Source organism: Levilactobacillus lindianensis, assembly GCF_003946095.1.
Lineage (GTDB): Bacteria > Bacillota > Bacilli > Lactobacillales > Lactobacillaceae > Levilactobacillus > Levilactobacillus lindianensis.
In genome coordinates this window covers 57,672-113,825 of sequence record NZ_RHOD01000004.1, presented here as the reverse complement: position 1 = coordinate 113,825, position 56,154 = coordinate 57,672, and the positions used below count along the sequence as shown (strand labels likewise).

Annotated in this window: 65 protein-coding genes and 8 tRNA genes (2 of these 73 running past the window's edge); 66 read left to right on the top strand and 7 right to left on the bottom strand. The window is 48.0% G+C overall.

The window, feature by feature from the left end; all coding sequences use genetic code 11:
• A protein-coding gene (locus tag EKM70_RS02675; RefSeq protein ID WP_125544986.1) for an ATP-binding cassette domain-containing protein crosses the window boundary here: on the top strand, window positions 1-1,690 show its 3' portion. 557 nt of this gene lie to the left of the window's left edge; the window shows 1,690 of its 2,247 coding nt (coding positions 558-2,247); the start codon falls outside the window, past its left edge; its stop codon occupies window positions 1,688-1,690.
• 71 nt (window positions 1,691-1,761) lie between these two features.
• Here the strand turns inward: EKM70_RS02675 and EKM70_RS02670 are convergent, their stop codons facing one another.
• On the bottom strand, window positions 1,762-1,947 hold the full coding sequence (locus tag EKM70_RS02670) for a hypothetical protein (RefSeq protein WP_125544984.1): 186 nt from the start codon (window positions 1,945-1,947) through the stop codon (window positions 1,762-1,764).
• Window positions 1,948-2,080: 133 nt separating this feature from the next.
• On the opposite strand from EKM70_RS02670, the gene EKM70_RS02665 reads away from it, so the two are divergent.
• From EKM70_RS02665 to EKM70_RS02645, 5 genes are all read left to right on the top strand, one after another.
• Window positions 2,081-2,398, top strand: coding sequence for a glycine cleavage system H protein (lipoate-binding) (locus EKM70_RS02665; RefSeq protein WP_125544982.1), 318 nt, complete (start codon window positions 2,081-2,083; stop codon window positions 2,396-2,398).
• An 18-nt stretch (window positions 2,399-2,416) separates the two neighbouring features.
• A complete protein-coding gene (locus EKM70_RS02660; RefSeq protein WP_125544980.1) occupies window positions 2,417-3,310 on the top strand; it encodes an RluA family pseudouridine synthase in 894 nt (297 codons plus the stop codon).
• A complete protein-coding gene (locus tag EKM70_RS02655; RefSeq protein ID WP_125544978.1) occupies window positions 3,307-4,083 on the top strand; it encodes a DUF1003 domain-containing protein in 777 nt (258 codons plus the stop codon). The genes EKM70_RS02660 and EKM70_RS02655 overlap by 4 nt, the downstream gene beginning before the upstream one ends.
• A gap of 191 nt (window positions 4,084-4,274) precedes the next feature.
• Window positions 4,275-4,673, top strand: coding sequence for a hypothetical protein (locus tag EKM70_RS02650; protein ID WP_125544976.1), 399 nt, complete (start codon window positions 4,275-4,277; stop codon window positions 4,671-4,673).
• Between the two features lie 219 nt (window positions 4,674-4,892).
• Window positions 4,893-6,149, top strand: coding sequence for a uracil-xanthine permease family protein (locus EKM70_RS02645; protein ID WP_125544974.1), 1,257 nt, complete (start codon window positions 4,893-4,895; stop codon window positions 6,147-6,149).
• 46 nt (window positions 6,150-6,195) lie between these two features.
• Here the strand turns inward: EKM70_RS02645 and EKM70_RS02640 are convergent, their stop codons facing one another.
• Both EKM70_RS02640 and EKM70_RS02635 read right to left on the bottom strand, forming a co-directional pair.
• The gene (locus tag EKM70_RS02640; protein ID WP_125544972.1) at window positions 6,196-6,519 is read right to left on the bottom strand and encodes an AzlD domain-containing protein; all 324 of its coding nucleotides are present in this window, start codon (window positions 6,517-6,519) and stop codon (window positions 6,196-6,198) included.
• Window positions 6,510-7,214, bottom strand: a complete 705-nt coding sequence (locus tag EKM70_RS02635; protein WP_125544970.1) for an AzlC family ABC transporter permease — start codon at window positions 7,212-7,214, stop codon at window positions 6,510-6,512. Before EKM70_RS02635 ends, EKM70_RS02640 begins: the two co-directional genes overlap by 10 nt.
• Window positions 7,215-7,398: 184 nt before the next feature.
• On the opposite strand from EKM70_RS02635, the gene EKM70_RS02630 reads away from it, so the two are divergent.
• Window positions 7,399-7,632 carry a MerR family transcriptional regulator gene (locus EKM70_RS02630; protein ID WP_225416360.1) on the top strand — a complete coding sequence of 78 codons (234 nt, stop codon included), beginning with the start codon at window positions 7,399-7,401 and terminating at the stop codon, window positions 7,630-7,632.
• Between the two features lie 354 nt (window positions 7,633-7,986).
• On the opposite strand, the gene EKM70_RS02625 is transcribed toward EKM70_RS02630, so the two are convergent.
• Window positions 7,987-8,712: a DUF4811 domain-containing protein gene (locus EKM70_RS02625; RefSeq protein ID WP_125544966.1), complete on the bottom strand. Its 726-nt coding sequence runs from the start codon at window positions 8,710-8,712 to the stop codon at window positions 7,987-7,989.
• Window positions 8,712-10,196, bottom strand: a complete 1,485-nt coding sequence (locus EKM70_RS02620; RefSeq protein ID WP_125544964.1) for an MDR family MFS transporter — start codon at window positions 10,194-10,196, stop codon at window positions 8,712-8,714. Before EKM70_RS02620 ends, EKM70_RS02625 begins: the two co-directional genes overlap by 1 nt.
• A gap of 219 nt (window positions 10,197-10,415) precedes the next feature.
• On the opposite strand from EKM70_RS02620, the gene EKM70_RS02615 reads away from it, so the two are divergent.
• The 7 genes from EKM70_RS02615 to EKM70_RS02585 all read left to right on the top strand — a co-directional run bounded on the left by EKM70_RS02615 (window position 10,416) and on the right by EKM70_RS02585 (window position 15,781).
• On the top strand, window positions 10,416-10,859 hold the full coding sequence (locus EKM70_RS02615; protein WP_225416359.1) for a MerR family transcriptional regulator: 444 nt from the start codon (window positions 10,416-10,418) through the stop codon (window positions 10,857-10,859).
• Window positions 10,860-11,389: 530 nt separating this feature from the next.
• Complete coding sequence (locus tag EKM70_RS02610) at window positions 11,390-11,953, top strand: GNAT family N-acetyltransferase (protein WP_125544962.1); 564 nt, start codon at window positions 11,390-11,392, stop codon at window positions 11,951-11,953.
• 145 nt (window positions 11,954-12,098) lie between these two features.
• Window positions 12,099-12,998 (top strand): cation diffusion facilitator family transporter, encoded by a 900-nt coding sequence (locus EKM70_RS02605; RefSeq protein ID WP_125544960.1) that lies wholly within the window; start codon window positions 12,099-12,101, stop codon window positions 12,996-12,998.
• Between the two features lie 42 nt (window positions 12,999-13,040).
• Window positions 13,041-13,688, top strand: a complete 648-nt coding sequence (locus tag EKM70_RS02600) for a metal-dependent transcriptional regulator (protein WP_057879286.1) — start codon at window positions 13,041-13,043, stop codon at window positions 13,686-13,688.
• A 110-nt stretch (window positions 13,689-13,798) separates the two neighbouring features.
• The gene (locus tag EKM70_RS02595) at window positions 13,799-14,554 is read left to right on the top strand and encodes a threonine/serine exporter family protein (protein WP_125544958.1); all 756 of its coding nucleotides are present in this window, start codon (window positions 13,799-13,801) and stop codon (window positions 14,552-14,554) included.
• A gap of 12 nt (window positions 14,555-14,566) precedes the next feature.
• Window positions 14,567-15,016, top strand: a complete 450-nt coding sequence (locus EKM70_RS02590) for a threonine/serine exporter family protein (protein WP_125544957.1) — start codon at window positions 14,567-14,569, stop codon at window positions 15,014-15,016.
• A 96-nt stretch (window positions 15,017-15,112) separates the two neighbouring features.
• Entirely contained in the window at window positions 15,113-15,781 is a 669-nt protein-coding gene (locus tag EKM70_RS02585) for a phosphatase PAP2 family protein (protein ID WP_125544955.1), read from the top strand.
• 310 nt (window positions 15,782-16,091) lie between these two features.
• Here EKM70_RS02585 and EKM70_RS02580 read toward each other — a convergent pair whose 3' ends face one another.
• A complete protein-coding gene (locus EKM70_RS02580) occupies window positions 16,092-16,886 on the bottom strand; it encodes an alpha/beta hydrolase (RefSeq protein ID WP_125544953.1) in 795 nt (264 codons plus the stop codon).
• A gap of 128 nt (window positions 16,887-17,014) precedes the next feature.
• On the opposite strand from EKM70_RS02580, the gene EKM70_RS02575 reads away from it, so the two are divergent.
• The 17 genes from EKM70_RS02575 to rpoC all read left to right on the top strand — a co-directional run bounded on the left by EKM70_RS02575 (window position 17,015) and on the right by rpoC (window position 34,329).
• Window positions 17,015-17,545, top strand: coding sequence for a GNAT family N-acetyltransferase (locus EKM70_RS02575; protein WP_125544951.1), 531 nt, complete (start codon window positions 17,015-17,017; stop codon window positions 17,543-17,545).
• Window positions 17,546-17,874: 329 nt separating this feature from the next.
• Window positions 17,875-19,365 carry an amino acid permease gene (locus EKM70_RS02570; RefSeq protein ID WP_125544949.1) on the top strand — a complete coding sequence of 497 codons (1,491 nt, stop codon included), beginning with the start codon at window positions 17,875-17,877 and terminating at the stop codon, window positions 19,363-19,365.
• Window positions 19,366-19,593: 228 nt separating this feature from the next.
• On the top strand, window positions 19,594-20,226 hold the full coding sequence (locus tag EKM70_RS02565; protein WP_125544947.1) for a deoxynucleoside kinase: 633 nt from the start codon (window positions 19,594-19,596) through the stop codon (window positions 20,224-20,226).
• A 279-nt stretch (window positions 20,227-20,505) separates the two neighbouring features.
• The gene (gene serS / locus EKM70_RS02560) at window positions 20,506-21,777 is read left to right on the top strand and encodes a serine--tRNA ligase (RefSeq protein WP_125544945.1); all 1,272 of its coding nucleotides are present in this window, start codon (window positions 20,506-20,508) and stop codon (window positions 21,775-21,777) included.
• A gap of 297 nt (window positions 21,778-22,074) precedes the next feature.
• Window positions 22,075-22,147 (top strand) — tRNA-Val (locus EKM70_RS02555).
• A 37-nt stretch (window positions 22,148-22,184) separates the two neighbouring features.
• A tRNA-Leu gene (locus tag EKM70_RS02550) sits at window positions 22,185-22,266 on the top strand.
• A 39-nt stretch (window positions 22,267-22,305) separates the two neighbouring features.
• A tRNA-Thr gene (locus EKM70_RS02545) sits at window positions 22,306-22,378 on the top strand.
• A gap of 27 nt (window positions 22,379-22,405) precedes the next feature.
• Window positions 22,406-22,477 (top strand) — tRNA-Gly (locus EKM70_RS02540).
• Window positions 22,478-22,490: 13 nt separating this feature from the next.
• A tRNA-Leu gene (locus tag EKM70_RS02535) sits at window positions 22,491-22,576 on the top strand.
• A gap of 20 nt (window positions 22,577-22,596) precedes the next feature.
• A tRNA-Arg gene (locus EKM70_RS02530) sits at window positions 22,597-22,670 on the top strand.
• Window positions 22,671-22,701: 31 nt separating this feature from the next.
• A tRNA-Pro gene (locus tag EKM70_RS02525) sits at window positions 22,702-22,775 on the top strand.
• 36 nt (window positions 22,776-22,811) lie between these two features.
• Window positions 22,812-22,885, top strand: a tRNA-Pro gene (locus EKM70_RS02520).
• Window positions 22,886-23,083: 198 nt separating this feature from the next.
• Window positions 23,084-23,551: a CtsR family transcriptional regulator gene (locus EKM70_RS02515; protein ID WP_125544943.1), complete on the top strand. Its 468-nt coding sequence runs from the start codon at window positions 23,084-23,086 to the stop codon at window positions 23,549-23,551.
• 17 nt (window positions 23,552-23,568) lie between these two features.
• Window positions 23,569-26,064: an ATP-dependent Clp protease ATP-binding subunit gene (locus EKM70_RS02510; RefSeq protein WP_125544941.1), complete on the top strand. Its 2,496-nt coding sequence runs from the start codon at window positions 23,569-23,571 to the stop codon at window positions 26,062-26,064.
• Window positions 26,065-26,208: 144 nt separating this feature from the next.
• The gene (locus EKM70_RS02505) at window positions 26,209-26,808 is read left to right on the top strand and encodes a TetR/AcrR family transcriptional regulator (RefSeq protein ID WP_125544939.1); all 600 of its coding nucleotides are present in this window, start codon (window positions 26,209-26,211) and stop codon (window positions 26,806-26,808) included.
• Window positions 26,809-27,045: 237 nt separating this feature from the next.
• Window positions 27,046-30,660, top strand: coding sequence for a DNA-directed RNA polymerase subunit beta (gene rpoB, locus EKM70_RS02500; RefSeq protein WP_125544937.1), 3,615 nt, complete (start codon window positions 27,046-27,048; stop codon window positions 30,658-30,660).
• Window positions 30,661-30,681: 21 nt separating this feature from the next.
• Entirely contained in the window at window positions 30,682-34,329 is a 3,648-nt protein-coding gene (gene rpoC / locus EKM70_RS02495; protein ID WP_125544935.1) for a DNA-directed RNA polymerase subunit beta', read from the top strand.
• 58 nt (window positions 34,330-34,387) lie between these two features.
• Here rpoC and EKM70_RS02490 read toward each other — a convergent pair whose 3' ends face one another.
• Window positions 34,388-35,041, bottom strand: coding sequence for a prepilin peptidase (locus tag EKM70_RS02490; RefSeq protein ID WP_125544933.1), 654 nt, complete (start codon window positions 35,039-35,041; stop codon window positions 34,388-34,390).
• A 275-nt stretch (window positions 35,042-35,316) separates the two neighbouring features.
• Between EKM70_RS02490 and rpsL the strand changes: the two genes are divergently transcribed.
• The 35 genes from rpsL to EKM70_RS02315 form a co-directional block, all read left to right on the top strand.
• Complete coding sequence (rpsL, locus tag EKM70_RS02485) at window positions 35,317-35,730, top strand: 30S ribosomal protein S12 (protein WP_125544931.1); 414 nt, start codon at window positions 35,317-35,319, stop codon at window positions 35,728-35,730.
• A gap of 73 nt (window positions 35,731-35,803) precedes the next feature.
• On the top strand, window positions 35,804-36,274 hold the full coding sequence (rpsG, locus tag EKM70_RS02480) for a 30S ribosomal protein S7 (RefSeq protein ID WP_057879271.1): 471 nt from the start codon (window positions 35,804-35,806) through the stop codon (window positions 36,272-36,274).
• A gap of 189 nt (window positions 36,275-36,463) precedes the next feature.
• Window positions 36,464-38,563, top strand: a complete 2,100-nt coding sequence (gene fusA, locus EKM70_RS02475) for an elongation factor G (protein WP_125544929.1) — start codon at window positions 36,464-36,466, stop codon at window positions 38,561-38,563.
• Window positions 38,564-38,675: 112 nt separating this feature from the next.
• The gene (locus EKM70_RS02470; RefSeq protein WP_125544927.1) at window positions 38,676-40,007 is read left to right on the top strand and encodes an MATE family efflux transporter; all 1,332 of its coding nucleotides are present in this window, start codon (window positions 38,676-38,678) and stop codon (window positions 40,005-40,007) included.
• A 438-nt stretch (window positions 40,008-40,445) separates the two neighbouring features.
• Entirely contained in the window at window positions 40,446-40,754 is a 309-nt protein-coding gene (rpsJ, locus tag EKM70_RS02465) for a 30S ribosomal protein S10 (protein WP_011668500.1), read from the top strand.
• A 41-nt stretch (window positions 40,755-40,795) separates the two neighbouring features.
• Window positions 40,796-41,446, top strand: coding sequence for a 50S ribosomal protein L3 (gene rplC, locus EKM70_RS02460; protein WP_125544925.1), 651 nt, complete (start codon window positions 40,796-40,798; stop codon window positions 41,444-41,446).
• A 21-nt stretch (window positions 41,447-41,467) separates the two neighbouring features.
• The gene (gene rplD, locus EKM70_RS02455; RefSeq protein WP_125544923.1) at window positions 41,468-42,091 is read left to right on the top strand and encodes a 50S ribosomal protein L4; all 624 of its coding nucleotides are present in this window, start codon (window positions 41,468-41,470) and stop codon (window positions 42,089-42,091) included.
• The gene (gene rplW / locus EKM70_RS02450; RefSeq protein ID WP_057879265.1) at window positions 42,091-42,378 is read left to right on the top strand and encodes a 50S ribosomal protein L23; all 288 of its coding nucleotides are present in this window, start codon (window positions 42,091-42,093) and stop codon (window positions 42,376-42,378) included. The genes rplD and rplW overlap by 1 nt, the downstream gene beginning before the upstream one ends.
• A gap of 26 nt (window positions 42,379-42,404) precedes the next feature.
• Window positions 42,405-43,253, top strand: a complete 849-nt coding sequence (rplB, locus tag EKM70_RS02445; RefSeq protein WP_125544921.1) for a 50S ribosomal protein L2 — start codon at window positions 42,405-42,407, stop codon at window positions 43,251-43,253.
• A gap of 78 nt (window positions 43,254-43,331) precedes the next feature.
• On the top strand, window positions 43,332-43,613 hold the full coding sequence (rpsS, locus tag EKM70_RS02440) for a 30S ribosomal protein S19 (RefSeq protein ID WP_125544919.1): 282 nt from the start codon (window positions 43,332-43,334) through the stop codon (window positions 43,611-43,613).
• A 17-nt stretch (window positions 43,614-43,630) separates the two neighbouring features.
• On the top strand, window positions 43,631-43,987 hold the full coding sequence (gene rplV / locus EKM70_RS02435) for a 50S ribosomal protein L22 (protein WP_057879262.1): 357 nt from the start codon (window positions 43,631-43,633) through the stop codon (window positions 43,985-43,987).
• Between the two features lie 3 nt (window positions 43,988-43,990).
• Window positions 43,991-44,650 carry a 30S ribosomal protein S3 gene (gene rpsC, locus EKM70_RS02430; RefSeq protein WP_057879261.1) on the top strand — a complete coding sequence of 220 codons (660 nt, stop codon included), beginning with the start codon at window positions 43,991-43,993 and terminating at the stop codon, window positions 44,648-44,650.
• A gap of 1 nt (window position 44,651) precedes the next feature.
• The gene (gene rplP, locus EKM70_RS02425; protein ID WP_057879260.1) at window positions 44,652-45,086 is read left to right on the top strand and encodes a 50S ribosomal protein L16; all 435 of its coding nucleotides are present in this window, start codon (window positions 44,652-44,654) and stop codon (window positions 45,084-45,086) included.
• Window positions 45,076-45,270, top strand: coding sequence for a 50S ribosomal protein L29 (gene rpmC, locus EKM70_RS02420; RefSeq protein ID WP_125544918.1), 195 nt, complete (start codon window positions 45,076-45,078; stop codon window positions 45,268-45,270). Before rplP ends, rpmC begins: the two co-directional genes overlap by 11 nt.
• Before the next feature lie 25 nt (window positions 45,271-45,295).
• Window positions 45,296-45,562 (top strand): 30S ribosomal protein S17, encoded by a 267-nt coding sequence (gene rpsQ / locus EKM70_RS02415; RefSeq protein ID WP_125544916.1) that lies wholly within the window; start codon window positions 45,296-45,298, stop codon window positions 45,560-45,562.
• A 50-nt stretch (window positions 45,563-45,612) separates the two neighbouring features.
• Window positions 45,613-45,981 carry a 50S ribosomal protein L14 gene (gene rplN / locus EKM70_RS02410; RefSeq protein WP_057879257.1) on the top strand — a complete coding sequence of 123 codons (369 nt, stop codon included), beginning with the start codon at window positions 45,613-45,615 and terminating at the stop codon, window positions 45,979-45,981.
• A 34-nt stretch (window positions 45,982-46,015) separates the two neighbouring features.
• Complete coding sequence (gene rplX, locus EKM70_RS02405; protein WP_125544914.1) at window positions 46,016-46,327, top strand: 50S ribosomal protein L24; 312 nt, start codon at window positions 46,016-46,018, stop codon at window positions 46,325-46,327.
• Between the two features lie 25 nt (window positions 46,328-46,352).
• Entirely contained in the window at window positions 46,353-46,895 is a 543-nt protein-coding gene (gene rplE / locus EKM70_RS02400; RefSeq protein WP_057879255.1) for a 50S ribosomal protein L5, read from the top strand.
• An 18-nt stretch (window positions 46,896-46,913) separates the two neighbouring features.
• Window positions 46,914-47,099, top strand: coding sequence for a type Z 30S ribosomal protein S14 (locus tag EKM70_RS02395; RefSeq protein ID WP_083488579.1), 186 nt, complete (start codon window positions 46,914-46,916; stop codon window positions 47,097-47,099).
• A 33-nt stretch (window positions 47,100-47,132) separates the two neighbouring features.
• The gene (gene rpsH / locus EKM70_RS02390) at window positions 47,133-47,531 is read left to right on the top strand and encodes a 30S ribosomal protein S8 (protein WP_057879254.1); all 399 of its coding nucleotides are present in this window, start codon (window positions 47,133-47,135) and stop codon (window positions 47,529-47,531) included.
• A gap of 30 nt (window positions 47,532-47,561) precedes the next feature.
• Entirely contained in the window at window positions 47,562-48,098 is a 537-nt protein-coding gene (gene rplF, locus EKM70_RS02385; protein WP_057879253.1) for a 50S ribosomal protein L6, read from the top strand.
• Between the two features lie 31 nt (window positions 48,099-48,129).
• Window positions 48,130-48,495, top strand: a complete 366-nt coding sequence (gene rplR / locus EKM70_RS02380; RefSeq protein WP_318531964.1) for a 50S ribosomal protein L18 — start codon at window positions 48,130-48,132, stop codon at window positions 48,493-48,495.
• A gap of 22 nt (window positions 48,496-48,517) precedes the next feature.
• Window positions 48,518-49,021: a 30S ribosomal protein S5 gene (rpsE, locus tag EKM70_RS02375; protein WP_057879251.1), complete on the top strand. Its 504-nt coding sequence runs from the start codon at window positions 48,518-48,520 to the stop codon at window positions 49,019-49,021.
• A gap of 14 nt (window positions 49,022-49,035) precedes the next feature.
• Entirely contained in the window at window positions 49,036-49,218 is a 183-nt protein-coding gene (gene rpmD, locus EKM70_RS02370) for a 50S ribosomal protein L30 (RefSeq protein WP_057879250.1), read from the top strand.
• A 35-nt stretch (window positions 49,219-49,253) separates the two neighbouring features.
• A complete protein-coding gene (rplO, locus tag EKM70_RS02365; protein WP_125544910.1) occupies window positions 49,254-49,688 on the top strand; it encodes a 50S ribosomal protein L15 in 435 nt (144 codons plus the stop codon).
• Window positions 49,688-50,998, top strand: coding sequence for a preprotein translocase subunit SecY (secY, locus tag EKM70_RS02360; RefSeq protein ID WP_125544908.1), 1,311 nt, complete (start codon window positions 49,688-49,690; stop codon window positions 50,996-50,998). The genes rplO and secY overlap by 1 nt, the downstream gene beginning before the upstream one ends.
• Window positions 50,999-51,090: 92 nt before the next feature.
• Window positions 51,091-51,741: an adenylate kinase gene (locus EKM70_RS02355; RefSeq protein WP_318531965.1), complete on the top strand. Its 651-nt coding sequence runs from the start codon at window positions 51,091-51,093 to the stop codon at window positions 51,739-51,741.
• Between the two features lie 162 nt (window positions 51,742-51,903).
• A complete protein-coding gene (gene infA, locus EKM70_RS02350) occupies window positions 51,904-52,122 on the top strand; it encodes a translation initiation factor IF-1 (RefSeq protein ID WP_057879246.1) in 219 nt (72 codons plus the stop codon).
• Between the two features lie 30 nt (window positions 52,123-52,152).
• Window positions 52,153-52,272: a 50S ribosomal protein L36 gene (gene rpmJ, locus EKM70_RS02345; RefSeq protein WP_008855781.1), complete on the top strand. Its 120-nt coding sequence runs from the start codon at window positions 52,153-52,155 to the stop codon at window positions 52,270-52,272.
• 26 nt (window positions 52,273-52,298) lie between these two features.
• Window positions 52,299-52,664, top strand: a complete 366-nt coding sequence (gene rpsM / locus EKM70_RS02340) for a 30S ribosomal protein S13 (RefSeq protein WP_057879245.1) — start codon at window positions 52,299-52,301, stop codon at window positions 52,662-52,664.
• Between the two features lie 17 nt (window positions 52,665-52,681).
• On the top strand, window positions 52,682-53,071 hold the full coding sequence (rpsK, locus tag EKM70_RS02335) for a 30S ribosomal protein S11 (RefSeq protein WP_125544904.1): 390 nt from the start codon (window positions 52,682-52,684) through the stop codon (window positions 53,069-53,071).
• Between the two features lie 87 nt (window positions 53,072-53,158).
• A complete protein-coding gene (locus tag EKM70_RS02330) occupies window positions 53,159-54,109 on the top strand; it encodes a DNA-directed RNA polymerase subunit alpha (RefSeq protein WP_125544902.1) in 951 nt (316 codons plus the stop codon).
• 30 nt (window positions 54,110-54,139) lie between these two features.
• The gene (rplQ, locus tag EKM70_RS02325) at window positions 54,140-54,523 is read left to right on the top strand and encodes a 50S ribosomal protein L17 (RefSeq protein WP_125544900.1); all 384 of its coding nucleotides are present in this window, start codon (window positions 54,140-54,142) and stop codon (window positions 54,521-54,523) included.
• A 325-nt stretch (window positions 54,524-54,848) separates the two neighbouring features.
• Window positions 54,849-55,688, top strand: a complete 840-nt coding sequence (locus EKM70_RS02320; RefSeq protein ID WP_125544898.1) for an energy-coupling factor ABC transporter ATP-binding protein — start codon at window positions 54,849-54,851, stop codon at window positions 55,686-55,688.
• Window positions 55,664-56,154 carry the 5' portion of an energy-coupling factor ABC transporter ATP-binding protein gene (locus tag EKM70_RS02315; protein WP_125544897.1) on the top strand. Its footprint extends 382 nt past the window's final position, so the window shows 491 of its 873 coding nt (coding positions 1-491); it begins with the start codon at window positions 55,664-55,666; its stop codon lies beyond the right edge, outside the window. Before EKM70_RS02320 ends, EKM70_RS02315 begins: the two co-directional genes overlap by 25 nt.

Genomic DNA, 56,154 nt, shown 5'->3' with positions numbered 1-56,154 from the left:
CGGTTGGTTTGATTTGGATCTACCAGTGGCGGACTACTCCGTAGAGACGAGAGAACGGCTCTTAAATGGTGAATGTCCAGTTACGGTTGCCTTTAAGGAGACCATCTTCAATGTGAACTTTGAAGGTTTGGTTCGTCAATTTACGCGGCAGAACTTGAAAAACGGTAAAGGTAATACCGATGCGGCTCGCAAGAAAATTGAGAAGTTTGCGACGATGCAACCTTGCCCAACCTGTGATGGTAAGCGGTTTAACCCGTCAGTGTTGGCCGCAAAAATTAACGGCTATAACATTTATGATCTCACAGCGCTACAGCTCGACGACCTGTTAAAGGTGCTGGACACCTTTGATGAGGCGCCGATGGCCGGACTGATTGCTGGTATTCGCGAGCGAGTCCAAGGACTGGTCGATGTGGGCTTAGATTATTTAAGCCTGACCAGAGAAACGACCACTTTATCTGGTGGCGAGTCGCAACGGGTGAAGACCGTGAAGTATCTGGCAAATAGTCTGACGGGGATGCTCTACATTTTGGACGAACCCAGTACGGGCCTCCATCCAAGAGATGTTCACCGTCTAAATGACCTATTATGCCGGCTGCGAGATAAGGGCAATACGGTTCTCGTGGTCGAACACGATCCGGATGTGATTCAGGTAGCGGACTATGTCGTTGACATGGGACCAGGGGCCGGAATTCACGGGGGTCAAGTGATGTTCACGGGAACCTATGACGCTTTACGTGACTCAGACACCCTGACAGCCCAGTATCTTAACCGGCATTTATCGATTAATGCGACTCCTCGACAACCGCAAGACTTTCTAGTGAGTCAACCCAGCACGCGACATAATTTGAAAAATGCGGCTTTGAAGATTCCCAAGGGGCTCTTCAGCGTCATCACCGGGGTGGCCGGTTCTGGTAAGAGTACTTTGGTCGAACAGGTCTTTGCGCAAGAACATCCCGAAGCTATTCAGATTACGCAACGGCCCCTACATGCCAATAGTCGGTCGAACCCAGCCACTTACATGGGCGTGCTCAACGATATTCGTGAGCAGTTGGCCACGGCTAATGGTGTCAGTGACAGTTTGTTCAGTGCCAATTCGGCGGGGGCTTGTCCCAAGTGTCAGGGGAAAGGAACCCTTGAACTGAATCTTTCCTTTATGGAAAACGCCACGATTGAATGTCCAGTCTGTCATGGCGGGCGGTTCGATCCCCAGGTGTTACAATACCAACTTCGGGGGAAGAATATTCAAGAAATCATGGCCATGACCGTCGAAGAAGCTGGTAACTTCTTTGCCGAAACGAAAGTGGCGAAGAAACTGGCCCACTTACAAGAGGTCGGTTTGGACTACCTGGCCCTAGGTCAACCCCTCAGCACACTGTCTGGCGGGGAAGGTCAACGACTGAAAATTGCCAAAGAATTGAATAAGAAGGGGAATCTTTATATCCTAGATGAGCCAACCACGGGCCTCCATGCGGCCGATATTAAAGTTGTTATCGGGATTATTAATCGTCTGGTCGATCGTGGTAATACGGTGATTGTTATCGAGCACAATTTAGATGTGATGCGCAGTGCCGACTGGCTGATTGATATTGGTCCAGATGGTGGGTCTAAGGGTGGCGAGATTTTATATAGTGGACCGGTAGCGGGCGTTACCGCTGTTGAACGCTCGGTCACGGGGCAGTATTTGAAATAAGTGAAGAGATGAAAAAGGTCCCAACGCAACGACGGTCAGTCATTGTGTTGAGACCTTTAGTGGATCAAAGCTTAGATGCAGAGCCAACCGCCCATGCCAACTAGGGCAACGGCGATGATGGAGAAGATGGCCAAGAGTACTGTGGCATCGTGGTCTTTCTTCATGGCTGGATAGAGTTTGATCGCGATAAAAATCAAGAGTATTACGCCGGTAATTAAAATCAGCGTCCCCGTAAGACTATTGTGTGACATCATCATGGTGTCCACACCCCCTTATTGCTCCTATTATACTCATTTTAGGTTAAGAGGTGGTAAATAATTCCCGGGGATAATGGGGCTATGTTAAAATGAAACCTAATGAGAAGTCAGACAAAGGTGAGGGGTGACAGGAATGATTGATAAACCAGAACTAAGCGCCAATGCCCTGTGGCTAGCACCCCAGGAGGCGGGAGTCATTCGCATCGGTTTTGCGGATGATGGCCGCGAACTTCTAGGACCAGTTACACGGATGACGTGGTTGGTTAAGTCGGGTAACTTAGAACTTGGGACACCATTCATGACGGTCGAGGGTGCTAAGGATAGTCTTGTGCTCCGGGCACCTTTCGCCGGGCGAATCGTTCGGATTAACCACGAATTGGGAGATCATCTCGAGTGGCTTGATCATCGTAACGATGAACGCGATTGGCTGTTAGACATTGTCGATGACTAGGTAGGGGGCAAACAAACGATGGAACTTTCTTGGCGGGTGCAGGCACCCGTATCGAGCATGAAGAAGTTTTTGAATCAACAAGGCCTCAGTCACCGTGTCTACAGTGACTTGAAGGCGCAGGGAATTATTCGCGTTAACGGTGAACAGACGAGTCCAGCTGTTGACCTCCTGGTCGGGGATACGGTTCAGGTGGACTTGCCAGCTGAAGTGGCTGATGATAGCGTGGCTACTAGCGATGTTCCTATCGACGTCATCTTTGAGAATCGCGATTGGCTCCTGGTGGATAAACCAGCGGGTCTCAACGTGGTTCCCGGTCCAGCCAATCGAACAGATACCTTGGTGAATCGGATCAAGGGACACTGGCAAGCGATTGCTGCCGAGAATCAAGTCCCACATATTTTGACGCGGCTGGACCGTTTCACAAGTGGGGTGGTCTGGGTAGCCCGGCATCGGCTAGCCAATAGTCTGGCAAGTCAGATGCAGGCCGACAAACGACTTCAGAAGCGCTACTTTGCCCTTGTGAGTGGCCAAGTCAGAGACGACCATGGCACAATTGATGCGCCACTAGCTAGCGATCCCGGTGGCTTTAACCAGATGGTATCACCGGATGGTAAGCCGGCCTTAACCGAGTACTGGGTCCGTGAGCGCTTTGCTTCCGCCACGCTGGTTGAGGTGCAATTACATACAGGGCGGACCCATCAGATTCGCGCCCACTTTGCCGCGATTGGTCACCCGTTAATTGGGGATGACCTGTACGATGGTCCAGCCAATCCCGCCATTGATCGACAGGCCTTACACGCCCGGCTATTGGCTTTTACCGATCCCTTTAGCGGAGAACTTCGCAAGTTTGTTAGCCCATTTCCAACGGATTGGCAAGCGTTAGTGACGGCACTAAGGAGTGAGTCAAAATGACAAATGACAATCAAGTGACCTGCCTCGTCGATGGGGAACCGGTCTCGCTAGAAACGAGTCTCCAATTGGCAGAGCTCGATGTTGGCCTGCGAAATCGGGTCAAACGTGAATTTCCTCAGTCCCAGCCGGGAGACTATATTTGTGGACATCATCTACTCAAGTATCGGTTGGAACATGTCGATGCCATGATTAATGCCGATCTCAAGCAGACTAAAAAAATTAATAACAAGCTAACCAAAGCTTTACAGAGCGATGACTACGATATTGTCGATGTAAATGAAACGTTGACGGAAAGCTTGACCTTTGGGCAAAAAGTTTCAGATGACGTGGCCCACTTTGGTGGGTCTTGGGGATTCATCTTCGCCTTTATGTTTGTGCTATTGGCCTGGATGATTGTCAACGGACTCCATTTATTTGGCATCAACTTTGACAACTACCCCTTCATTCTGTTAAATTTAGTGCTTAGTTGTGTGGCGGCCATTCAAGCCCCCATCATCATGATGAGTCAAAACCGGTCGGCTGATCGGGACCGCATGATGGCTGAAAACGACTATCACGTAAATTTGAAGTCGGAACATGAACTCCGGTTACTCCATGCGAAGGTGGACCATCTGGCTCAGAACCAGGTGCCACATACCATGGAGATTGCCCGGTTTCAATTAGAAATTCTTGGTGAGATTCGCCAAGAATTAGGTGAGTTACGAACCCAGGAACACGGGAGTTCGACCACCACACGAAGGGAGTCGCCCCATGAAGACGTGGATCACAGCTAGTGCATTATTTGTTGTTGGCTTGTTCTTTGGTCAACGCGTGGCCGTCAAGCTGGCCCGCTAATGCGGCTTTATTAGGTCTAAAATAAAAGTCCGCCGTTCCACCGGTTGTGCAATCGGGGATGGGGGACCTTTATGACTGATGGTCACTTTTTATTAACGATCCTCATAGATTATTTAAGGAGTTGTAACAGATGAAGGATAATATTCAACTCGGCGATGCCGAATTTGGCCAGATGATGTTGGTTCTCAAGGAACCGGTCACGCAGGCTAATCATAAGGAGTTCAAGTTTCTTGACGGTGAGATGCAGGAGATTGCCCCGAATATCTGGGCAATGCCCGCCTATATGACTGCTGATGATGACTTTACGATGTTCTTCCTGACGACACAGATCGAATCAGGAGAGACGGTGGTGGCTTTCGCTACTGACGATGCTAGCAATGGTGACTTCCGGCTAAGTGATCCGTTGATCACGGGTGAAGGTTTGAACCTTCTTCACCAGCAACAGCCAGACCGGGCTAAACGCGTTCTGAAGTTCTTGAACGATATTTCGAAGGCCAGTGAAGGAAACTGGCGGATGGTCACCGACTAACTGACTTGTTGGCTTAAGAGCTTAACGGGCAAAGCGATAACGCTTGACACGCCGGCATTTCAACCAGTATACTAATAAAAATTTAGTTCCTTTAACAACGTCCCGTGAGGCGGTGAAGGGTTCGATTCCTGGCGATAAGTTGCCGGGCTAATTGGCGAACGCGCTTCCTCACGGAATGTGTCCGCTATTTTTTTATAATTTGACTGGAGGGTCAGGAACATGCCAACACAGCGTTATCGCAACCCGGACGCCCTGATTGATATTTGGGAGCGCCCCAGCTGGGGTCAGTGGTTCGGCTTATCGTTACAGCATTTATTTTCCATGTTCGGGTCAACCGTCTTGGTGCCTATTCTGGTGGGGTTGAATCCTGGGATTGCACTTTTTAGTTCCGGGGTCGGTACCTTGATGTACATTTTAATTACTCGGGGAAAGATTCCGGCGTATATGGGGTCGAGTTTTTCGTTTATTGTGCCCATGATTGCGTTAATGAAGACGACTGGTTATCCGGGTATTGCCCAAGGGACAATGGCCGTCGGACTGGTTTACCTGATCGTAGCGCTGCTCGTGGCGCTCATCGGATCGGACTGGATTAATCGGGCCTTGCCACCCATCGTGGTCGGGCCGATGGTGATGGTTATTGGACTTTCTTTGGCGGGAAGCGCTGCTCAGAAGGCGACGGTTGATAGTCAGGGAACCTATCACTGGCAGTTCTTCGCGGTGGCAATGGCCACGCTACTCCTGACGGTGGGATTCAACCTCTACCTGAAAGGGTTTCTAGCGTTGGTTCCAATTCTGGTGGGTTACCTCATTGCGGTGATGGCCGGTCTGGTTAACTTTCAACCGGTTCTGGATGCCGCTTGGTTCCAATTACCCAAATTTGAGCTTCCCGGAGTCAGTTACCCGCTACATTTCTATTGGGGCGCAGTGCTGAGTCTGGCACCGATTGCCTTCGTCACTATGACGGAACACATCGGGCACATTACGGTATTAAATGAATTGACGCATCGGGACTTCTTCAAGGACCCTGGTCTGCATCACACGCTCGCTGGAGATGGCCTGGCTTCGATTGTGGCCAGTCTGGTCGGTGGGCCTCCCGTGACTTCCTACGGGGAAAATGTGGGTGTCCTCGCTATCACTCGGGTGCACAGCGTCTACGTGCTGATTGGGGCGGCGACGTTTGCCATTATCTTCAGTTTCGTTGGTAAGCTGAGTGCCTTGATCGAGAGCATTCCGAACCCAGTCATTGGGGGAATCAGTTTTCTCCTGTTTGGGGTGATTGCCTCGAGTGGTCTGCGGATCTTGATTGAAAAGCATGTCGATTTTAATAAAAAGCGTAATCTCATGATTGCCTCGGCAATTTTGGTAATTGGCATTGGGAACGCCTACCTAAAGGTTGGTCAGTACGAATTCTCTGGCCTAGCTGTTGCGGCAGTCTTGGGAATTGTGCTCAATCTAGTGTTGCCTAAAGACGTTTAAATAGAAAAAGGGAGTCGGTGTAATTTCCGACTCCCTTTATTAGTTATTAGAGGCCAAAGTAGCGCAAGCAAGCCATCGCGGCAATGCCGACCACCACCACGGCTAAGAGACTTTTGGTGAGGATGCCAGCAATGGTAGCAGGGATGGCGGCCCAGAGATTTTCCCAGTTCACCGTGGCCAGGTGCCCAGGATGGGCGATAAAGAGGCCCTGACAGGTAAGTGCAGTCATGATCGTAATCGGGACGAAAGTGAGGAAACTCAGAAGCCATTCAGGCATTTGGAGCTGTTTAACGAAGACGAATGGGAGAACCCGGGACAAGAGTGTCACCGCGGCGCAACCAAGAATGATCCAGAGTTCTGTTAACGACATTTCTTCATCTCCATTCCAAAGAGACAGCCGGCCGCAGTGGCGACGAGGAGGGCCATGTTTTCACTAATCAAGCCAATCGCAAAGTAGTAAATGAGGGCAACAAAGGCCATGACCAACAACTGTAGGCGAACTCCCAGCTTACGATCACTGATGAGTTGAAGATAAACCAGACCAATAAACATGGCCGTGAGGGCAAAGTCGAACCCAAATTGATCAGGGTTCTTAATCAGGCCCCCTAAGTAGGCTCCCACCAGAGTTGCAACCCCCCAGACCAGGTAGGCAATGAGGTTGGCCGCAGACTGCCAGGCAAAGCTGAGTTTACCCGCCGTGTGGTTCTGTTTGTTCATCGCCAGAGCAAAGGTTTCATCGGTTACCAGTGACCCCAAGAGAATATTACGGGTCAGTGATTCGTGCCGAAAATACTGAGCCAAGCTAGTACTCATGAGAATCATCCGGGAGTTAACGAGAAAGGTGGATAGGATGATCGAGGTAATGGGGTCCTGAGCCAGTAACATGCTGGTAATGATGAATTGAGCGGACCCGGCATACACGATAAAGGAAAGTCCGGCGACCATCCAAAGTCCTAAATGACTGGTGTGAGCCACGATGCCAAAGGCTAAGCCCACGCCGATGTACCCGAAGACAGTGGGGAGGACGTCCTTGATGCCACTTCTGAAAGTTAATGAAGAATCCATCCAAACACGTTCCTTTCGTCATTAAAAATAAGTTGATTTCTCTATTTTAGCGCTATGGCCGGGGCCCGTAAACCACTAATCCTGGGCAAATGATCAGGGGCGAAAACAAAAGGTTGCTTTTTAGGATTGACGGTTGTATGATACTCTCATCAACCACGAGGAAAGCGGGGGAAAGATGATGGAGATGAACTTAACTGAACTGGCTCAGACCACGAAGGTGGACGCCAGCCGAATTCAAGAATACGTTGCCATGGGCCTCTTAGGCGCTGACCATTCTGCAACCCAATTCGATGATTCGGACATGTATTGGATCGATATGATTCAATGTTTTCAGGATAACGGGACGTCTTTAGAAGACCTATCCGGATTAATGCCACGGTGTCGTAAGGCACAGACGCGGCTAACGCAAGTGAACTAAATTTAAGCTTGGTATTCGTCATAGGAGTACCCCTGAAATTGCAGCCCTCGTGGACTGCAATTTTTTTGTAGGTTGAAAAGATAGTGTCGTAGCCCGAAAGGCGGCCTGCGGCTAAGTGTTGACCGGCAATACTGGTGACGGTCAATAATTGCCAGTGACAAGTTACTGGCCGGGTTCTAGCATTTTGAGTTCTTCGGGTTGGTTAAAGTTTGCCGTCATGAGTGCTACTGGAGGAGGGGCAGTGGCAGCACCTGCCTTGTACATCATTATCCTATAGAGGATCTTGTTTTGAACGTCAATTTAGGCCATAAAAAAGTCGCCATCCTCTCTGGAATGGCGACTTCTTCAGTTATCCTAGTTGGCCTTAATTTGCTTGATCAGCTGTTGCATTGCTTGCGCTTTGTATTCAGCTGCGGCGGCTTGGGTAACTTTCTTCTGTTCTGCTGGGGACATCGTTGGATTCTTGACCATAGCGGCCATCACCTTGGATTTCACGTAGGTCATTGCTGCGGCCTTTTGTTTGGCTTGGAAACTCTTGGTGCTTGCCATTTTTTGAAGCTTTTTAGCCTGAGTGGTGCTGAGGACCGTCCAGGACTTGTTCAAGTAGATAGTATTTGTTTCCTTTACGTACTGATGGCCGTTACCGGTCAGACCGAACCAAAAGCGACTGGAGCCGTTCTTGAATTCACGGTAGACCTTCTTTGTCACCATCCGGTTAGCCCCGGAAGTCCGCTTGATGATGTTGGTGGTCGTCACTTTAGCGGCGGTGTGAGTGGCCTTCTTGGCGTTGGCACTGGTCTTGTAAACGTAGACCCGATGCTTGTCAGCCGTTCCGACAGATTGGTAAATCATCATTGGTAGTTGTTTAGAAGGCGAAGCGGAGTAGATCTTTTGCGTACGTGTTGTTGATTCGTTATGCAGGCCGAAGTGGTAATGATCATTGCGAATCATGAAGAAGATACTAGTCAGTAACGATAAGATGGCGAGGCCAGTTAAGATGTTGCTGACGGTTCGGTTGTCGATATAGATAAAGAAGATAAACGCGAGAACTGCGGATAATGCGAGCGTTACTAAAATCATTAGGCGGCACCTCCTTGTTGGGTGTCCTCGTCCGCTAAATGAACGGAGTGGTTGCTACCCTTTAAGAAGAAGGCAACAAAGAGTGCGACGACACTGAAGCCGATGGCAATTCCGAAAGCGGCATGGTAACCGGATAGTGTGGCGTCGATAGCCCCCTTGGCATAGCTCAGAGGATTGGTTGTCAAGACGTGCTTAGCAGGCATGCTGTTCTTGGTCACGTTGGTCAAGACACTGACCAGGATGGCCGTTCCCACGGAGCTCGCCACTTGGCGTTGCGTGTTGTTCACGGCGGTCCCATGACTAATCATGTTAGCGGGCAAGGCATTCATCCCCGCAGTTGTTGATGGCATCATTACCATAGCAATCCCAAACATCCGGATAGCGTAGAGTACCACGATGTAAATCGTCGAGGTATCCTGCGTAATCCAAACGAATGGCAAGGTCCCAATGGTTAGGAGAAACATCCCCAGCGTTGCGAGGTGCTTGGCCCCAAAGCGGTCAAAGGCTCGGCCAGTAATGGGACTCATGATCCCCATCATTAAGGCCCCGGCTAACAGCGTCAGACCAGAGTGGAAGGCGGACATGCCCTTGACCATTTGAAGGTAAAGGGGAATAACCATTTCGACACCAACCATGGCCATGTTAACCACAGAGCTCAGGATAGCGGCAATCGTAAATTCTTTGGACTTGTAAACTCGGAAGTTTAAGAATGGATCGTCCATGACGAGTTGACGCCAGACGAATAAGCCCACGAAAACAAAACCGATAATTAAGGTTGAGAGCACGGTGAGGCTTCCCCAACCGTCGTCCCCAACGGAAGAGAAACCGTAGAGCATACTTCCGAATCCAATCGTTGAGAGAATTGCGGACAGCACATCAAGTGGGGATTTGTGCGTCTCCAAGACGCTGCGCATAATCCAGAAGCTGGCTAGAATGACGATGGCGACGATTGGAATAATCATGCCAAAGAGGTCGCGCCAAGTCCAGTTGTCGATCACCCAACCAGAAAGAGTTGGCCCGATGGCTGGTGCCAGTCCGATAACGATTCCGGCCAGGCCCATGGCAGTTCCCCGCTTGTTAGCGGGGAAGATGGTCAGCATCATCGTTTGCAGTAGTGGCATCGAAACCCCAACACCGACGGCTTGAATCAGACGTCCCGTCAGAAGCATTGGAAAGTTAACGGCCGACCAACAGGTGATCGTTCCGATTAAGAATGTAGACATGGCTGAGATGTACAGCCATTTGGAACTGAAAGTTGTTAGTAACCACGCGCTAATTGGAATCATAATACCATTAACCAGTAAGAAACCGGTCGTCAACCACTGAACCGTTGATGTTGTCACATCAAACGTCTTCATCAAGGTTGGAAAGGCGGTAGTTAAAATTGTTTGGTTTAAAACGGTACAAAACGTCCCCACTAGCAGGAGGATAACCAGTAATGAACGGTTATAAGGTTTGCCGTTGGTATCAAGTGCATTGCCCAAGTGAATTCCCTCTTTTTTATAAAATTAAGTCTGAAAACAACTATACGCAGGATTGCATCTTTTGTCAACTAGCTTGACATGAGTTACAGAATATATATACTATTTGGAGAAAAGGAAACACTTAGATGAAATTACCTAACAAGATTCACAAACGCTTTCATTACGATCACGTGGCGATTTTGACGAAGGCCGTTTAAACGAAGAAAGTAGGCGATCGGCATGATTCATGAAGATGCGGCAAAATTATTTAAAAAAATTCCAATGGAACAAATTGTTTTAGGAATCGGTGATGTGGCCAAGGCAACGGGCGTCTCACAGAGTCAAATTCGCTACTGGGAACGGAAAGGATATATTGAAAGTCAGGTCGTCGAAGATGGCAAAAATCGGAAGTTTTCCTATAAGACGTTGTTGAAAGTCCAGCAGATTAAGATGCACATGGACGACGGCTATACCTTAGTGGCGGCTGTTAAGCTAGCACAACGGCGAGGGGCCTTCCTTGATGCCTTGCGATCCTTTTTTGAAGAACGTTTCGTTCATATTGAATTGGTTGACGATGATATTCAAATTAATATGGGTGTCTTCGATCCAGATCCCACGAAAGACTTAGTGGCGGAGCGCATCGCTGGCAAGTGGGAATTTAAACTAGTTGCTCACGAGAAGTAGGGGCAAACCGTTGTGTCTCATCGGTAACAATGGTAATCTGAAGGCACGGGAGGAACTTAAAGCCCCGGGCAGAAAAAACTTTCGATACCAATCGATCTTCTGGCTGGATTGGTGGTCAATCATGTTGTTGACGTGTTGTGAAACCAGGCGAATAACCATGAGTAATAGCGCGTTTATCTCGCGCCTAGACTACGTTAATGAATGTTAACGTAAGCGATCGTGAAACTAAAACGACGTGTTTTTGGAAAATTGATGTATTTTGATTTTTCGCTCGCCCGGAGCGGCTCCCGTGACGGTTAGTCAAGTTTAGAAAGTTCTTGACTGGCCGTTTTTGTGTGGGTGAAAAATTCCTGAGAATATGGCAAAATTATTAAAATGATAAATCGAGGCAGAGCAAGGGATTTCTGGAACAGTCAGCATCGCGGCTAAATAATTTTGAAAAAGATGAATCAAGATTGTTGTAATTTATTTTTAGCATGGTAATATAACAAAATCGCTTTAAACCAAAACTATGAAGGATGGTGTTATACATGCTGTTACGACAAGCTACTATGGCTGACTTACCACAAATTGAATCGATTATCCGTGATGGCCGTGAATTACTGGCGGCCCAATCCATTGATCAGTGGCAGGGAACTTATCCCAACACGGCCGTTATGGTCGACGACATTCACCAAGGATGGACGGTTGTCTTGGAAGAGAATGACGAGATTTTAGGAACTGCTGCAGTCATTCCTGGAATCGATGTGAGCTACGAACAGATTGAAGGGGCTTGGTTGACCCAAGATTCGCCATACTTGGCTATTCATCGTGTCGCAGTATCGAGCCACCATCATGGTCGCGGTCTCGCTGGGGAACTTTTCCAACGACTCTTCGCGCAGGCTGATCAATCGGAAAGCATCGAAAGTATTCGGATTGACACACATCCCGATAACCGAGGAATGCAACACGTTATCAAGAAGAATGGCTTCACTGAAACCGGTAAGGTGGAATTGAAGGGGATGGACTTGCAAGGAGTGAAGGACTTTGCTTACGAACGTTTGACTGCCAATGTAAAGCCAGCTCATTTGAACCAAGCGGCCGTCACTAAATAAACTATCTTATATATAGAAGGATTGTTGCCAGGTTAATCTTGGGGCAATCCTTTTTACATAGTCGGGTCGTGCCAAAAGGACCTTTTCATTCTCCCTAAACTCTGCGATAATAAGACTTAGCAGAGCCAAATTGGGGTGACGAGAAATGACACAGAATGGATTGACGGGTGGCCGCTTCTTACTGGTCACGGTACTCAACGTGGTCATTACAGTTTTTGAACTCATCGGGGGATTACTCTCGGGAAGTCTTTCCCTATTGTCAGACGCTTTTCACAACCTGGGAGATGCGTTGTCCGTAGTTCTGAGCTATGTCGCGCATCGGATCGGGGGCCGGCAGCAGAGCCGAACCAATACCTTCGGTTACCGGCGAGCAGAAATTTTAGCGGCCCTGTTGAATTCGGGAATCTTGATTATCGTCTCACTGGTTCTGGCCGTCGAAGCTGTTCGGCGACTCTTACATCCAGAGCCGGTTAAAGGGGATATCATGCTACTGGTGGCGGTGATTAGTTTTGCGGCTAACCTGCTGTCGACCTTACTCTTGAACAGAGGGGCTAAGCATAACCTCAATATTCGGGCAACGTACTTACACTTGTTGAGTGATGCTTTGGCTTCGGTCGGCGTGATCGTTGGGGCTATCCTGATTACCATCTGGCAGATCAGTTGGGTGGATCCGCTCATCACGATTGTCGTGGCGGGGTATATCATCTGTGAGTCATGGCCGATTATCAAGCAGACCTTTAGAATTCTAATGGAGGCTGCGCCGGAACTGGATTACGAAGCCATCGCTCACGATATTCTCCAGTTACCTGAGGTTGAAGGGGTCCACCACATTCACGCCTGGTTGATTGACGAAAACAATATTGTTTTCTCTGTCCACGTGAACATGGACAATCTTCCCTTAGCCGAGATTGAACCCACGTATCGGCAGATTGAAAAGCTCCTCTGTCACCGGTACGGGATTAACCACGTCACCGTTCAGGCTGAATGCCGACGGGGGATGGGAACAGACCTGATTCATAAAACAAATGATTGGCGCCATGAGTAGGGCAGTTGTTGTTCGGAACGTAAATTAGATGAGGTGAACAGTATGACTCCGATGAAGGAGGATTATTTAAAAATTATTTTCGAACTAGGTGGTCGGCAAAAGAAAGTTTCCAACAAGCAGATTGCAATTAGTTTGAATATTGCTGCCGGTTCAGTGACTGAAATGGTTAACAAGATGGCTGCTGAGGGATTGGCAGAACACACCCCATACGCCGGCATTTCACTGACTAGCCGCGGCATCCGTTTGGCTGAGGATCTGGTTAGAAAGCACCGGATTTGGGAAGACTTTCTGGTAGAAAAGTTAGGCTATGCCCTGCCTGATGTTCATGACGAGGCGGAGGTTTTGGAACACGTCACGAGTCCCAAACTCATCAATGCCTTGGACGATATGCTGGGTAATCCCACGCACTGTCCCCATGGTGGGGTCATTCCCGATCGGTTAGGTCATTATCACGAGGATAGTCACACCGTGTTGAACGATGCCGAAGATGGTAGCGTGGTCACGGTAGACCGGTTCATCGACAATCACGATCTCTTAACTTATCTGGGCGACCTAAAGTTAGATATCGGGGACCAGTTGAAGGTTTTGAAGCACGATCCATTTGAGGGTCCGGTGACCGTTCAGAACCTTACGGACAATGCCGAACTCATCGTGAGCTATAAGGCGGCCCACTACATTTTTGTTAAATAAATTATGGGAAGCGAAGAACAGTCTCTTCGCTTTTTTGTTACTCAGATATTCTCGCGGGCGTGGAGTGTCGTATAATGAATGAGATAATGTAAACGACAGGAGGGTCTGCGGTGAGTAGCCAGAAAAAACGGGACCAGTTAATCTTACATACGGCGCTAACGGCAGGCCGCATCATGATTGAGAATGGTTCGGAAATCGAACGGGTTGAGGATACCATGACGCGAATCGCCCACAATGCCGGCGCTAAAACCAGTCAACTCTTCGTGATGATTACCGGAATTCTCATGGCCATCAACGGTGAGGTAGGGGCGCAGATCCAACCGGTCAAGCGGCGCACGTTTGACCTGGAAAAGATTGCCGTAGTTAACCAGCTTTCCAGGGCGTTTGCTGCACATGACATTACTTTGCGGCAATTTGCTGACAAGCTAGACCATCTCGACAGTGAAACCAAGTACTTCCCAATGTGGGCTCAGTTACTGGCCGCTGCGATGGTCAGTGGTCCCCTTGAAGTGGTCTTTCGTCACAATCTACATGACTTTTGGATCTCGTGTTTCGTGGGGATGATTGGCTGGCTGGTCTTCTATCTACTGAATAAATTCATCCAGATTCGATTCCTGTCAGAATTTGCCGGTGCTGCGACGATTGGGATTCTTGCCGTATTTGTCGTCCATCTGGGTCTGGGGATCAGTGTCGATGACATCATCATCGGTGGGGTCATGCCACTGGTTCCCGGTGTGCCGATTACCAACTCGGTGCGCGATGTGCTTGCCGGTAATCTGGTGAGTGGACCAGCCCGGGCGGTAGAAGCCCTAGTGAGTGCTGCCGCCATTGGATTTGGGATCGCCATGGTCCTGCAGTTCTTATAAGGAGCGATCGACATGACAGTATTAGAGTTTTTTATCGAGGTCGCGGGAACCTACGTCTCGACACTGGCCTTCGGGGTCCTCATTAATATCCCAAGACGTGCCTTGAATTTTGGCGGGTGGATTGGGGTTTTGGGCTTTTTGCTATACCGATTCACCGTCTTAAGCGGGGGTGGCTATGTGGTAGGTAACCTACTGGGAGCCTTCGCTATTGGGGTTGCTTCTCTGCAGGCGGCCCGTATTAAAAAGATGCCGATGATCCTCTTCAATATCCCGGCTCTGGTGCCACTGGTGCCCGGAGGACAAGCTTATCAAATGATTAAGAATTTCGCCCTAGGCCAGAACGCCACCGCTTTTGTCTTCATGATGCAAGTGGCGATGATCTCCGGTTCTATTGCGTTTGGCTTCCTCTTATCAGAATTGGTCAATCGGGTCCAGCAACGTGCATGGCGTCACCGTCGCTAGGCAAATCCCGACCGCCCTCTAGAAATCTAGGCGGGAGGTGGTATACTCATTGCTAGGGGTTTCCCAGAATCGGGTAAGACGAAAGGAATTACAATCATGATGCTATTTGATCGAGACCGGGATCGGCCGTGGAAGTTCACACTTGCCACCGCCCTCTTCCTGGTCGTTGCGTTTTTCGTAAAGGCACAGAATGCCTACGTGAGCTTCTTGGACTCGTCAATTATTGACGTGATTCAGAAGAACCAACCAGGTTGGAAAACGCTACTTTATCGAGGAGTGACCAGTCTAGCTGAGCCCAAGTTAGCGATTATTTGGGTTCTAGTGCTGGCGTTCTTCCTTTGGGGCTTTAAATTTAAAATTCCAGCACTTTGGTGTTTGGCAACATTGGCTAGTGGGGACGTCATCGCGTCACTCGTGAAGAAGGTCGTCGCCCGCGACAGACCGGCAACGCATTTGGCGATTGATGATGGCTTTAGTTTCCCCAGCGGTCACGTGTTTGGAACATTCCTCGTCATTGCGATGATTTGGGTGATTCTATTGCCGATGATTGGTAGGGCCTGGAAGGCTTGGTTACTGCGAATTGTCTTGATTATTTGGATGGTCTTGGTGATGATCTCACGGGTCTATCTCAATGCGCATTTCCCAACAGATACGATTGGGGCGGTTCTGCTGGCGTACCTGTGGTTACAGGTAGCCGAAGGACTCTACATCCGGCTTGCGCCGATGATGCAGGGGTGGCCGTTGCTGAAACGTTCCGAGATTTGACCTGTCGGCCGGATGGTCATGTGGGTTAATGACTGAATAAACTAAAAATAGAGCACCGCAGCAGCTGATCGTCTTGGCTATTGCGGTGCTCTTTAATTTTGTCATGGGAACGATACTGGCTGGCTATCCACGATTAAAGTGCTATCAGTGCCAGGTGTCCATGAATCATGTAAAAAGGCCAACGCCATCCGGTATTATGCCAAATGGTGTTGACCTATTTGTATGGATTTATTTTTTATAGGGATTGGTTAGCGTGACCATAGAGTCATGAGCTAATATCTATCAGCCGGTAAGGCGGACAGTGCCAATGTTAGTCGAGATCGTCCAGCCATTCTTGGGCCAGGTCCATCCAGTGGGCGACGTGTGGCAATGCCGTTCCTGGCTTCCAGGCCGTCACCGGATTGGCCAGTGCGAGGCCGTGTGGGCCGTGGTGGAATAAGTGAAGCTCCGTGTCTACGCCTTGCGCAATTGAGGCCTGAGCGTAGGCGAGAGCGTTCTGAACGGGTACTAGGGGATCAGCCGCAGTGGCCCAGACGAAGGTCGGCGCATTCTCAGCAGTGACGCGCTGGTCTGCCGCAATCTTTGCCGGGGCATTGGTCCAGGCATCAAGTGTGGCGGGGTCGGTAGGGAACCCAGCCTTAGGCGTGATGACCGGATAGCCTAGGATGATCGCCTGTGGTTTTAGGATTTCGGTTGAGACGCCAACCTTTTTGGCAAAGTCCGTGATATGCCAAAGGTCATTGTAGAGGGAAACGATATGGCCACCGACTGAGAATCCGGCGATTGTAATGCGGTCAGGATCGATTTGCCAGGCTGTTGCATTTTGCCGGAGACTAGCCACTGTCTGAGCCAATTCGATGACTGGGGCCGGTAGGAGGGGCTGCTTTTCCGCGACAAAGCTATAGCGTAGAAAGAACGCCTGGTAACCACGAGCAGACCAAGCAAGTGCCAGGTCTTCGGCCTGCTGTTCGGGAATATGAGTGTAGGACCCCCCGGGAACGATGATCATGGCCGGATAGTGCTGTGGTGTGGTCGCGTCCTGCCGTAAGTAACCCTGTAGGTAAGCGTTGGAGTTGGATGCCAAGGATTGTTTGATAATTTTCATTGCGAAACCTCCTGTTTTCAGTCATGATAGGGACAACAAACTAGGCCGATCTAAAGCCTAGCTTGCGAAGCTAGTTGCGTTTATTGTAACGCAATTCAACGAGTGACGGAAATTAGGAGGGAGAAATCATGATTGTAGAAACGAAACGTCTAATCGTTAGACCGGTAACTGACAGTGACCGCGCAGCCTATGGTGAGCTACTCTCGATGCCTGAGGTTGCTTCACCGGCCGGTCAAAACATGGCCCCAACCGCGGAACAGCTGGATAGTTGGTTTCAAAGTGAGAAGGCTACGGGGATGGCCTTTGCTATCGTAGATAAGGCCACGAACCGCTATATTGGCTCGATTGTCTGGTATCCGGTAGTCAATGAAAACGGGGAACCAGACGAGACTAGCCGTGAATTAGGCTACTTGATGCGACCAGAGTACTGGGGACAAGGGTTGATGACAGAAGCCCTGCGAGGAAGTATACAGGGTGTTCGTCAACATTATGCAGGATTGCGGGAGATTAGGGCCGCCGTTCTGAAAAATAATACGCGATCTTTACATGTTTTGGAAAAACTAAATTTCCAGGTGGTGGATCCGGAGGTTAGCTTGCCTGTTGGGGAGAGCCTGACCCCAAAACCACAAGTTTTATTGGCGTTTCGTCTTGATTTGTAAGAAAAAAAACAATTTGCGCTCACACCAAATTAACCTTGCAAAATCAGATAGCGGTAGCTATACTACAATGTGTTGATGAAAAGGGTACCGCTAATAATATTTATTCATCCGTAAAAAGGCGGTTTTTTACGGTGGCGAATGTTGGAAGCAAAGCCAATCACAGCCTGTGATCTGGTGGGGTGACCGCATTCAAAGTTCTGAGACCGCCATAGCAACGTAAAGCGTTATGAAGTGCTTTCAATGGTTTAGTCATGTGCATTTCTTCACCATGGTGAAAAGTTATGGGGCTATGTTGAGAAGGTCCTTCGAGCAAGAAGGAGGAAAAGAACATGAAGCAGGATATTACAAAGTCATCCACACCAGAAGTCACGGAATCCGTTAAGCGGGGTCTCAAGACCCGTCACGTTTCCATGATTGCTTTAGGCGGGTGCATTGGTACCGGGCTTTTCGTAGCAAGTGGTTCTGCCATTTCTACAGCTGGACCCGGTGGGGCGTTAGTAGCATACATTGGGATGGGCCTGATGGTCTACTTCCTAATGACAAGTTTGGGAGAAATGGCAACGAACATGCCAATTTCAGGGTCGTTTGCGGCTTATTCTTCCAAGTATGTGGATCCAGCACTCGGATTCGCAATGGGTTGGAACTACTGGTTTAACTGGGCAATCACGGTTGCCGTGGATATTTCGACGGCGGCTCTGGTTATGAAGTTCTGGTTACCAGGGGTTCCCGGCTGGATCTGGAGTCTGATTGCACTGGTCTTGATTGTCTTTATCAATGCCATGTCAGTTCAGGCCTTCGGTGAAACCGAATTTTGGATGTCCTTAATTAAGGTCATCACGATCTTCGTTTTCTTAGCCGTCGGGTTCATGACGATCGTCGGAATCATGGGTGGTCATGCCACTGGCCTAGAAAACTTTACTTACAAAAAGGCACCATTCGTGGGTGGCTTCCCAGCCATTCTGAGTGTGTTCGTGGTTGCCGGGTTCTCATTCCAAGGAACCGAATTAGTCGGAATCACTGCTGGTGAATCCGAAGATCCGGAACACGATGTGCCTAAGGCCATCAACCAGGTATTTTGGCGGATTATTTTATTCTATATCTTAGCAATTTTCGTCATTGCCGCCGTCTTACCTTACACGAGTCCTGATTTACTGGGCTCTTCCGCTAGTGACGTTGCCATTAGTCCCTTCACGTTGGTCTTCCGACGTGCTGGACTGGCTGCCGCGGCTAGTGTGATGAACGCGGTTATCTTAACTTCCGTGATTTCATCCGCTAACTCCGGGATGTACGCCTCTACTCGGATGCTGTACTCCTTGTCCAAGGAAGGCTACGCACCAAAGCTCTTCGAACGGACCTGGAAGAATGGGATTCCTTATCCTGCATTGATTGCAACGACTATCGTTGCCGCCGTGACTTTCTTCACCAGTATTGCCGGACCACAGATTTACCTGTGGTTGGTGGCTGCTAGTGGATTAACCGGATTCATTGCTTGGTTCGGGATTGCGTTGTCACACTACCGGTTCCGGCGAGCATTCGTTCGTCAAGGCCATAAGCTCAGCGAGTTGAAGTACCATGCTAAGTGGTTCCCAGTGGGTCCACTGTTAGCCTTGGTTCTCTGTGTCGCCGTGATTGTTGGTCAAGACCCACAATCCTTCTTCACCGGTAACTGGGAACAAGTCCTGATCACCTACATCAGTGTGCCATTAGTTCTGGTTCTTTACACGGTGTACAAGATTCGGCACCACACGAAGTTAATTCCTTTGGACGAAGTTGACGTTTCGCCAATCCACGAAGAAGGAACGCTGAAAAACAAAGATTAATAGTCTGACTTGATCATCAACAAATAAAATTAAATTTTCTGCGGCGCCCAGTCGAGTAAGTCTTGACTAGGCGCCGTTTTATATCCCTCAAGGGGACAAATGACGTGACCTGCTGAGGTGAAATTCCCCACGACATATTGTCTTTTTACGGTAGGGTTGGTACAATATGTAGTGTTGAAAAATTTCCGGGGGAGTCCCCGGTGCGTCAGTAAATAAAGGAGAGATTGCATGCTCGTACTATCAGGAACCATTGGCGCCGGCAAGACTAGTTTGACTAGTCTGCTTGCCGACCACCTTCACAAACCAGCTTTTTATGAATCAGTGGATGACAACAAGATCCTACCGTTGTTCTATCAAAACCCACAGAAGTATGCCTTTCTGTTACAGATCTATTTTCTTAACAAGCGGCTGGACAGCATCAAGGCAGCCAACGCTGATGACGAGAGTGTGCTCGATCGTTCTATCTTCGAAGATTCCTTACTCTTTCATTTGAATGCTGATTTAGGACGGGCTACGGCCACTGAAGTTGACATCTATGACTCCTTACTGGCCAACATGATGGAAGAACTTCCTGACGCAACACACAAGAAGAATCCTGACTTGTTGATTCACATCAACATCTCCTTTGAAACGATGCTAGAACGGATTAAGAAACGCGGCCGTTCTTTCGAACAAATCGACCATGACCCGAGCTTGTATGAATACTACAAGGAACTCGACCAACGCTATGTCAACTGGTATAATAATTACGACAAGTCCCCTAAGATGCAAATCGATGGTGACAAGTTGGACTTCGTAGAAGACGCTGACGCTCGTCGTCAGGTTCTTCAATTAATCGATGAAAAGATTGCAACACTCTAATCGTTGTCTAAACCGTTAAAGTGCGGTATGATAATGACAATTAGTAAACACGACGTGCCTTATTAAGTAGATGGTCAGAGAAGCGGGGTAAGCTGAAAACCGCAACATCGAAACTTCCAGCACGACTAAATAGTGGGCGGGTAATGCCGCACGGTGCAGACCGTTATCATGTTCAAGTGTATGGCTTGTGCCATGAACTTGGGTGGTACCGCGAAGGTCTTCGTCCCATGTGACGGAGGCCTTTTTTGTATCATCCAGCAAATCGAAGGGAGTTTAATCATGTTAGATTTAAAGTTAATTCGCCAAGAACCAGACTTTATTAAAGAAAAGTTAGCGACAAGAAATGTCGATCCAGCCGACATCGATGCTTTACTGGCCCTGGATGCCAAACGGCGTGAGTTGATCGTCAAGAGTGAAACCATGAAGGCACAGCGTAACACGGTGTCCGATGAGATTTCTCAGTTGAAGCGTAACAAGGAAGATGCCGACAACAAAATTAAGGAGATGCGTCAAGTTAGTGCCGACATTAAGGCCTTAGACGCTGAACTCGACACCTTGAAGGACCAAGTTCACGATGCTGCTGCTCACTTGCCCAACATTCCTAACGACAACGTTCCTGTTGGCTTAGATGAAGATGGCAGTGTCGAATTACGGCAATGGGGGGAGAAACCTAACCTAGACTTCGAGCCTAAGGCGCATTGGGAGATTGGGGAAGACCTAGGCATCCTTGACTTCGAGCGTGGCGCTAAGGTCTCTGGTAGCCGTTACCTGTATTACATGGGTCTCGGCGCCCGGCTAGAACGTGCCGTTTACAATTTCTTCCTGGATCAGAACACGGCAGCCGGCTTCACAGAAGTTCTGCCACCATACATTGTGAATGATGATTCTATGTACGGGACGGGTCAATTTCCTAAGTTTAAGGAAGACGTCTACCAGTTACGTGACGAGGACATGACGTTGATTCCAACGGCCGAAGTGCCTCTGGTGAATTACTATCGTAACGAAGTCATTCCTGAAGAGAAGCTACCAGTCTGGTTCACGGCCTTGACGCCAGCCTTTCGTTCTGAAGCGGGGAGTGCCGGGCGCGATACTCGCGGCTTGATTCGACTTCACCAATTCAACAAGGTTGAGATGGTGAAGTTCTGTAAGCCAGAAAATTCCTGGGATGAACTGGAGGCTCTGACTAAGCACGCTGAGATGCTCTTACAGAAGCTGGGACTGGCTTACCACGTCATTACACTCACAACCAGTGATATGAGCTTTACAGCCGCTATGACGCACGACTTAGAGGTCTGGTTCCCGAACCAGAATACTTACCGTGAAATTTCCAGTTGTTCAAACACGACTGATTTCCAAGCACGGCGCGCCCACATCCAGTACCGCGATGACAAAGGGAAGCTACAATATGTCCATGCCTTGAATGGGTCTGGCTTGGCTGTTGGCCGGGCAGTTGCCGCTATTTTGGAAAATTATCAAAATGCTGATGGTTCTGTCACTATTCCAGACGTCTTGGTTCCTTACATGGGTGGGGTCACCCGGATTACCAAGTAACGCATTTTTGGATAATTACACGACAAGCTTCAGCGAGGAGCTCGACTCTATGGTCGGGCTCTTTTTGTGTTTTCGGGAGGGAAGTGAGGGCCTGGCACAGTTTCTTGGAAAAAAGTTCAAAAAAAGGCTAGCTTTTTTATTTGGGATACGATACAATATTAAATGTTGTTACGGGAGTAGTTATTCAGTCAGCGAATATTTATTCAAAATAATTTGAAATTGTTGTTGACATCATCTTCCTGGCATGGTAAATTATAATAGTTGTTTCGAGCGAGGTTGTCTTGTTTGAAAGCATATGGAGGATTAGCTCAGTTGGGAGAGCGTCTGCCTTACAAGCAGAGGGTCACAGGTTCGAGCCCTGTATCCTCCATTGGGAATAAAGTCCCTGGCGTTAGTTCGCCAACGTTGCAGGTGTGGCGGAACTGGCAGACGCGCTAGATTTAGGTTCTAGTGTCTTATGACGTGGGGGTTCGAGTCCCTTCACCTGCATTAACTAAATATTGCAAAATATTTATTCAAAAATATTTTGCCGACTTAGCTCAGTTGGCAGAGCATCTCACTAGTAATGAGGAGGTCGGAGGTTCGAATCCTCTAGTCGGCATGGTTCCATTAATTTAATAGCCAATTTGCGGAAGTAGTTCAGTGGTAGAACATCACCTTGCCATGGTGGGGGTCGCGGGTTCGAATCCCGTCTTCCGCTTTTTAACCCCTTTGCCGGGGTGGCGGAATTGGCAGACGCACAGGACTTAAAATCCTGCGGTCAGTGATGACCATACCGGTTCGATCCCGGTCCTCGGCATTTAACTTAATAATAATTATGCACCCATAGCGCAATTGGATAGAGTGTCTGACTACGAATCAGAAGGTTGTAGGTTCGACTCCTACTGGGTGCATTTTTGTTGCTTATGTCTCATAAGCAATTTTCGGGAAGTAGCTCAGCTTGGTAGAGCACCTGGTTTGGGACCAGGGGGTCGCAGGTTCGAATCCTGTCTTCCCGATTTGACTAGCTTAATATTTTGCTGGTGAGCTTTCTTCGGGAAGTAGCTCAGCTTGGTAGAGCACCACGTTCGGGACGTGGGGGTCGCAAGTTCAAATCTTGTCTTCCCGATTTTTTTATCTCTCGAATACATATTATAATAATAACGACTGGATTCCTTACTAATTGTTTGGAAGCTGGCCGTTTTTTTGTTATGATAGTTTACCGGAACTTCTTCAGAGGCACGGGCTAATCCGTTGCTTTTTTGGTGGAATTTCGTATAATATTAGTCAACATTAGTCAGATAACTGTGGCGAAGGGGGGACGATAATGGAGAATCAGAATATTTCGGATATTATTGAATCTTACCTGAAGCAGATTCTGGCAGAATCCCAACAGGTCGAAATCCGCAGAGCGGAGATCGCTGACCAGTTTAATGTGGTGCCATCACAGATTAATTACGTGATTAAGACCCGTTTTACCATTCAGGACGGCTATGTCGTTCGCAGTAAGCGTGGTGGCGGAGGCTACATTCGGATTGAGAAGGTTAAGTTGCTGGATAACTTGGACTTCATCGATTCGTTAGTGAGCGCTGTTGGGGACCAGATTTCACGGCACGATAGCTTGGCAGTGGTGCGAAACCTCTTTGAGGCGGGGACCATTAACCGACGCGAAGCCAATATTATTTTAGCAGCCATTAATAAAGATGCGATTAATACGGGAAGTCGTGAAATGGATGAACGCGTACGCGCGGCGGTCTTGAATTCAATTCTGGACCATTTACGTTACGAGAGTTAAGAAAGCGAGGAGCTGCAATGGATAACCTATTTACACCGAGTGCTAAGAGTGTCTTGGTATTGGCACAGGAACAAGCAAAGTATTTTAAGCACCAAGCGGTGGGAACGGAACACCTGCTACTCGCCCTTACAATTGAAAAGAATGGCATTGCCAACAAGGTTTTGCAGCAGTTTTCGATTACTGAAGACGATGTTCGCGAAGAAATCGAACGGTTTACGGGTTATGGAACATTAGCCAACACCGACAAGGACAGTTACCTGCCCTATTCGCCAAAGGCCAAAACAATGTTAACGTTGGCTGGCGACGAAGCCAAACGACTGGGTGCCACAAAGATTGGGACGGAACACATTCTGTTAGCGTTGCTTAGTGATGAAACGATTTTGTCTTCCCGAATCTTAAAGAACCTGAGTGTTGAATTAACGGATGCTCGGAAGGTGGTTTTACGGAAGCTAGGGATCACCGATACGCCTAAGCGTCGGAATGACAACCGGTCACAACGTCGGGCTGCCCAAGGTGGTACGCCAACGCTGGATTCCTTGGCGCGTAACTTGACCGAGGCGGCTAAGGAAGGTCGGATGGACCCAACAGTCGGGCGTGAAAAAGAAGTTAAACGAGTCATTCAAATTCTGAGTCGTCGGACCAAGAATAACCCCGTGCTCATTGGAGAACCCGGTGTTGGAAAAACAGCGATTGCCGAGGGCTTGGCCCAACGAATTGTGGCCGGCGACGTGCCAGAGGATATGCAAAATAAACGGTTAATGATGCTCGACATGGGTTCTCTAGTTGCCGGGACCAAGTACCGTGGTGAATTTGAAGATCGTTTGAAGAAAGTCATTGAAGAAATCTACAATGATGGTCAGGTTATTCTGTTTATCGATGAACTCCACACGCTGATCGGTGCTGGTGGGGCTGAAGGGGCGATCGACGCCTCAAACATCCTGAAACCAGCCTTGGCTCGTGGTGAGCTCCAAACTATTGGGGCAACGACGCTGGATGAATACCAGAAGTATATTGAATCCGATGCTGCGCTGGAACGGCGGTTTGCGACGGTTCAGGTTAACGAGCCAACGCCTGACGAAGCCTTAGAAATCTTAAAGGGCTTGCGTTCACGTTATGAAGACCACCATCACGTGAATATCACGGATGATGCGTTGGAACAGGCCGTTAAGCTCTCTACGCGCTACATCAGTGACCGTTTCTTACCAGACAAGGCCATCGACCTTATGGATGAAGCGTCGGCTAAAGTCCGCATCGACCAGATGGGTAAGCCAACCCCAGCTTCTAAGCAAGCTCAGGAATTGGCTAGTCTAGCTGATGAGAAGGAAGCGGCTATCGAACAACAGGACTTCGAACGAGCCGCTAAGTTACGGACTCAGGAGATGGCCTTACGTGAAAAGCTGGATGCCCGCAAGGCCAAAGCGGCCGCAGCGGCAGCTGCCAGTGACCAACAGTATACGACGGACGTCACGGGTGAAGACGTGGCTGAAGTGGTGGCTGAGTGGACTGGGGTGCCAATCACACAGTTGAAGCAAACCGATGCTGAACGGTTGGTTAACCTTGAAAAGATCCTGCACAAACGGGTTGTGGGTCAAGAAGAGGCCGTTTCCGCGGTTTCTCGAGCAATTCGCCGGGCTCGTTCCGGATTGAAAGATCCGAACCGGCCAATTGGGTCCTTTATGTTCCTGGGACCAACCGGAGTCGGGAAGACCGAATTAGCAAAGGCCTTGGCTGAAGCTATGTTTGGGTCCGAGAACAACATGATTCGGGTCGATATGAGCGAATACATGGAGAAGTACTCCACGAGTCGTTTGATTGGGTCGGCACCCGGTTATGTTGGCTATGATGAAGGCGGCCAGTTGACTGAAAAGGTTCGTCAAAAGCCATACTCCGTCGTCTTATTCGATGAAGTGGAAAAGGCGCACCCGGATGTCTTCAACATCCTCTTACAAGTCTTAGATGATGGGTATCTCACCGATTCCAAGGGGCGTAAGGTTGACTTCAGAAACACCATCTTAATTATGACGTCTAACTTGGGAGCGACGAAGCTGCGGGATGAAAAGACTGTCGGCTTTGGTGCTGAGGACCAGGCTAACAATTACAAGGCTATGGCTCAGACCATTCGGGAGACCCTTAAGCAGTCATTCCGGCCAGAATTCTTGAACCGGATTGATGAAACGGTTATCTTCCACTCCTTGAAGAAGGACGAACTCCACGAAATTGTGAAGTTAATGGCTAAGCAGATTGTCTTGCGGGTTGCTGACCAAGCCATCAAGCTGAAGATTACGCCAGCTGCAATCGACGTGATTGCCAAGGCTGGATTCGATCCTGAGTACGGGGCACGGCCAATTCGGCGGGCCTTACAGACTCAAGTTGAGGATCGGCTGAGTGAAGCCTTGCTAAGTGGTGAGGTTAAGACCCATGATCAGGTCACTATGGGGGCTTCTCACGGCAAGATGACAATGGCCATCAAGTCTAGCAAGCACCAAGAACCCACGGCAGTTGCCAGTCATTAAATGAAAAGTAAACAAGGGGTAGTCATTCCGATTCAGGGATGGCTATCTTTTTTGGTTGAGGCGTCGTGTCGGTCTAACTAGTGATAAATGAAATGTGGTACACTAGTTAGGAAATTTAATTTGAGAAGGGACGACGGCCTGTAAATGAAGAGAGAAGAACAATTGACTCGGACCCACGCGGCGATTTTGACTGCGGCCAGGGAGCAATTCCTGTCACAGGGTTATCAAGCAACGTCGACGCGTGAGATTGCGCGCCAGGTGGGAATCACACAACCTGCCTTATACCATCATTTTAGTGATAAAGAGGTCATCTTCTTAGAGGTAATTCGGACAGTTGGGGAAGAGATTCGTGAGGGAATTGAGCAGGTCGTTGCCAATCTGACGCCCAATGTTGATTCAGTGGAAGCCTTAACGGCAGTGACCGAGGTCCTGACATCGGCACATCCCAGAGACGTTTTTACGGTGATTCACGGAAGCTTCCGGTTCTTGAAGGCGGAGAATAAGCGACGTTTGGGGATGGTCTTTCAACAGGATTATCTGGCACCACTGACGGCCTTTTTTGCCACGGATGCCGTCCAGCTACAAGGCCATATTCAGCCCCAAGACGCGGCTTCTTTCTATCTCACCAGTCTGAGTCCGCTCTTTAACACCTTCCATCACGTAGGGCCTAAGGATGCGACACAGCACGAGCAGACCATGGCCCTGGTGCGATTGATCCTGTTTGGGGTTGCAGTTAAAAAGTAAAGTCAATGTATTGACATTCGACGCTAGATTTAGTACTATATCATTTGTATGCAACTGTGAACTGAAATTGGTAGCGCCGATATATTGTCCGGAGCTATCACTATAAGAAGCCAAAAGCAAACTTTGGGTTTGTTTTTGGATTTTTTTTGCCAAAAATCCGGGTCTAAATGCAATTGTAATCAAAATGTAACATTCCGGATAGGCCAGTTGACAGAATAAATAGGAGAGGTGAACAACTTGGCAGGACACTTAGTGAAATACGGGAAACACCGTACTCGCCGTAGCTATTCGCGGATCAAGGAAGTCCTTGATCTCCCTAACTTAATCGAGATTCAGACCAATTCGTATAACTGGTTCCTTGACGAAGGTTTACGCGACATGTTCGACGACATCATGCCAATCGAAGATTTTCAAGGAAACCTTTCGTTAGAGTTTGTTGATTATCAATTACTAGAACCCAAATATACGGTCGATGAGGCACGAGAACACGATGCAAACTATTCTGCACCGTTGCACGTAACCCTGCGCCTGACGAACCATGAAACGGGCGAAATTAAGTCACAAGACGTCTTCTTCGGTGATTTCCCATTAATGACGGCCCAAGGGACCTTCATTATTAACGGGGCAGAACGGGTAATTGTTTCCCAATTAGTCCGGTCACCAGGCGTTTACTTCAATGATGATACTGATAAGAACGGTCGGACCATCTTCGGTGCCACTGTTATCCCTAACCGGGGTGCTTGGCTTGAATTTGAAACGGACGCTAAGAATGTTTCTTACGTTCGGATTGACCGTACTCGGAAGATCCCAATGACCGAATTAGTTCGGGCGTTAGGTTTCGGTTCTGACGATGAAATCTTGGATATCTTGGGTGACAACGAAAGTCTGTCACAGACGTTGGAAAAGGATATTCACAAGAACAATGACGATTCACGTGTCGAAGAGTCCTTAAAGGATATCTACGAACGTCTACGTCCAGGTGAACCTAAGACGGCCGACTCTTCACGGAGTTTACTGACCGCCCGGTTCTTCGATCCCAAGCGTTACGACATGGCGCCTGTTGGACGTTACAAGACCAACAAGAAGCTCAGCCTGAAGACCCGTTTGCTCGGCTTAACCTTAGCCGAAACGTTAGCTGACCCTGATACTGGTGAAGTTATCGCGCAAAAGGGCACGGTAGTTGATAAGGACGTCATGAAGACCTTGGCCCCATACTTGGACCAAGAAGACTTCAAGATGGTTACTTTCCAACCTTCAGACGAAGCCGTTGTTACTGAACCACTTAAATTACAAATTATCAAGGTGCAATCACCAGACGATCCAGAACAAGAAGTTCCTGTTATTGGGAATGGCAACATTGATATCAAGCTGAAGCACATTCGCCCAGCCGACATCATTGCTTCCATGAATTACTTCTTCGATCTCCAAGTTGGGATTGGGAACGTCGATGACATTGACCACTTGGGTAACCGGCGGATTCGTTCCGTGGGTGAACTCCTGCAAAACCAATTCCGGATCGGGTTATCCCGGATGGAACGGGTTGTGCGTGAACGGATGTCCATTCAGGATGCTGCGACGGTAACGCCACAACAACTGATTAACATTCGCCCAGTGGTTGCCTCAATCAAGGAATTCTTTGGGTCATCTCAATTGTCACAATTCATGGATCAGACTAACCCACTTGGCGAATTAACGCATAAGCGTCGGTTGTCTGCCCTTGGACCTGGTGGTTTGACGCGTGACCGTGCCGGATATGAAGTCCGAGACGTTCACTACACCCACTATGGCCGTATGTGTCCAATTGAAACGCCCGAAGGTCCTAACATTGGGTTGATTAACAGTCTTTCCAGTTACGCTCGGGTTAACAAGTACGGGTTCATCGAAACGCCATACCGTCGTGTCTCATGGGACACCCACAAGGTTACCGACAAGATCGATTACCTGACGGCTGACGAAGAAGATAACTACGTTGTTGCTCAAGCCAACACGCCATTGAACGATGACGGTTCATTCGATACGGATACCATTATGGCCCGTTCCGAAGCCGATAACATTGAAACGACGGCTGACCGGATTGACTACATGGACGTTTCGCCTAAGCAAGTAGTTGCTGTGGCCACGGCATGTATTCCTTTCTTGGAAAACGATGACTCCAACCGGGCCTTGATGGGTGCCAACATGCAACGGCAAGCTGTGCCGTTGCTGGACCCTCATGCACCATTGGTTGGGACTGGTATCGAATACAAGGCAGCGCATGACTCTGGGGTTGCTTTAATTAGCCAACACGAAGGTACTGTTGAATACGTCGATGCCCGTGAAATCCGTGTACGTCGTGCCGACGATGCGCTAGACACTTACAAGCTGATGAAGTTCCGCCGTTCTAACGGTGGGAAGAACTACAACCAACGTCCAATCGTTAAGGTTGGCGATCACGTCGACAACGACGAAATCTTGGCTGATGGTCCTTCAATGGAAAATGGGGAACTGGCCTTAGGTCAAAACCCATTAGTTGCCTTCATGACTTGGCAAGGGTACAACTTCGAAGATGCCATCGGGATCAACGAACGATTGGTTCGCGATGACGTTTACACGTCGATTCATATTGAAGAATATGAATCAGAAGCACGTGATACGAAGCTTGGGCCTGAAGAAATGACTCGCGAAATTCCTAATGTGGGTGAAGACGCCTTGAAGAACTTGGACGAAGACGGAATTATCCGGATTGGTGCCGAAGTTCAAGACGGTGACATCCTGGTTGGTAAGGTAACGCCTAAGGGTGTGACTGAATTATCAGCCGAAGAACGTTTACTCCATGCCATCTTTGGTGAAAAGGCCCGTGAAGTTCGGGATACTTCCCTGAAGGTACCACATGGTGGTGGCGGGATTATCCAGGACGTGAAGATCTTTACTCGTGAAAACGGGGACGAACTTTCTCCTGGTGTTAACATGATGGTTCGGGTCTACATCGCGCAAAAGCGGAAGATCCAAGTTGGGGACAAGATGTCTGGTCGTCACGGTAACAAGGGGACGGTTTCCGTTGTTATCCCTGAGGAAGATATGCCATACATGCCAGATGGGACCCCAATCGACATCATGCTGAGCCCAATGGGTGTGCCTTCCCGGATGAATATCGGGCAAGTGCTCGAATTGCATTTAGGGATGGCTGCTCGTAAGTTGGGTATCCACGTGGCAACGCCTGTCTTTGATGGTGCCCAAGATACTGATATCGCGGATGCTGTTAAGGAAGCCGGGATGGCTGCCGATGCTAAGACCGTCTTATACGATGGCCGGACCGGTGAACCATTCGACAAGCGGGTTGCCGTTGGTGTCATGAACTACTTGAAGCTGGCCCACATGGTCGACGACAAGATGCACGCCCGTTCCATTGGACCTTACTCACTGGTTACGCAACAACCACTTGGTGGTAAAGCGCAATTTGGTGGCCAACGTTTCGGTGAAATGGAAGTTTGGGCCTTGGAAGCTTATGGTGCCGCTTATACGTTACAAGAAATCTTAACGTACAAGTCTGATGACGTGGTTGGCCGGGTTAAGACCTACGAAGCCATCGTTAAGGGCGATCCAATTCCAAAGCCTGGTGTGCCTGAATCCTTCCGTGTTCTGGTCAAGGAATTACAATCCTTGGGTCTGGACATGAAGGTCTTAAACGGGAACAACGAAGAAATCGAACTCCGCGATATGGATGACGATGACGACGATGTTGTGAACGTTGATGCGTTGAGTAAGCTTGCCCAACAGCAAGAAGAACAACGTAAGGCGCAAGCTCAGGCTGAAAGTGCCAAAGCAGCACCAGAAACCACTAAAAATGAAAGTCAACCGAACACACAAGACTAATTAATAAGGGAGGTCGCTTCTTTGGTCGATGTCAATAAGTTCGAAAGCATGCAGATCGGGCTGGCTTCACCTGATAAGATCCGTAGCTGGTCTTACGGGGAAGTTAAAAAGCCTGAAACCATCAACTACCGGACGTTAAAGCCTGAAAAAGATGGACTTTTCGACGAGCGGATTTTCGGTCCTACTAAGGACTGGGAATGTGCCTGTGGGAAGTACAAGCGGATCCGTTACAAGGGTGTCGTTTGTGACCGTTGTGGGGTCGAAGTTACCCGTTCTAAGGTTCGTCGTGAACGGATGGGCCATATTGAATTAGCAGCTCCTGTAACCCACATCTGGTACTTCAAGGGTATTCCAAGTCGGATGGGTCTTGTCTTAGACATGAGCCCTCGTGCCCTGGAAGAAATCATCTACTTTGCATCCTACGTTGTCCTTGATCCCGGTGATACGCCTTTGGAAAAGAAACAACTCCTTTCCGAACGCGATTACCGTGACAAGCTCGTGGAATACGGTAGCCAAGCCTTCAAGGCTGAAATGGGTGCCGAAGCTATCAAGAAGTTATTGATGGCTGTGGATTTAGATAAAGAAGTCACGGAATTAAAGGAACAATTGAAGGATGCTACTGGCCAAAAGCGGACGCGTGCCGTTCGTCGTTTGGACATCTTGGAAGCCTTCGTGACATCTGGTAACCGTCCTGAATGGATGGTCATGGATGCTATTCCGGTAATCCCACCTGATCTTCGTCCAATGGTACAACTCGAAGGTGGCCGTTTTGCAACGTCCGACCTGAACGACTTGTACCGGCGGGTTATCAACCGGAACAGCCGGTTGAAGCGTTTGTTAGACTTAAACGCACCTGGTATCATCGTTCAAAACGAAAAGCGGATGCTCCAAGAAGCCGTTGACGCCTTGATCGATAACGGTCGTCGTGGCCGTCCAGTTGCTGGTCCTGGTAACCGTCCATTGAAGTCTCTTTCACACATGTTGAAAGGGAAGCAAGGTCGGTTCCGTCAAAACTTGTTAGGGAAGCGGGTTGACTACTCTGGTCGTTCCGTTATTGACGTTGGTCCTTCCCTCAAGTTCAACCAAATGGGTCTCCCAGTGCCAATGGCTTTGGAATTGTTCCGGCCATTCATCATGAAGGAACTCGTTGCGCGTGGTTTGGCTTCTAACATCAAGAACGCCAAACGCCAGATTGACCGTGAAGATGATGATGTCTTCAATGTTCTTGAAGATGTTATCAAGGAACACCCTGTTCTGTTGAACCGGGCCCCTACGCTTCACCGTTTAGGGATTCAAGCGTTCGAACCAGTCTTGGTTAGTGGTAAAGCGATGCGTCTTCACCCATTGGCTTGTGAAGCTTACAATGCCGATTTCGATGGGGACCAAATGGCCATCCACGTGCCATTATCTGACGAAGCACAAGCTGAAGCACGTCTGCTGATGTTGGCTGCTCACCATATCCTGGCACCTGCCAGTGGTAAGCCAGTCGTTGCGCCTTCACAAGATATGGTTATCGGGAACTACTACCTGACGATGGAAGAAGACAACCGTGAAGGGGAAGGCATGATCTTTACCGACCTCAACGAAGCTGTTCTGGCTTACCGGAACGGTTTGGTTCACTGGCACAGTCGTGTCGGTGTCCAGGTTTCTTCCATGCCAGACAAGCCATTCACTGATGATCAGCGTACTAAGATTATGGTCACGACTGTTGGGAAGTTGATCTTTAACAACATCCTGCCAAAGTCGTTCCCATACTTGAATGAACCTACTAATACAAACTTGAATGGTTACGTCCCTGACAAGTACTTCTTGGCACCGGGCGAAGACATTCATGATTACTTGCAAAATGCTGAATTAATCGGACCGTTCAAGAAGGGTTTCCTGTCCGACATTATCGCGGCCGTTTACCAACAATACAAGGTTACTGAAACCTCTAAGTTGTTGGACCGGATCAAGGATTTGGGTTACGACGAATCCACGAAGTCTGGGTTAACGGTTGGGATGGTCGACGTTACCGACTTGAAGGAAAAGCCAGAAATTATCGACGCAGCCCACAAACAGGTTGCCACGGTAACGAAGCAATTCCGGCGCGGGTTGATTACGGACCACGAACGTTACGAACGGGTCATTGGGATCTGGAACGATGCCAAAGATGACATTCAAAACGCTCTGATCCACAGTTTCGACCAACAGAACCCTATCTTTATGATGAGTGATTCTGGTGCTCGTGGTAACATTTCTAACTTTACGCAATTGGCTGGTATGCGTGGATTGATGGCCGCACCTAGTGGGGACATCATGGAACTGCCTATCACGTCTAACTTCCGTGAAGGCCTGACGGTTATGGAAATGTTCATTTCGACCCACGGTGCTCGTAAAGGGATGACCGATACGGCCCTTAAGACTGCCAACTCAGGTTACCTGACTCGGCGTCTGGTCGATGTGGCACAAGATGTTATCATTCGGGAAAAGGATTGTGGGACTGATCGTGGTTTGAAGATTCGGGCCATCACTGATGGTAACGAAATGATCGAACCTCTGTATGACCGGATTCTCGGCCGTTACACGCAGAAGTCAGTTGTCGATCCTAAGACCGGTGACGTCATCGTGCCAAAGAACCAAATGATCGTCGAAGACACGGCGCAGAAGATTGTTGACGCCGGTGTTGAAGAGGTCACGATTCGCTCCGCCTTCACTTGTAACACTGAACACGGTGTCTGCGAACACTGTTATGGTCGTAACATGGCCACCGGTGATGAAGTTGAAGTTGGTGAAGCAGTCGGAACTGTTGCCGCACAATCAATCGGTGAACCAGGGACGCAATTAACCATGCGTAACTTCCATACCGGTGGTGTTGCCGGGAACGAAGATATCACCCAAGGGCTTCCTCGTGTTCAAGAATTGTTTGAATCTCGGAACCCTAAAGGTAAAGCTGAGATCACTGAAGTTACTGGGACGGTTGAATCAATCGAAGAAAACCCAGCTGACCGTGTCAAGGAAGTTACGATTAAGGGTGAGGCTGACACTCGGAGTTACAAGTTACCAATCACTGCCCGCATGCGGGTTTCTGAAGGCGACTTTATTCACCGTGGTGCTGCCTTGAACTATGGGTCTGTTGATCCTAAGGAACTTCTACGTGTTCGTGACGTGTTGTCTACTGAAACTTATATCTTAGGTGAAGTTCAACGTGTTTACCGGATGCAAGGTGTGGCCATCAGTGACAAGCACGTTGAAATCATGGTTCGTCAGATGCTTCGGAAGGTTCGGATCATGGATCCGGGCGACACCGATGTCTTACCTGGGACCTTGATGGATATTCAAGACTTCCGTCGCGCTAACTACCAGACGTTAATCTCTGGTGGGATCGCCGCTACGGCTCGTCCAGTTATCTTGGGGATCACTAAGGCTGCCTTGGAAACGAACAGTTTCTTATCAGCCGCTTCCTTCCAAGAAACGACGCGTGTCTTGACCGATGCTGCTATTCGTGGCAAGAACGATCCACTGGTTGGTTTGAAGGAAAACGTCATTATTGGGAAGATTATTCCTGCCGGGACTGGGATGCCAGATTACCGTCAGATCAAGCCCAAAGAAGTTGGCGGTTCGTCAACCGAAGGTGTTTACTCGATCAGCGACCTCGAAAAACAAATGCAAGAAGACTCTCAAGCCTAACTTCGGTTAAGCGACTTAGTCGGGGACTCGTCAGAGATGGCGGGTCCTTTTTGTTTGTCTAAGACCAAAGCCACCAAACCAAGGCACTTATTGTGAGATAGGGGATTAGGGCGATACGTCCAGAGAACCAACGGTGGGTAAGCAGGGCCAAGAGACAGGCAGTCAGTAACCACCAAGCAGTTGTCGGTAAGCCAAAGGCCAGACCATACAAACCGATAAATTCGAGATCGCCATCGCCAATGGGTGGTTGAGAAAGGTGGGACCAGAGGAGATGGACACCGATGAGCCAGATACTAGCTAGGCCCCAGATGGGGAACCCGAATGGCCAGAGGAGCACGGGAAGGCTTAGCCAACTGATGATACCGGGAAAGGTTTGGGTGGCTTTATCACATAAGCTGGCGTAGATCCAGAGGTAGAACCAGATCACAGTAAGCAGAGTGGCTGGTCCCATGATAGTGGTGGCTAACCAGCCCCCAACGAGCTCGAGGATGAGGACTTGTCGCGGAATGGCGGCCCCGCAAGTTTGACACCGACCCCTTTGATAGAGATAACTCAGAACGGGGACGAGCTGCCAGGGTTGCAGGGGAATCTGACAGGTATCACAGTGAGACCCCGGATAGAAGGGAGACTCTTGGCGGGCATAGCGCGCGCTGGTGGCTCCGATCAGGGAGCCAAAACAACAGCCATAACAAAATAGGAAAAAAGTCGACATTTATGATCACCTCTTAGATACCTCCGTGAAAAATGTCGAATTGTTTTCAGAGAATTGTCATAACCCTCATTGACATTGGGTTTCCGGCATGGTATTCTATTCAAGGTGCCTTTCGCAGACAGGTCTCGGGTAACTTACCAGACATGCTGACTGACGGCGGGAGGGACACTTCAATTAGATCCCCCGTCTAGGTGGCTTTTTTCTTTAAAGAAAAATGAACCACCTGGATGTGTGGACTTAAACTCTATCAGAATACAGAAAGGAGGACTAGTTAGATGCCTACTATCAACCAATTGGTGCGTAAAGGTCGTAAATCTAATAGTTCTAAATCAGATGCCCCAGCTTTAAACTACGGGTATAACAGTTACAAAAAAGCTCAAGTTAAGAATCCTGCTCCTCAAAAGCGTGGGGTTGCTACTCGTGTCGGTACCATGACACCTAAGAAGCCTAACTCAGCTTTACGGAAATATGCACGTGTACGGTTGTCAAACTTAATTGAAGTGACTGCTTACATTCCTGGTATTGGTCATAACCTTCAAGAACATAGTGTTGTCTTAATTCGTGGTGGCCGGGTGAAGGATTTACCTGGGGTTCGTTACCACATCGTGCGTGGTGCGCTTGATACTGCCGGTGTTACCGACCGTCGTCAAAGCCGTTCTAAGTACGGTACCAAGAAGCCTAAGGATTAAGAATCACGACATTAACTGACTTGCACGGATGCCGTCAAGCAGTTACTAAACAATATTCAAGGAGGATAATATAATGCCTAGAAAAGGAATTGTACAAAAGCGTGAAGTCCTTCCTGATCCAATTTACAACTCAAAGTTGGTTACTCGTTTGATTAACCACACGATGATGGATGGGAAACGCGGAACTTCAACTAAAATCATTTATGGTGCCTTCGACATCATTAAGAACGAAACTGGTAACGATCCAGTGGAAGTCTTCGAAGAAGCAATGAAGAATGTTATGCCAGTCTTGGAAGTTAAGGCTCGCCGGGTTGGTGGATCAAACTATCAAGTCCCAATCGAAGTTCGTCCAGATCGTCGGACGACTCTTGGTCTTCGTTGGATGGTACAGTACTCCCGTTTACGTGGTGAACACACTATGGTTGAACGCTTAGCGCGTGAAATCATGGACGCTGCCAACAACACGGGTGCTGCTGTTAAGAAGCGTGAAGACACTCACCGGATGGCAGATGCCAACCGTGCCTTCGCCCACTACCGTTGGTAGAAGCAGCCATCGCACTGCTTTACTCGCGGTGTGATAAAATGTTAGAGCGGAGCGTCTCATGACTCTCTCGCTTCTAACTTAAGGGAGCAATCCTTTAATCCAGAGGTGGCTACTAAAATCAATTGCGATGTTAGTAGTCACTTTTTGGCACAATCTACGATCAATTTTGAGAGGAGTTACACATTAATCATGGCTAATACTCGTGAATTCCCGCTTGATAAGACTCGTAATATCGGTATCATGGCCCACATCGATGCCGGTAAGACGACGACCACTGAGCGTATCCTGTATTACACTGGTAAGATCCACAAGATTGGTGAAACCCACGATGGGGCTTCCCAAATGGACTGGATGGAACAAGAACAAGAACGTGGTATCACGATCACTTCTGCCGCAACGACTGCGGAATGGAAGGGTCACCGGATCAACATCATCGATACTCCAGGGCACGTGGACTTCACTGTTGAAGTTGAACGTTCTCTGCGTGTGCTTGATGGTGCCGTAACCGTCTTAGACGGTCAAGCCGGTGTTGAACCACAAACCGAAACTGTTTGGCGTCAAGCCTCAGATTTCGATGTTCCTCGTATCGTGTTCGTGAACAAGATGGATAAGCTGGGTGCCGACTTCGACTTCTCAGTTAACTCCATTCACGACCGGTTACAAGCCAACGCGGTTGCTTTACAAATGGCAATCGGTGCCGAAGATGATTTCGCCGGTGTTGTTGACTTAATCGAAATGAAAGCCTACGTGTACGACAAGGATGAACTGGGTTCCTCATGGGACACTGTTGAAATTCCTGCTGACATGAAGGAAGAAGCTGAAAAGCGTCATGAAGGCATCATCGAAAGCGTCGCTGACGTTGATGATGAAATCATGGAAAAGTACCTTGAAGGTGAAGAAATCACCAAGGCAGAATTAAAAGCCGCTATTCGGCGTGCCACTTTGAAGCTGGAAATGTTCCCAGTCTTCGCTGGTTCTGCTTTCAAGGATAAGGGTGTTCAAATGTTGATGGACGCCGTTGTGGACTACTTACCATCTCCATTGGATGTTAAGCCATACAACGCCACTGTTCCTGATACTGATGAAGCCGTTACGTTGCGTGCCGATGACGACGCGCCATTCGCTGCCTTAGCGTTCAAGGTTGCCACCGACCCATTCGTTGGTCGTTTGACTTACATCCGGGTTTACTCCGGTACCTTGGAAGGTGGTTCATATGTCTTGAACGCCACTAAGGACAAGCGTGAACGTGTTGGACGTCTGCTGCAAATGCACTCCAATCACCGTCAAGAAATTCCAGAAGTCTTCTCCGGTGATATTGCCGGGGCCATTGGTTTGAAGAACACCACTACTGGTGACTCTTTGACTGACCCTAATCACCCACTTCACTTGGAATCCATGAACTTCCCAGATCCAGTTATCCAGGTTGCCGTGGAACCTAAGACGAAGGCTGACCAAGACAAGATGAACAACGCCTTACAAAAGCTTTCTGAAGAAGACCCTACTTTCAAGGCTGAAACTAACCCTGAAACTGGTGAAACTCTGATCGCTGGGATGGGTGAACTTCACTTGGACATCATCATTGACCGTATGAAGCGTGAATTCAAGGTTGAAGCGGACATTGGTGCTCCTCAAGTTGCTTACCGTGAAGCCTTCACGAAGTCAACTAAGGTCCAAGGTAAGTTCGTTCGTCAATCTGGTGGTAAAGGTCAATATGGTGACGTTTGGATTGAATTCACCCCTAACGAACGTGGTAAGGGTTACGAATTCGAAGACGCTATCGTTGGTGGGGTTGTTCCTCGTGAATTTATCCCTTCAGTTGACCAAGGTCTGCAAGAAGCCATGGCAAACGGTGTGTTAGCCGGTTACCCATTGGTTGATGTTAAGGCCAAGTTATACGATGGTAGTTACCATGAAGTCGATTCTAGTGAAGCAGCCTTCAAGGTTGCTGCATCATTGGCTTTACGTAACGCTGTTAAGTCCGCTGGTCCTGTCATCCTTGAACCAATCATGAAGGTTGATATCTTAGTACCAGAAGACTACATGGGTGATATCATGGGTCAAGTTACCGCACGTCGTGGTAAGGTCGATGGTATGGAAGCTCGTGGAAACGCACAAATGATTCACTCCTTCGTTCCGTTATCCGAAATGTTCGGTTACGCTACGACGTTACGTTCCGCTTCTCAAGGTCGTGGTACCTTTACCATGACGTTTGACCACTACGAACCAACGCCAAAGAGTGTTCAAGCTGATATTATCAAGAAGAACGGCGGTACTCCAGTCGAAGACTAGTCCGACTCTTCTTTAATGAAACGTCCTACCTCACGGTGGGGCGTTTTTTTTGTGTCTTGGTGGCGTGGTATAATTTGTGAGATACAGTTTAAAAGAGAGAAGTGATCATATAATGGAAGAATTATTTGAAAGGGCGCCTGTTCCGCGCGCCTATTTCAAGTTAGCATTGCCTGTCGTACTGGGCATGGTGGCCAGTATGATTTACAATTTAGCGGATACATATTTTGTCTCGCAGACGCAGAATACGGCGTTGGTAGCGGGAGTGGCACTCTGTACGCCATTATTTTCATTTCTGATTGCGGTCGGCGATATCTTCGGTTTAGGGGGAAGCTCCCTGATTTCGCGACTGCTTGGGGAAAAAGACTATCGGACAGCCAGCCGGGTCAGTAGCTTTTGTCTCTATGGGGCGATTGTGGTAGGACTACTGGTGACTGTTCTTCTGTTAGCCTTTACCCGACCCATTCTGGTGATGTTCGGGGCAACACCGGCCACTTACCACTATGCGGAGCAGTTTTACCATCTCATGGCCTTCGGTGCCATGCCAATCATGGTGTCAATGGTCCCAGGAAACCTGATTCGAACTGAAGGGTTTGCGACCCAGTCGATGATTGGAACGATGGTGGGAACGGTGATTACGATTATTCTTGATCCTATTTTGATCTTTTCCGCAGGAATGGGGGCTGCTGGAGCTGCCTTGGCAACGGTGATTGGTTATAGCGTGTCGGCAATCCTATTGGTCTGGCTTACGGGGTATTACTGTCAGGTCGTCACGATTGATGCTCGTCAGAGCCGAATTAATCGGCAACTCTTAGGACAAGTTCTCTTTATCGGAATTCCCGGATCAATTACCAACTTGATGCAGGCATTTGGGACGGCCGTCTTAAACCGGTATCTGGTGAGTTTTGGGCCAACCCGAGTGGCCGCAATGGGGATCGTACTTAAGGTCTATATGATTATCATGTTGGTCATGATTGGGTTTGCCTTTGGCGCACAACCATTAATTGGTTATACCTATGGGGCCAATAACCAGCGGCGTTTTAGGCAAGTCCTTCATTTTGACCTATTGGTGGAGGTCGGTTACGCCTTGGTATTTGCCATTCTAATCATGGTCTTCGCACCACAGATTATCGGGCTATTTCTCCACGACTCAGCCGTCATTACCGCGGGGACCTATATGCTCCGTGTCTTCCTGTCGACAACTCCATTTGTGGGGGCGGTGTTAGTCTATACCACTGTCTTTCAGAGCACAGGTAAAGCCATCGCGGCCCTCTTGATGTCGATTTCACGGCAGGGGGTTACTTTCTACCTATTCATTGTCTTGGGATCCGGGTTGCTAGGTTATCATGGGATTATCTGGGCTCAGCCAGCAGCAGATGTGGTTACCTGTCTGTTGGGGTGGCTACTGGCCAGAGAAACCTTCAAGCGTCAATGGGAGAAAGCATAAGGTATCTGGAAAAAGCGATTATTTAAGAGATCACGATAAATTCATTAGGAGATTTGTCAAAGATAAGGTATAATAACACCCGTTGGCCTTAATTGGGAAAAACTGGATGACCAGTCGTTCTTTTTCATTGAATTCAGTTAAATTGTATTTAATTAGAAGAAAGTTGATTAAAACTTCCAGGTTATGCTAGGAATAGCCAATAATTATTTAAGACAAATCGCAAGCAATTTCGCGAAAACCCTTGCCATACGGCACTTTATTTAGTATGATAGTTAAGTGCTGTATTTCTGAGGGGACATTTGCGCCCCTGGGGATCGCCAAAAAGTTTAAGCGATGATGTGGGAGATTGCGACACGCCCGGCCGCTTTGCCATGAGGGTGTGGCGGGAATTTCCACGGAGTTAGTCTTATTTTTAAAATAGACGAAGGAGGGAACACAATGGCAAAACAAAAAATTCGGATTCGGTTGAAGGCTTACGAACATCGTATCCTCGACCAATCAGCGGACAAGATCGTTGAAACAGCGAAGAGAACTGGTGCCGGTATCTCAGGTCCTATTCCATTACCAACTGAACGGACGATCTACACCGTTTTACGTTCACCACATAAGTTTAAGGACTCACGTGAACAATTCGAAATGCGGACGCACAAGCGTTTGATTGATATCGTTAACCCAACGCCAAAGACAGTTGACTCATTAATGAAGCTCGACTTGCCTAGTGGTGTGGACATCGAAATCAAGTTATAATTTCCAAGAATACTAAATACAATATAATCGGAGGTGTACTCATGACCACTAAAGGAATCTTAGGGAAAAAGGTCGGGATGACGCAAGTCTTCACTGATGCTGGCGAATTACTCCCCGTTACTGTTGTCGAAGCAACCCCAAACGTAGTGTTGCAAGTTAAGACGATGGAAAACGACGGTTACGATGCCATTCAACTTGGTTACCAAGACAAGCGTGAAGTACTCAGCAACAAGCCCGAACAAGGTCATGTAGCAAAAGCAAACACGACTCCTAAGCGCTTCATTCGTGAATTCAGAGATGTTGAGCTGGGAGATTACAAGGTAGCAGACGAAGTTAAAGTTGATACCTTCCAAGCAGGAGACATCGTTGATGTCACTGGTATCACTAAAGGTCATGGTTACCAAGGTAACGTTCATAAAGACGGTCAACGTCGTGGTCCTATGGCTCACGGTTCTCGTTTCCACCGTCGTCCAGGTTCTTTGGGTGCTATCATTAACCGGGTATTCCCTGGTATGAAGCTTCCAGGCCGGATGGGTAACAAGCAAGTTACTATCTTAAACCTTGAAATCGTTAAGGCAGATGTTGAAAACAACGTTCTGTTGATTAAGGGTAACGTGCCAGGTGCCAACAAGTCACTCGTTACTGTTAAGAGTGCTGTTCGCCCACCACGTGAAAAGCATTCAGATAAATAATTAGGAAGGGAGGATAATTAAATGACAAGCGTAGCATTATACAAACAAAATGGTAGCCAAAACGGCGACGTAACGTTGAATGCCGACATCTTCGGTATTGAACCTAACGAAAGCGTCGTGTTCGACACGATTTTGATGCAACGGGCATCCATGCGCCAAGGAACTCACGCCGTTAAAAACCGGAGTGCCGTTCGTGGTGGTGGTAAGAAGCCATGGCGTCAAAAAGGTACTGGTCGTGCACGTCAAGGTTCCATCCGTTCACCACAATGGGTCGGTGGTGGTGTGGTCTTTGGACCAACCCCTCGCTCATACAGTTACCACCTTCCTAAGAAGGTTAGCCGTTTAGCATTGAAGTCCGTTCTTTCCCAGAAGGTTCTCGATGACAGTTTCGTCGTAGTTGACGGATTATCATTCGACGCCCCTAAGACGAAAGAATTCGCTGATATGCTGGCTGGTTTGAACGTCACAACTAAGACGTTGGTTGTCCTTGAAGACGACAACGTTAAGGCTGCATTAGCAGCCCGGAACTTAGCAAATGTTAAGGTAATTCCTGCCAAGAGCTTGAATGTCCTTGATATTGCTGATGCCGACAAGTTAGTGATTACCCAACCAGCACTTTCTCAAGTAGAGGAGGTACTCGCATAATGGAATCACGCGATATTATTTTACGTCCAGTTGTCACTGAAGCATCAATGGCCACTATGGATGACAAGCGTTACACGTTCGACGTTGACGTACGAGCAACCAAGACTCAAGTCAAGCATGCCATTGAAGACATCTTTGACGTTAAGGTTGTTAAGGTCAACATCATGAACTTGAAGGGTAAGAAGAAGCGTCAAGGTCGTTACGAAGGCTTAACTAAGAAGCGTCGTAAGGCAATTGTCAGCTTATCTGCCGACTCTAAAGAAATCAAGTTATTCAACGAAGAATAAAATCTCAGATATAGGAGGGAAATAACGTGGCGATTAAGAAATACAAACCAACAAGCAATGGTCGTCGTAACATGACCAGCATGGTTTACAAAGACGTCATCACTAAGACGACTCCTGAAAAGTCATTGCTTGATTCACAAAGTCACTCAGCCGGCCGTAACAACGCTGGTAAGATGACTGTCCGCCATCGTGGTGGTGGTAACAAGCGTCAGTACCGGATCATCGATTTCAAGCGGATGAAGGATGATGTTCCTGCAACCGTTAAGGCTATCGAATATGACCCAAACCGGACTGCCAACATTGCCTTATTAGTTTATGCTGATGGTGTAAAGTCTTACATCATTGCACCTAAGGGCTTAAAGGTTGGTGCCCAGGTTCAGTCAGGTCCAGATGCTGATATCAAGGTTGGTAATGCATTACCATTGAAGAACATTCCATTCGGAACTGTTATTCACAACATTGAATTAAAGACTGGTAAGGGTGGCCAATTGGTCCGTTCTGCTGGGACTTCAGCTCAATTGTTAGGTAAGGCCAACGATGACAAGTATGTTCTGGTTCGTTTATCATCTGGTGAAGTTCGGATGATCTTGAACGTTAACCGTGCTACTATCGGTGCCGTAGGTAACGAAGAACACGAATTGATTGTTGTCGGTAAAGCCGGCCGTAATCGTTGGGCTGGTCAACGTCCACATGTTCGTGGTTCTGTAATGAACCCTAACGATCACCCACATGGTGGTGGTGAAGGTAAAGCACCTGTTGGTTTACCATCTCCTCTTTCTCCATGGGGTAAGAAGACCGTTGGTAAGAAGACGCGGAAGAAGAAGAACAAGACTAGCAAGTTCATCGTCCGTCGTCGTAAAGGTTCCAAGATGTAATTATCCGGTTATCCGGATGTCAAGAGACCTGGTGATCATCGTGTATAACGATGCGCCACAAGTAGAGGAGGTTTCATAATGGGTCGTAGTTTGAAAAAAGGACCTTTTGCCGATGCGCATTTGCTTAAGAAAATCGATGTGCAAAAGGATCAAGACAAGAAGACCGTCATCAAGACCTGGTCACGTCGGTCTACTATTTTCCCTAGCTTCGTAGGTTACACCATTGCAGTTTATGACGGACGGAAGCATGTCCCAGTTTACGTGCAAGAAGATATGGTTGGCCACAAGCTCGGTGAATTCGTACCGACTAGATTGTTCCGTGGTCACGGTAGTAGTGACGATAAGAAAACAACTCTTTGATAAGGAGGATTAACTAAATGGCTGAACAAGTTACATCAGCGCAAGCAACCGCCAAAACGGTTCGAGTTGCTGCTCGCAAACTCCGCCTTGTCATCGATCTTATCCGCGGCAAGAGCGTAGCTGAAGCGCTAGCTATTCTAAAGTTCACACCGCGTGGTGGTTCACCGGTTGTGGCAAAAGTTTTAAACTCTGCAATTGCTAATGCAGAAAACAATTTTGACTTAGATCGTCAAGATCTAGTTGTCAGCGAAGCCTTCGTTAACGAAGGACCAACCCTCAAGCGGTTCCGTCCTCGTGCTAAGGGTTCTGCTTCACCAATCAACAAGCGTACGAGTCACATTACGGTTGTTGTATCTGAAAAGAAGGAGGGATAACGCGTGGGACAAAAAGTAAATCCAACTGGATTACGGGTCGGTATTATTCGCGACTGGGAAGCAAAGTGGTATGCTGAAAAAGACTTTGCTGCTTACCTCAAGGAAGACCTTGCAATTCGTAAATTCATTGAAAAGCGTCTCGTTGACGCCTCTGTCTCAACTGTTGAGATCGAGCGTGCTGCAAACCGCGTCAACATCTCAATCCACACTGCCAAACCAGGGATGGTTATTGGTAAGGGTGGTTCTGAAGTCGAAAATCTCCGTAAGGAATTGAACGACTTAACTGGCAAGCGGGTTCACATCAACATTGTTGAAATCAAGAAGCCAGATTTAGATGCAAAATTGGTCGGCGAAAACATCGCTCGTCAATTGGAGGGCCGTGTTGCCTTCCGTCGGGCTATGCGTGGGACGATGCAACGGACTATGCGCTCTGGTGCCAAGGGTATCAAGACGCAAGTCGCTGGTCGTTTGAACGGTGCTGATATGTCTCGTACTGAAAGCTACGCTGAAGGTACGGTTCCTCTGCACACGTTACGTGCTGATATCGATTATGCTTGGGTAGAAGCTCACACTTCATACGGTTCTCTGGGTGTTAAGACCTGGATCTATCGTGGTGAGATCTTGCCTGAAAAGAAACAAACTAACGGACAAGGAGGGAAATAACATGCTGGTACCTAAGCGAGTAAAGTTCCGTCGTGTCCACCGTGGTAAGCTACGTGGCGAAGCCAAGGGTGGCAAGAGTGTTGCTTTCGGCGACTACGGTTTGCAGTCATTAGATTCCAAGTGGATCTCTAACCGTCAAATCGAAGCAGCCCGTGTTGCAATCACTCGTTACATGAAGCGTGGTGGGAGAGTTTGGATTAAGATTTTCCCTCACAAATCCTACACTGAAAAAGGTGTTGGGGTCCGGATGGGTAATGGTAAAGGTACACCAGCTGGCTGGGTAGCCCCAGTTAAGCGTGGTAAAGTGATGTTTGAAGTCGGTGGCGTCTCTGAAGAAGTCGCTCGCGAAGCATTACGCCTTGCTGCTATGAAACTTCCCGTTCGTACGAAAGTTATTACCCGAGAGGAAGTAGGTGGCGAATCTAATGAAGGCTAAGGAAATTAACGAATTGACCACTGCCGAAATGCTCGATAAAGAAAAGAGCTATAAGGACGAATTATTCAACTTGCGCTTCCAATTAGCCACTGGCCAACTGGAAAACACTGCTCGGTTGAAGCAAGTTCGTAAGAACATTGCGCGGCTTAAGACCGCTCTTCGCCAACAAGAACTGAACAACTAGAATACGATAAAGGAGGTCACAATACATGAGTGATGTACGTAATCACCGCAAGGTATACCGTGGTCGTGTCGTGTCTGACAAGATGGACAAGACGATCACTGTTGTCGTTGAAACGACAAAAACGGATGCAAGATACGGTAAGCGTGTCAAGTACTCTAAGAAGTACAAGGCACATGATGAAAAGAATGAAGCCCAAACCGGCGACATTGTTACCATCATGGAAACGCGGCCAATGTCTGCTACCAAGCGGTTCCGCTTAGTCGACATTGTTGAAAAAGCAGTAATCATTTAAGTGTCGTTTTTATCGTATTCTGAACTAGAACTGAAGGGAGGACACTAGCCGTGATCCAACAAGAAAGTCGCTTAAAGGTAGCCGATAACTCTGGCGCCCGTGAAATTCTGACAATCAAGGTTCTGGGTGGCTCAAAACGTCGCTACGCCGGAATCGGTGATGTCATCGTTGCTACTGTCAAACAAGCAACACCAGGTGGCGTTGTCAAAAAAGGTGATGTTGTTAAGGCGGTCGTTGTTCGTACGAAGTCTCGTGTACGTCGTAACGACGGTTCATACATCAGTTTTGATGAAAATGCCGCAGTGCTGATTAAAGACGACAAGAGCCCACAAGGGACTCGTATCTTTGGGCCAGTTGCTCGTGAATTACGAGACAACGACTACATGAAGATTATCTCATTAGCACCCGAAGTACTGTAATTAAGAATCGTGTAAACAAGGAGGTGCCCACAGAATGCTTATTAAAACTGGTGACAAGGTCCGCGTGATCGCTGGGAAAGACAAAGGCAAAGAAGGAACTGTATCTAAGGTTCTGAACGCCAAGAACCGCGTGATCGTTAAAGGCGTCAATATGATCAAGAAGCACCAAAAGGCTTCTCAAGCTAGCCCACAAGGCGGGATCATTGATATTGAAGCACCAATTCATGCATCCAACGTAATGCTCATTGATCCTTCGAACAACGAACCAACCCGGCTTGGCGTTCGAGTTGAAGATGGTCACAAAGTCCGGTTCGCTAAAAAGTCCGGCGAAACCATCGACAAATAATCACTGAAAGGAGGAACATAATTTCATGTCAGCTCGTTTAAAAGAAAAGTACGTTAATGAAATTACCCCATCATTGGTGGAAAAGTTCAGCTACAGTTCTGTTATGCAAACACCTAAGATCGACAAGATCGTTTTGAACATGGGTGTTGGTGACGCCGTTACCAACGCTAAGAACCTTGATGAAGCCGTTGAAGAGCTTGGTTTGATTTCTGGTCAAAAGCCATTGGTTACTAAGGCCAAGAAGTCAATCGCAACCTTCCGTCTTCGTGAAGGCATGTCAATTGGTGCTAAGGTTACCCTCCGCGGGGACCGCATGTACGAATTCCTGGACAAGTTGATCAACGTGTCATTGCCACGTGTTCGTGACTTCCATGGTGTTAGCTCCCGTGCCTTTGATGGCCGTGGTAACTACACTTTGGGGATCAAAGAACAATTGATCTTCCCAGAAATTAACTTTGATAACGTTAACCGTGTTCGTGGTTTGGACATTGTTATCGTAACGACGGCTAACACCGATGAAGAATCACGTGAATTGTTGACTCAATTCGGTATGCCGTTCACACACTAAAAAGGAGGTTCACACAAATTGGCTAAGAAATCACAAATTGCTAAGAACAAGCGTCCTGCGAAGTTCTCTACTCAGGAATATACTCGTTGCGAACGTTGTGGACGTCCACACTCTGTTTATCAAAAATTCCACCTTTGCCGTTTATGCCTACGCGAACTTGCCCACAAGGGTCAAATTCCTGGTATGAAGAAGGCTAGCTGGTAATACGAATTTTAAACAAAGGGAGGGAAATCGTTAATGTCCATGACTGATCCTATTGCAGACTTCTTGACTCGGATTCGTAACGCGAACATGGTTCGCCACGAATCACTCGAAGTACCTGCATCAACAATTAAACGTGACATCGCTGAAATCCTGAAGCGCGAAGGTTTCATCCGTAACGTTGAATACATCGATGATGACAAGCAAGGTATCATCCGCGTATTCCTCAAGTACGGCAAAGACAACCAACGTGTTATCAGTGGTTTGAAGCGTATTTCAAAGCCCGGCTTACGTTCATACGTTAAAGCCGATGCTGTTCCAAAGGTATTAAACGGTTTAGGTATCGCTATTATCTCCACCTCTGAAGGGGTAGTTACTGATAAAGAAGCGCGTGCCAAGAAAATCGGTGGCGAAGTTCTCGCCTACGTTTGGTAAAACTTTTAAGAAGATAGGAGGTGCCTTACAGTGAGTCGTATTGGTTATAAAACTGTCAAAGTCCCAGCTGGCGTTGATGTTAAGCGCGATGGCGATCAAGTTACGGTTAAAGGTCCTAAAGGTTCTTTAACCCGTACTTTCTCTGACTTCATTACGATGAAGATCAGTGACGGTGCCGTTGATTTCGACCGTCCAGATAACAACAACAAGACGCGGGCCCTTCATGGTACGCAACGAGCTAACTTGAACAACATGGTTGAAGGTGTTGTCAATGGCTTCGCAAAGACCTTGAAGTTAGTCGGTGTTGGTTACCGTGTTCAGGCTAAGGGTAAGACCTTGGTATTGAGCGTTGGTTATTCTAACCCTGTTGAAATGGCTATTCCAGAAACTTTAGAAGTTAAGGTTCCTGATAACACCACTATCAACATTTCTGGCATTAGTAAGCAAGAAGTCGGTGACTTCGCTGCTGAAATCCGTGCCGTCCGTTCACCAGAACCTTACAAAGGTAAGGGTATCCGTTACGAAAACGAATTTGTTCGTATTCGTGAAGGTAAAACTGGTAAGTAAAGCAGCTTAAAGCTGATAATTCTACAAAGAGGTGACTATTTTGATTACGAAACCAGATAAGAACAAGACACGTCAAAAGCGTCATATGCGTGTCCGCAACAAAATTTCTGGAAATGCAGAACGCCCACGCTTAAACGTTTTCCGCTCTAACAAAAACATCTACGCTCAAGTCATTGATGACGTAGCGGGTGTCACGCTTGTTAGTGCCTCGACGTTAGATAGCGAAGTGACTGGCGACAACAAGACTGACCAAGCTAAGGCTGTCGGTGTTTTAGTTGCTAAGCGCGCTGTCGAAAAGAAGATTAGCAATGTTGTGTTTGACCGTGGCGGATACTTATATCATGGCCGGGTACAAGCATTAGCAGAAGCTGCTCGTGAAAACGGGTTGAAATTTTAACAGTAAGGAGGAATAACCACACATGGCAAAATTTATTGATCCCGACAAGTTAGAACTTGAAGACAACGTTGTTGCTATCAACCGAATTACCAAAGTTGTTAAGGGTGGCCGTCGTCTTCGGTTCTCTGCTTTAGTAATTGTTGGTGATAAGAACGGCCACGTTGGCTTTGGTACTGGTAAAGCACAAGAAGTCCCAGAAGCCATTCGTAAGGCTGTTGAAGCCGCTCGTAAGAACTTGATCGAAGTTCCAGTCGTGGGAACGACCATTCCTCACGAAGTACTGGGAACATTTGGTGGTGGCAAGATTATGCTCAAGCCAGCCGCTGAAGGTTCTGGAGTTACGGCCGGTGGTGCCGTTCGTTCCGTCATGGAACTTGCAGGTATCGCTGACGTTACTTCAAAGCGTTTAGGTTCTAACACGCCGGTCAATGCAGTTCGCGCCACTTTTGCTGGCCTGACTGAATTGAAGCGTGCTGAAGAAGTTGCCGCTCTCCGTGGTGTCTCTCTTCAACACTTAGCTGAATAAGGAGGGGTATTAAAATGGCTCAATTAAAAGTTACTTTAATTCATAGTGTCGCTCACCGCCTCCCTAAACAGCGGAAGATTGTGGAAGCTATGGGCTTACACCGAGTTAACAGCTCAGTGGTACAGCCTGATAACGAAGCAACTCGCGGTGCGCTTTTCCAAATCGCACATTTGATTAAGGTTGAAGAAGTTAAGTAGTACTCATATCATTAAATAAGGAGGTGCGCAATAGCATGAAGTTGAATGAATTAAAACCTGCTGAAGGCTCACGGAAGGTTCGTAACCGAGTTGGCCGTGGTGATTCTTCTGGTAATGGTAAGACCTCAGGTCGTGGCCAAAAGGGTCAGAAGGCTCGTAGCAAGACTCGTTTGGGTTTTGAAGGGGGCCAAATGCCTCTGTACCGTCGGATTCCAAAGCGTGGGTTTACCAACATTAGCCGTAAGGAATTTGCTGTCGTAAACTTATCCGCTTTGAACGTCTTCGAAGACGGCGCCGAAGTAACCCCAGTTAACTTGGTTGAGGCTGGTATCGTGAAAAACGAAAAGGCCGGTATCAAGATTTTGGGTAACGGTGAATTGACGAAGAAGTTGACGGTAAAGGCCGCTAAGTTCTCCAAGTCAGCTGTACAAGCTATCGAAGCTGCTGGTGGTAAGACTGAGGTGATCTAATGCTATCAAGCTTGAAAAACGCCTTTAAGATTAAAGACATTCGTAATAAGATTCTCTTTACTCTTCTGGTTTTGATTGTCTTTCGGTTGGGTACCTACATTACTGTCCCCGGCATTAACGCGAAGGCACTTCAAAGCGTCGCGTCTTCTGGGTTGGTTAGTATTCTAGATACTTTTAGTGGTGGTGGGTTGAGTAACTACTCCATCTTTGCGATGGGGGTCTCACCTTACATCACGGCACAAATCGTTATTCAATTGTTACAAATGGACATCGTACCGCGCTTCGTTGAATGGAGTAAGCAGGGTGATGTTGGTCGTCGGAAGTTAAACCAAGCCACACGATATTTGGCGATTTTTCTCGCTTTCGTTCAGTCTATCGGGATCACGGCTGGTTTCAGTGCTTTAAGTTCACTGAAGCTGGTCCAGAACCCGAGTGTCACAACGTACCTGTCGATTGGGTTAATCCTGACCGGTGGGACGATGTTGACCACCTGGATGGGTGACATGATTACCGACCGTGGGTTAGGTAATGGGATCTCAATGATTATCTTTGCGGGTATCATTGCTCGGACCCCTAACTCCGTCTACAAACTTTACAAAACTTATTTTGTCGACATTGCCAGTGGTGACATGTGGAAGAGTGTTCTGTTTATCCTGGGCTTGATTGTTTTAGTTCTGATGATCGTTACGTTTACAACGTGGGTTCAACAGGCGGAACGTCGAGTACCAATGCAGTACACGCGGCGGGTATCTGGTTCGCCAGATAGTAGCTACCTTCCATTGAAGGTTAACGTTGCTGGTGTTATCCCAGTTATCTTTGCTAGTTCGTTTATTGCTACGCCTCAAACTATTTTGATGGCGTTCCAAAACACGCACTCCAGTGATGGCTGGTATCAAACACTGTCGAACATCTTCAACATGCAAACCTTGGATGGTGCCATTTTGTACACCGTTCTGATCGTTGTGTTCACGTTCTTCTATGCGTTTGTTCAGGTTAACCCTGAAAAGTTAGCTGAGAACCTGCAGAAGCAGGGGAGCTACATTCCAGGCGTTTGGCCAGGACATGAAACGCAGTCATATGTTTCCAACTTACTTATGCGTCTCAGCACTGTTGGGGCCTTGTTCCTTGGATTCATTTCCTTAATTCCGTTATTAGCCCAAAACCTTTGGGACTTAGATGAGTCAATTGGTTTGGGTGGTACCAGCCTCTTAATCGTGGTTGGGGTTGCCATTGAAACCATGCGCCAAGTTGACGGATTGATGATGAAGCGCGAATACGTTGGCTTTATCCAAGATCCAGAACCAGCTTAATGAGTTTCCAGCGGGTGTGTTGATCTCTTAGCACACCTGCTTGTGTTTTTAAGGCGAATAATTTCGAAGTAAGGAGCATGAACATGACAGCAATGAATTTAATTCTCATGGGCTTACCGGGTGCCGGTAAGGGGACACAAGCCCAAAAGATCATCGATGAGTTCCATTTGCCACACATCTCAACGGGAGATATCTTCCGCGCGGCAATGAAGAACGAAACGAAGATGGGCTTGGCCGCTAAGACCTACATCGACAAAGGTGAACTGGTTCCTGACGAAGTCACTAATGGCATCGTCAAGGAACGGTTGGCCGAAGCCGATACGGCTAAGGGGTTCATGTTGGATGGGTTCCCCCGTTCCATTGTTCAAGCCGAAGCTTTAGATAGCTTTGGCCCAGAACTGGACCGGACCATCAACGCCGTGATTAACATTCACGTCGAACCGGATGTTCTAATCGAACGACTCTCTGGTCGTTACATTTGCCGGAATTGTGGGGCGACTTACCACAAGCTCTACAACAACCCTAAGGTTGAAGGAACTTGTGATGTTTGTGGTCACCATGACTTTTACCAACGTGAAGACGACAAGCCGGAAACGGTTAAGAATCGTTTAGCAGTTAACTTAAAGGCTAATACGCCTTTAGTTGAATACTACACGAAGAAGAACCTCTTGTTTACGGTTGATGGTAATCGAGATATCGATGACGTTTACGTCGACATTGAAAAGATCTTGAAGAACCTGTAGGCCGAGGTAGTTCTTGCGTCATCGTAAGAATTATGGTAGACTTATTCAGGTTTAGCCTGTAAATGGCGCGATGTCGCAATTCACAGGTGCTAGGTGGGTGCCGCATCCGCGGCCCGACCGCTTTTACGTGTGTATGCACGCAATTAAAAGGGAGGTACTTTCGTGGCGAAAAGCGATGTCATCGAAATCGAAGGTAAAGTTACCGAAACATTACCTAATGCAATGTTTCGAGTCGAATTAGAAAACGGTCATGAGATTCTTGCTCATGTCTCCGGTAAGATTCGGATGCATTACATCCGGATTCTGCCTGGTGACCGAGTAACTGTTGAAATGTCACCGTATGACTTGTCTAAAGGCCGGATTACTTATCGTTTCAAGTAATCGGTTTGGACAGATGTAGGAGGGATATTCATGAAAGTAAGACCATCAGTTAAGCCAATGTGCGAACACTGCAAGGTTATCAAGCGTAAAGGCCGAGTTATGATTATTTGCTCAGCCAACCCTAAGCACAAACAACGCCAGGGTAAGTAATTCAATTTATAGGAGGTGTACATTTAATGCCACGTATTGCTGGAGTGGATTTACCACGTGATAAGCGAATCGCTTATGGTTTAACTTACATTTTTGGGATTGGTATCAACACGGCTCACAAGATCGTTGCTGCTGCCGGTGTCTCTGAAGACGTTCGGGTTCGTGATTTAACTCCCGACCAAGAAGACAAGATCCGTGCCGAAGTCGACAACTACAAAGTTGAAGGTGACTTACGGCGTGAGGTTACGCTGAACATCAAGAACCTACAAGAAATTGGTTCTTACCGTGGAATGCGTCACCGTCGCGGATTACCTGTTCGCGGTCAACACACTAAAAACAATGCCCGCACTCGGAAGGGTAAAGCCGTTTCCGTTGCCGGTAAGAAGAAGTAAAGGAGGGTTATCACTTTATGGCTACTAGAAAAACTAGTCGCAAGCGTCGGGTCAAGAAGAATATTGAAGCCGGTGTTGCACACATTCATGCTACGTTTAACAACACATTAGTTATGATCACTGACGTTCAAGGGAACGCCATTGCTTGGTCATCAGCTGGTGCCTTGGGCTTTAAGGGTAGTCGGAAGTCAACACCATTTGCTGCGCAAATGGCTGCTGAAGCCGCTGCTAAGTCCTCAATGGAACACGGTGTCAAGTCCGTAGAAGTTGCTGTTAAGGGTCCTGGTTCAGGACGTGAAGCTGCTATCCGGGCCATCCAAGCTGCTGGTATCGAAATCACCGCTATTCGCGATGTTACGCCAGTGCCTCATAATGGGACTCGTCCTCCAAAGCGCCGTCGGGTTTAACGTGAGCGTTTCATTAATGAGGGCAACCTTCATGATGGGATTGACTTATAGAAGCTCAACGCGGTTTGAAAGGGGTAAACGATAAGAATGATTGAATTTGAAAAGCCTAACATTCATAAAATTGACGAAAGTAGTAACTATGGTAAGTTCATTGTCGAACCGTTGGAACGTGGTTACGGGACAACGCTTGGTAATTCCTTACGTCGAATTCTGCTTTCATCATTACCTGGTGCAGCTGTTACCAGCATTCAAATCGACGGGGTTTTACATGAATTTTCAACTATCGAAGGGGTTGTTGAAGACGTCACGCAAATCATCTTGAATGTTAAGAAGATTGCGCTGAAGCTCAACGGTTCTGACGAACAAGAAGAATCCATGGAAATCAACGTTAAAGGACCAGCACAGGTCACTGCCGGTGACATCGTTGCAGGTGCGGACGTTGACGTTTTAAACCCAGATCTGTACATTGCTACGGTTGCCGATGGGGCAACGTTCCATATGCGGATGACGGCGGATAAGGGCCGGGGTTATGTTTCTGCTGACGAGAATAAGACTCGCAACACGGACATGCCAATTGGTGTCTTAGCCGTTGATTCCATTTATACCCCTATCGAACGGGTTAACTACCAAGTAGAGAATGCACGGGTTGGCCAACGGGCTGACTACGATAAATTGACCCTGGATGTTTGGACAAACGGTTCAATTAATCCAAGCGAAGCCATTGCTCTGGCTGCAAAGATCTTAACCGAACATTTGGCAATGTTTGTCGACTTGACTGACGAAGCTAAGAATGCGGAAATCATGGTTGAAAAAGAAGAGACGCACAAGGAAAAGATGCTTGAGATGACCATCGAAGAGCTCGACTTGTCCGTACGTTCTTACAACTGTTTGAAGCGTGCTGGTATCAACACGGTTCAAGAATTGACTAATAAGACTGAAGCAGACATGATGAAGGTTCGTAACTTGGGTCGCAAGTCCCTCGAAGAAGTTAAAGCTAAGTTAGCTGACTTAGGTTTGTCACTTCGGAAGGAAGACTAATTTTAGACACTCAAAGGAGGGTTTCTGGTTATGAGTTACCGTAAATTACAACGGACTAGTTCACAACGTCGCGCATTGTTACGTGATTTGACTACTAGTTTAATCTTAAACGGCCGCATCGAAACGACTGAAGCACGTGCTAAAGAAGTTCGCAAAACGGCTGACCAAATGATTACTTTAGGTAAGCAAGGCGATTTACATGCTCGTCGACAAGCTGCTGCTTTCATCCGTAACGTTGTTGCAGATGTTAAAGAAGATGGCGACGATGTTGTTGTTACCAATGCTTTACAAAAGGTATTCAGCGAATTAGCACCTAAGTACGCAGACCGTAAAGGTGGTTACACGCGTATCTTAAAGACGATGCCTCGTCGTGGTGATGGTGCCGCAATGGCTATCTTAGAATTCGTTGACTAATTGTTAATTAGTTAATGGTCAAAGGGTGAGTTGTCCCTTAAACGGCTCACGGTTACAAATTAATCACTAGGATCATGTGGTATAGAGCGTTATGATGATGGATTTTTTCCGAGTCTAGCTTGAATGGGGGCAATTGCCTCAGCGCCGCTGGTTTGTTAGTGATTTTTTTTGTGCCTAAAATTTGAGATAGGTTGATCACATAGGCCATTGATTGGTTGGCGGCTACTTGTTTCTCCTGGTGGTAAAAGAACCCGAAAGTTTCGTAAATGACGAGATATTTGGTATAATTACGGGTGACTTTTCAAAAGGAGAATCGACAGCGCTGATGGAAAATATTATTGATGTACAACATTTGAGTTACCGTTATCAGGACACTGATGGACGGCCAGCTTTGGATGATATCAGCTTCACCGTGAGAGCGGGGGAGTGGTTAGCGCTGGTTGGCCATAACGGGAGTGGAAAGTCCACTCTGGCGAGAGCCGTCGATGGTCTCTTGCCCTTCAGTGAGGGGACGGTCGTCGTGGGGGGCATTCAACTAACGCCGGAAACGGTTTGGGAAGTTCGGGAGAAGATCGGCATGATCTTCCAGAATCCGGATAATCAGTTCGTTGGGGCCACGGTAGAAGACGATGTGGCCTTTGGCCTCGAGAATCGGCAGATTTCGCGTGCTGAGATGGTTCCAAGGGTTAAAGCGGCTCTCGATGAGGTGGGCATGCAGGCGTTCGCACAGCGCGAACCAGGGGCCTTGTCTGGGGGCCAGAAACAACGGGTGGCTTTAGCCGGAATTGTGGCGATTGCACCGGATATTCTGATTCTGGATGAGGCAACCAGCATGCTGGATCCGCAAGGTCGTCGTGACATGTTGGCCTTGGTTCAACGTCTCCGAGAAGAGAAGCATCTGACGGTCATCTCCATCACCCATGATATTGACGAAGCTGCCAGTGCTGACCGGATATTGGTAATTGATGACGGTAAGCTCGTGGAAGAAGCTAAACCCGCGGAAATCTTCGCTCAGGGTGAGCGTCTGGTTCATTTGGGATTAGATGTCCCATTTACTGCTAAATTAAAACAAGCCTTACAAGATCGGGGAATTACGGTTCCCACGGGTTATCAAACGACGACAGAAATGGAGGAATGGTTGTGGCAATCACTTTCGAACACGTAGGGTACACCTATCAGGCTGGCACGCCGATGGCGACCCCCGCACTGAGTGATATTTCCTTTACCGTTCCTGACCATGGTTATCTGGCCATTATTGGTCATACGGGGAGCGGCAAGTCTACACTGATTCAGCAGATCAATGCGCTCCTGAAACCAACCACGGGGAAAATCACCGTGGATGGCTTCACGATTACGCCGCAGACGACTAACGCCGATTTGAAACCTTTGCGTCGGCATGTGGGCATGGTTTTCCAATTTCCAGAAAGCCAGTTATTTGAGGAGACCATTCAGCGAGATATCGCGTTTGGTCCGCAGAACTTTGGTGTGAGTGAAGCCGAGGCAAATCAACGTGCCTTAGAGATGTTGAGAACGGTCGGTTTAGACGAGAGTTTTGCCAAGCGCTCTCCGTTCGAGTTGTCGGGAGGACAGATGCGTCGCGTGGCGATTGCTGGAGTGCTCGCGATGCAACC

Bases quoted from the DNA above. Each gene is read 5' to 3' on its own strand.
- EKM70_RS02670 (WP_125544984.1), bottom strand. From the start codon at position 1,947: ATGATGATGTCACACAATAGTCTTACGGGGACGCTGATTTTAATTACC.
- EKM70_RS02665 (WP_125544982.1), top strand. From the start codon at position 2,081: ATGATTGATAAACCAGAACTAAGCGCCAATGCCCTGTGGCTAGCACCC.
- EKM70_RS02660 (WP_125544980.1), top strand. From the start codon at position 2,417: ATGGAACTTTCTTGGCGGGTGCAGGCACCCGTATCGAGCATGAAGAAG.
- EKM70_RS02655 (WP_125544978.1), top strand. From the start codon at position 3,307: ATGACAAATGACAATCAAGTGACCTGCCTCGTCGATGGGGAACCGGTC.
- EKM70_RS02650 (WP_125544976.1), top strand. From the start codon at position 4,275: ATGAAGGATAATATTCAACTCGGCGATGCCGAATTTGGCCAGATGATG.
- EKM70_RS02645 (WP_125544974.1), top strand. From the start codon at position 4,893: ATGCCAACACAGCGTTATCGCAACCCGGACGCCCTGATTGATATTTGG.
- EKM70_RS02640 (WP_125544972.1), bottom strand. From the start codon at position 6,519: ATGTCGTTAACAGAACTCTGGATCATTCTTGGTTGCGCCGCGGTGACA.
- EKM70_RS02635 (WP_125544970.1), bottom strand. From the start codon at position 7,214: ATGGATTCTTCATTAACTTTCAGAAGTGGCATCAAGGACGTCCTCCCC.
- EKM70_RS02630 (WP_225416360.1), top strand. From the start codon at position 7,399: ATGAACTTAACTGAACTGGCTCAGACCACGAAGGTGGACGCCAGCCGA.
- EKM70_RS02625 (WP_125544966.1), bottom strand. From the start codon at position 8,712: ATGATTTTAGTAACGCTCGCATTATCCGCAGTTCTCGCGTTTATCTTC.
- EKM70_RS02615 (WP_225416359.1), top strand. From the start codon at position 10,416: ATGATTCATGAAGATGCGGCAAAATTATTTAAAAAAATTCCAATGGAA.
- EKM70_RS02610 (WP_125544962.1), top strand. From the start codon at position 11,390: ATGCTGTTACGACAAGCTACTATGGCTGACTTACCACAAATTGAATCG.
- EKM70_RS02605 (WP_125544960.1), top strand. From the start codon at position 12,099: ATGACACAGAATGGATTGACGGGTGGCCGCTTCTTACTGGTCACGGTA.
- EKM70_RS02600 (WP_057879286.1), top strand. From the start codon at position 13,041: ATGACTCCGATGAAGGAGGATTATTTAAAAATTATTTTCGAACTAGGT.
- EKM70_RS02590 (WP_125544957.1), top strand. From the start codon at position 14,567: ATGACAGTATTAGAGTTTTTTATCGAGGTCGCGGGAACCTACGTCTCG.
- EKM70_RS02585 (WP_125544955.1), top strand. From the start codon at position 15,113: ATGATGCTATTTGATCGAGACCGGGATCGGCCGTGGAAGTTCACACTT.
- EKM70_RS02580 (WP_125544953.1), bottom strand. From the start codon at position 16,886: ATGAAAATTATCAAACAATCCTTGGCATCCAACTCCAACGCTTACCTA.
- EKM70_RS02575 (WP_125544951.1), top strand. From the start codon at position 17,015: ATGATTGTAGAAACGAAACGTCTAATCGTTAGACCGGTAACTGACAGT.
- EKM70_RS02570 (WP_125544949.1), top strand. From the start codon at position 17,875: ATGAAGCAGGATATTACAAAGTCATCCACACCAGAAGTCACGGAATCC.
- EKM70_RS02565 (WP_125544947.1), top strand. From the start codon at position 19,594: ATGCTCGTACTATCAGGAACCATTGGCGCCGGCAAGACTAGTTTGACT.
- serS (WP_125544945.1), top strand. From the start codon at position 20,506: ATGTTAGATTTAAAGTTAATTCGCCAAGAACCAGACTTTATTAAAGAA.
- EKM70_RS02515 (WP_125544943.1), top strand. From the start codon at position 23,084: ATGGAGAATCAGAATATTTCGGATATTATTGAATCTTACCTGAAGCAG.
- EKM70_RS02510 (WP_125544941.1), top strand. From the start codon at position 23,569: ATGGATAACCTATTTACACCGAGTGCTAAGAGTGTCTTGGTATTGGCA.
- EKM70_RS02505 (WP_125544939.1), top strand. From the start codon at position 26,209: ATGAAGAGAGAAGAACAATTGACTCGGACCCACGCGGCGATTTTGACT.
- EKM70_RS02490 (WP_125544933.1), bottom strand. From the start codon at position 35,041: ATGTCGACTTTTTTCCTATTTTGTTATGGCTGTTGTTTTGGCTCCCTG.
- rpsL (WP_125544931.1), top strand. From the start codon at position 35,317: ATGCCTACTATCAACCAATTGGTGCGTAAAGGTCGTAAATCTAATAGT.
- rpsG (WP_057879271.1), top strand. From the start codon at position 35,804: ATGCCTAGAAAAGGAATTGTACAAAAGCGTGAAGTCCTTCCTGATCCA.
- fusA (WP_125544929.1), top strand. From the start codon at position 36,464: ATGGCTAATACTCGTGAATTCCCGCTTGATAAGACTCGTAATATCGGT.
- EKM70_RS02470 (WP_125544927.1), top strand. From the start codon at position 38,676: ATGGAAGAATTATTTGAAAGGGCGCCTGTTCCGCGCGCCTATTTCAAG.
- rpsJ (WP_011668500.1), top strand. From the start codon at position 40,446: ATGGCAAAACAAAAAATTCGGATTCGGTTGAAGGCTTACGAACATCGT.
- rplC (WP_125544925.1), top strand. From the start codon at position 40,796: ATGACCACTAAAGGAATCTTAGGGAAAAAGGTCGGGATGACGCAAGTC.
- rplD (WP_125544923.1), top strand. From the start codon at position 41,468: ATGACAAGCGTAGCATTATACAAACAAAATGGTAGCCAAAACGGCGAC.
- rplW (WP_057879265.1), top strand. From the start codon at position 42,091: ATGGAATCACGCGATATTATTTTACGTCCAGTTGTCACTGAAGCATCA.
- rpsS (WP_125544919.1), top strand. From the start codon at position 43,332: ATGGGTCGTAGTTTGAAAAAAGGACCTTTTGCCGATGCGCATTTGCTT.
- rplV (WP_057879262.1), top strand. From the start codon at position 43,631: ATGGCTGAACAAGTTACATCAGCGCAAGCAACCGCCAAAACGGTTCGA.
- rplP (WP_057879260.1), top strand. From the start codon at position 44,652: ATGCTGGTACCTAAGCGAGTAAAGTTCCGTCGTGTCCACCGTGGTAAG.
- rpmC (WP_125544918.1), top strand. From the start codon at position 45,076: ATGAAGGCTAAGGAAATTAACGAATTGACCACTGCCGAAATGCTCGAT.
- rpsQ (WP_125544916.1), top strand. From the start codon at position 45,296: ATGAGTGATGTACGTAATCACCGCAAGGTATACCGTGGTCGTGTCGTG.
- rplX (WP_125544914.1), top strand. From the start codon at position 46,016: ATGCTTATTAAAACTGGTGACAAGGTCCGCGTGATCGCTGGGAAAGAC.
- rplE (WP_057879255.1), top strand. From the start codon at position 46,353: ATGTCAGCTCGTTTAAAAGAAAAGTACGTTAATGAAATTACCCCATCA.
- rpsH (WP_057879254.1), top strand. From the start codon at position 47,133: ATGTCCATGACTGATCCTATTGCAGACTTCTTGACTCGGATTCGTAAC.
- rpsE (WP_057879251.1), top strand. From the start codon at position 48,518: ATGGCAAAATTTATTGATCCCGACAAGTTAGAACTTGAAGACAACGTT.
- rpmD (WP_057879250.1), top strand. From the start codon at position 49,036: ATGGCTCAATTAAAAGTTACTTTAATTCATAGTGTCGCTCACCGCCTC.
- rplO (WP_125544910.1), top strand. From the start codon at position 49,254: ATGAAGTTGAATGAATTAAAACCTGCTGAAGGCTCACGGAAGGTTCGT.
- secY (WP_125544908.1), top strand. From the start codon at position 49,688: ATGCTATCAAGCTTGAAAAACGCCTTTAAGATTAAAGACATTCGTAAT.
- EKM70_RS02355 (WP_318531965.1), top strand. From the start codon at position 51,091: ATGAATTTAATTCTCATGGGCTTACCGGGTGCCGGTAAGGGGACACAA.
- rpmJ (WP_008855781.1), top strand. From the start codon at position 52,153: ATGAAAGTAAGACCATCAGTTAAGCCAATGTGCGAACACTGCAAGGTT.
- rpsM (WP_057879245.1), top strand. From the start codon at position 52,299: ATGCCACGTATTGCTGGAGTGGATTTACCACGTGATAAGCGAATCGCT.
- rpsK (WP_125544904.1), top strand. From the start codon at position 52,682: ATGGCTACTAGAAAAACTAGTCGCAAGCGTCGGGTCAAGAAGAATATT.
- EKM70_RS02330 (WP_125544902.1), top strand. From the start codon at position 53,159: ATGATTGAATTTGAAAAGCCTAACATTCATAAAATTGACGAAAGTAGT.
- rplQ (WP_125544900.1), top strand. From the start codon at position 54,140: ATGAGTTACCGTAAATTACAACGGACTAGTTCACAACGTCGCGCATTG.
- EKM70_RS02320 (WP_125544898.1), top strand. From the start codon at position 54,849: ATGGAAAATATTATTGATGTACAACATTTGAGTTACCGTTATCAGGAC.